Annotated in this window: 26 protein-coding genes; 21 read left to right on the top strand and 5 right to left on the bottom strand. The window is 61.0% G+C overall.

The genetic code is table 11. The features are described from left to right. Nucleotides 1–121 precede the first annotated feature (121 nt). Nucleotides 122–5680: a hypothetical protein gene (locus tag J5J06_20485; GenBank protein MCO6439474.1), complete on the bottom strand. Its 5559-nt coding sequence runs from the start codon at nt 5678–5680 to the stop codon at nt 122–124. Nucleotides 5681–5913: 233 nt separating this feature from the next. Between J5J06_20485 and J5J06_20480 the strand changes: the two genes are divergently transcribed. Further along, complete coding sequence (locus J5J06_20480) at nt 5914–6489, top strand: sigma-70 family RNA polymerase sigma factor (GenBank protein MCO6439473.1); 576 nt, start codon at nt 5914–5916, stop codon at nt 6487–6489. Then, on the top strand, nt 6470–9961 hold the full coding sequence (locus tag J5J06_20475; protein ID MCO6439472.1) for a protein kinase: 3492 nt from the start codon (nt 6470–6472) through the stop codon (nt 9959–9961). Before J5J06_20480 ends, J5J06_20475 begins: the two co-directional genes overlap by 20 nt. 357 nt (nt 9962–10318) lie before the next feature. Here J5J06_20475 and J5J06_20470 read toward each other — a convergent pair whose 3' ends face one another. Further along, nucleotides 10319–10975: a metal-dependent transcriptional regulator gene (locus tag J5J06_20470; protein ID MCO6439471.1), complete on the bottom strand. Its 657-nt coding sequence runs from the start codon at nt 10973–10975 to the stop codon at nt 10319–10321. Nucleotides 10976–11232: 257 nt separating this feature from the next. On the opposite strand from J5J06_20470, the gene J5J06_20465 reads away from it, so the two are divergent. Genes J5J06_20465 through J5J06_20455 form a run of 3 tightly spaced genes read left to right on the top strand, consistent with a single transcriptional unit; the run spans nt 11233 to nt 14550 of the window. Then, nucleotides 11233–12252, top strand: coding sequence for a metal-dependent transcriptional regulator (locus J5J06_20465; protein MCO6439470.1), 1020 nt, complete (start codon nt 11233–11235; stop codon nt 12250–12252). Next, entirely contained in the window at nt 12249–13088 is an 840-nt protein-coding gene (locus J5J06_20460; GenBank protein MCO6439469.1) for a 50S ribosome-binding GTPase, read from the top strand. Before J5J06_20465 ends, J5J06_20460 begins: the two co-directional genes overlap by 4 nt. 19 nt (nt 13089–13107) lie before the next feature. Beyond that, the gene (locus tag J5J06_20455; GenBank protein MCO6439468.1) at nt 13108–14550 is read left to right on the top strand and encodes a ferrous iron transporter B; all 1443 of its coding nucleotides are present in this window, start codon (nt 13108–13110) and stop codon (nt 14548–14550) included. A gap of 55 nt (nt 14551–14605) precedes the next feature. Here J5J06_20455 and J5J06_20450 read toward each other — a convergent pair whose 3' ends face one another. Next, nucleotides 14606–15385, bottom strand: a complete 780-nt coding sequence (locus J5J06_20450; GenBank protein MCO6439467.1) for a hypothetical protein — start codon at nt 15383–15385, stop codon at nt 14606–14608. Nucleotides 15386–15672: 287 nt separating this feature from the next. Here J5J06_20450 and J5J06_20445 point away from each other — a divergent pair, with 287 nt between their 5' ends. The 8 genes from J5J06_20445 to J5J06_20410 all read left to right on the top strand — a co-directional run bounded on the left by J5J06_20445 (nt 15673) and on the right by J5J06_20410 (nt 37680). Next, nucleotides 15673–16368, top strand: a complete 696-nt coding sequence (locus tag J5J06_20445; GenBank protein MCO6439466.1) for a response regulator transcription factor — start codon at nt 15673–15675, stop codon at nt 16366–16368. Then, nucleotides 16365–17744, top strand: coding sequence for a HAMP domain-containing protein (locus J5J06_20440; GenBank protein ID MCO6439465.1), 1380 nt, complete (start codon nt 16365–16367; stop codon nt 17742–17744). The genes J5J06_20445 and J5J06_20440 overlap by 4 nt, the downstream gene beginning before the upstream one ends. After that, a complete protein-coding gene (locus J5J06_20435) occupies nt 17741–18559 on the top strand; it encodes a hypothetical protein (protein MCO6439464.1) in 819 nt (272 codons plus the stop codon). Before J5J06_20440 ends, J5J06_20435 begins: the two co-directional genes overlap by 4 nt. A 36-nt stretch (nt 18560–18595) precedes the next feature. After that, complete coding sequence (locus J5J06_20430; protein MCO6439463.1) at nt 18596–20119, top strand: TolC family protein; 1524 nt, start codon at nt 18596–18598, stop codon at nt 20117–20119. Nucleotides 20120–20530: 411 nt separating this feature from the next. Beyond that, entirely contained in the window at nt 20531–21619 is a 1089-nt protein-coding gene (locus J5J06_20425; GenBank protein MCO6439462.1) for a hypothetical protein, read from the top strand. 33 nt (nt 21620–21652) lie between these two features. After that, the gene (locus tag J5J06_20420) at nt 21653–24775 is read left to right on the top strand and encodes an efflux RND transporter permease subunit (GenBank protein ID MCO6439461.1); all 3123 of its coding nucleotides are present in this window, start codon (nt 21653–21655) and stop codon (nt 24773–24775) included. 1109 nt (nt 24776–25884) lie between these two features. Beyond that, complete coding sequence (locus J5J06_20415; protein MCO6439460.1) at nt 25885–36966, top strand: tandem-95 repeat protein; 11082 nt, start codon at nt 25885–25887, stop codon at nt 36964–36966. A gap of 159 nt (nt 36967–37125) precedes the next feature. Continuing rightward, the gene (locus J5J06_20410; protein ID MCO6439459.1) at nt 37126–37680 is read left to right on the top strand and encodes a transposase; all 555 of its coding nucleotides are present in this window, start codon (nt 37126–37128) and stop codon (nt 37678–37680) included. Here J5J06_20410 and J5J06_20405 read toward each other — a convergent pair. Next, nucleotides 37583–38584, bottom strand: a complete 1002-nt coding sequence (locus tag J5J06_20405; protein MCO6439458.1) for a transcriptional regulator — start codon at nt 38582–38584, stop codon at nt 37583–37585. The two genes, J5J06_20410 and J5J06_20405, sit on opposite strands and share 98 nt — an antisense overlap. A gap of 166 nt (nt 38585–38750) precedes the next feature. On the opposite strand from J5J06_20405, the gene J5J06_20400 reads away from it, so the two are divergent. The 3 genes from J5J06_20400 to J5J06_20390 all read left to right on the top strand — a co-directional run bounded on the left by J5J06_20400 (nt 38751) and on the right by J5J06_20390 (nt 42758). Then, the gene (locus J5J06_20400) at nt 38751–38912 is read left to right on the top strand and encodes a hypothetical protein (protein MCO6439457.1); all 162 of its coding nucleotides are present in this window, start codon (nt 38751–38753) and stop codon (nt 38910–38912) included. A gap of 296 nt (nt 38913–39208) precedes the next feature. Next, nucleotides 39209–40921: a TldD/PmbA family protein gene (locus tag J5J06_20395; GenBank protein ID MCO6439456.1), complete on the top strand. Its 1713-nt coding sequence runs from the start codon at nt 39209–39211 to the stop codon at nt 40919–40921. Nucleotides 40922–40982: 61 nt separating this feature from the next. Continuing rightward, nucleotides 40983–42758 carry a hypothetical protein gene (locus J5J06_20390; GenBank protein MCO6439455.1) on the top strand — a complete coding sequence of 592 codons (1776 nt, stop codon included), beginning with the start codon at nt 40983–40985 and terminating at the stop codon, nt 42756–42758. Nucleotides 42759–43836: 1078 nt separating this feature from the next. On the opposite strand, the gene J5J06_20385 is transcribed toward J5J06_20390, so the two are convergent. Then, nucleotides 43837–44457, bottom strand: a complete 621-nt coding sequence (locus tag J5J06_20385) for a DUF4143 domain-containing protein (protein ID MCO6439454.1) — start codon at nt 44455–44457, stop codon at nt 43837–43839. Between the two features lie 333 nt (nt 44458–44790). On the opposite strand from J5J06_20385, the gene J5J06_20380 reads away from it, so the two are divergent. The 5 genes from J5J06_20380 to J5J06_20360 all read left to right on the top strand — a co-directional run. Next, nucleotides 44791–45411, top strand: a complete 621-nt coding sequence (locus tag J5J06_20380; GenBank protein ID MCO6439453.1) for a sigma-70 family RNA polymerase sigma factor — start codon at nt 44791–44793, stop codon at nt 45409–45411. Further along, entirely contained in the window at nt 45377–47563 is a 2187-nt protein-coding gene (locus J5J06_20375; GenBank protein MCO6439452.1) for a serine/threonine protein kinase, read from the top strand. The genes J5J06_20380 and J5J06_20375 overlap by 35 nt, the downstream gene beginning before the upstream one ends. Nucleotides 47564–47740: 177 nt before the next feature. Further along, on the top strand, nt 47741–49633 hold the full coding sequence (locus tag J5J06_20370) for a tail fiber domain-containing protein (GenBank protein MCO6439451.1): 1893 nt from the start codon (nt 47741–47743) through the stop codon (nt 49631–49633). Further along, nucleotides 49633–49884 carry a hypothetical protein gene (locus J5J06_20365; protein MCO6439450.1) on the top strand — a complete coding sequence of 84 codons (252 nt, stop codon included), beginning with the start codon at nt 49633–49635 and terminating at the stop codon, nt 49882–49884. Before J5J06_20370 ends, J5J06_20365 begins: the two co-directional genes overlap by 1 nt. A 171-nt stretch (nt 49885–50055) precedes the next feature. Next, nucleotides 50056–51166: hypothetical protein (locus J5J06_20360; GenBank protein MCO6439449.1), on the top strand; the 1111-nt coding region annotated here is incomplete at its 3' end.

Genomic DNA, 51166 nt, shown 5'->3' with positions numbered 1-51166 from the left:
TTACACTCTGTCACGAACGGCCTCCGTGCCTCGGCATGATTGCGTTGGAGCAAACCCTATCATACCAGGTTCGAAGGCCTTCCTTATGCGCGAATCAACGTCAACTCATGAAATATCCGGGCTAGGGGCAATTTTCCGGCGCCGCAAACGGATACGGTTTCAGGCTGAAGGCATTCACGACCTGGAGAATATCCAGCCCGTTAGCAACTTCATCGGGCACCTGCGGATTCACATCCACCCAGGAAATGTGCGGCGCATTGGGATCTTGCGCGAATTTCTTCAACACCGCAGTGATATCAAAACCGTTTACCGTGCCATTCGGCGGCGTCCATGCGCCGGCACCCGAATCGAAGGTTCCCACGACGTCTCCCCAGAATCGACCACCACTGGGTTGTGGAACCGTACGCAGGTAGAGGGCGTCCGAGAAGATCTGCCCATCGGCCGAAGTGCTGATCTCATATCCGTGATCCGTGGCAATTTCGCAATCTGCGACGAAAACGATCGGCTCGTCCCAGATGCGCACCACGGCAGCATCGGACACTCTCGCGATGCCGTCCGCATCGGGCGTATCAATCCAGCCCAAGGCACCCCCGTTCGGTCCAGACAACACTAGGCGGAAGGCGACCTCACTCGCCCCATTGTTCGGCACGAAGGCAAGGTAGCGATTCTTCGGTGCGTCGTGGGGCGATGGTCCGTCCAAAGGCGGGTTGATTGGCAGCGTGCCCTCAATCTGCCGAATGCCGACGGACTCCACGACCTCAGGAACACCTCCGGCACGCCGGGCACCGGCCGAATCCACGAAGGCAAGCTGCGCGTCGTAAAGCGTTCGGCCGACGTTGCCGAGGATGTTGGCGCTTACCGAGACCGGCGTCGACTGCCCGACGGCAAGCGACAGCGTTCCAATCACGGGTTCCCCTGGAGGCAGTCCATTGAGGCTAACCGGGGCCGGGGCGGGATGGTCCGTCGAGTCTTCCGCAACTTCGACCACGCGAATCGCATAGTCGAGTTGGCCGTCCCCATCCGATTCGTTTGTCAATGAGAACGCCAATTCAAACGGCTGCGCCGCCCGGGCGGTGATGATATCCGGAAGATCGTTACGCTTGATCCCGCACCAGAGGTTGGCGCGATACAGCTTGCCTGCACACTGGAACGAATGTCCCGTATCAATATTCGTGGAATTCAAGGCGTAACAGGCCGTTTGCCCCGGAGTGAGCCCCGGCGGCGCCGTGATTGTTACGGAGAAGGTCGTACACTGCCCCGCGGCAAGGCTCACGCTTCCCGATGAAGGGCTGAAGACCGTCGGGCCGGCAATCGTGCAGTCCGGAGGACTGGCCGGTAGTCCAGCCAAGGACCAGTTGTAACTGTGCGTGGACGTCGAATCATTGCACAAGGTGAGGTAAGCGACCTTGGTCGATTGGTTGACACAGTACGAGACGCCGTTGGGGTTGTGGCATTTATCCTTGCACTTGCCAGCATTCCAGGCACGATAGATGTTGAAGACTTCCGCTCCGGTGATTGCCCGCCGGAAGATTTGCACCTCGTCAATATCGCCGTCGAACAGCGCGGGGGAGGGTAACGTACGGTCGCCAATTCGCAGCGACGAGCCGTTTGCCAAGCCCAGGTAGCGCGGCGTGGGATTGAACGTCGAGACGGCCGTGCCGTCAATGTAAAGCGTTCCGCCATTGGGCTGGTCGCGGTCCACTGTCACGGCGACGTGGTGCCACTGGCCGTCCGCCACATTGGTCGCCGACGAATCCAAGAACGACGTAACGCCTCCACCGAAGAATAGCGCCTGGTCGGCGAGAGTCAGTTGCAGGACGCCGTTATTCAGACTGAAGTCGTAGCCGTTGGCAAATGTCCAGAACCAGAAGCTGCTCACGCCCCATTTGTTGACCATGGGACGAGTTCCGGTCGATTCGCACGTTCGAATCCACGCGTCGATCGAGAGGTCCTGAGGCACGCAATTCTGGAAGAAGAATGCGCAGCTCGTGGTAAAATCCAGAAGGTTGTTGTCTGGCACGAGAACTGTGTCGTTAACGCCATCGAAGCGCAAAGCATTGGCGACACGCCCTGGCAACGGCTGCGGGCCGTTCGTGTGGGTTCCGTCGAGATTATTCGAAACCTCGTTGGCTGTCGGGCCGGTCGTCTCGTCCAGCGGCCACCACGCTGCGAGATTGGTCGGTGGTTTGACGCAGGGCAGGCAGGGAATCTCTACGTCGCCGATCTGCATCTTGTCGGAGGAAAGGTAGTTGCCGTTGAGGTCAATCAGCACACTGTTAAACGCGCCGCCGCCCTGTCCCGGCGTATTCTGGAGCCCGTAAATGTACTGCGGACCATATTGCAGCGCATCGCCCGTGGCCCAAACGGTACCATCCGTCTCGTAGTCCACGCCGCCCGCGGCGTTACTCACGATGCTACCGAAAAGGAACCCAATGTCGAAGGTGTGACCGGAGGGCACCCAGCTCGATCCATTGAATCGGTACTCGAGCACCTCCGAGAGGTGCGCACTCGGCGACGTGTTGTCGTACATCGATCGCTCGCCGATGAGCATGCACCCATCGGTTGAGAACGCCAAGTCGGATGGTGGGTTTGAATAGTCGTACGTCGCAAGATCAGGGATCGTGACCTCAAGCTGCGGCGCGCCGGAGAAGTTCCCGCCCACGAGCGCGACGCTCCAGATCGTGTTGAACGTGGAAGTCGAGTACCGGCCCCAACCGCCGTCTTCCGCCCAGACTCCGTAGTAAACGCGCCCGCCATGCACATCGACGCCCCACAATCGCTCACCCAGGGGCGCGTATCCGGCGGCGCCATTGTCCGCGGTGCCGGGATCAAACGTGGATAGGATGCTCCCAGCCGCATTGAGGCGGTAGATCTTTCCGTCTTCGAAATTCGTCACGAAGAACTGGCGGTTGGCGCAATCGTAGGCGATGTTCCCCAGTCCCGGACCCGTGTTTGGCAGAACCGCGAACGTGCTGATCGCGGCCGTCACCGCGTCAATCTTGTACACCGCTCCGGGACCGCCGGCGCCGAACGTATCGGAATAGTAGGAGGTCGAAGCGGTGACGTAAATATTCCCCTGCCGGTCGAGCGCGACGCCGAAGACGTTGCCAAGATTGGTCGCATTCCAACTTGGATGCGAGTACCGCGCGGCGCCGCTCCAATGTGTATTGAGCGGCGCGCTCGCCTTGTTCTTGACGTCCAGGATCCAGAGCCGTTCCTGCCCGCTCGAGGCAAAATCCGTACCTGTCGCCACGGCGACCGGACCTGTAAACCCGGCGTACAACGGGTCGTTGAATCGCGGCGGACGCTGGCAGCAGTCTGCCGTGCCGCACGAGGGTGCAGGGTCCGTGCAGGGATCGGGATTGCAGACCGAATCGTCTCCACCGTAGTAGCCGAACAATTCATTGCACTGCGTCGCTGTCAGAATCTGGCAACTGCTTCCACCAAATCCGTCCGGCACACAACAAGCCCCAGTGCCTTCCTGACACGGGTCGGGCGTACAGGCAATGTTGTGGCCGATGTAGCTTCCTCCCTGGTTTTCGCATTCGTCCAGGGTAAGAACAACGCAGCTCGGACCATCGCATAAATCGCGCAAACAGCAAGCACCCGTCGGCGGCGGGCACTCTACGTCCTCGCATAGTACGTTGTCGCCCAGATAGAGCCCCGGAATCTGCTCGCACTGCACTTGCGTAAGCTGGACGCAGAACGAATTGCCGCCGGGGCCGTTGGCGATACAGCAGGCGCCGAGTATGTCCGAACCACAAGGCGGACAAGTGTACGTTATGATTCCGGTGGTCGGATCACCGCTCATCTGCGGCTGTGGGCATGGAATTCCCGCCTGGCAGCCTCCCACGCAGGTCACGGCTTGCGTCAGCGGATCAACCACCGGCCGGCACTCCATGTCACCCACTTCGTCGCACAGGCATTCGGCGCTGAGATTGTTGTTCGCATCCTGGAAGATCTTATCAGGAACGCAGGCGTCGTAAGGCGGCGGACAGGGTCCGCTGCAATGCGCCGTGCATGTGCCCGCCAGGCACGGGTTACATTCGGAAATGAATGTGCATTCTGCCGGATCTGAGGCACCCAGACATTCGCACGCATACGTAATCGTGCCATCCAGGTTGCCCTTGCCGACGAGCGTGCATTCCTTGGTCGGGTCGCCGCAGGGCTCGACACATCCGATGGTATTGGTTGCGGGGTTGAACTCTACGTGGCATTCCGGCGTACCGCAGTCGCAGCAGGAGATGGCCACGAAGTTGCCGAATTCATCAGCGACGATCTCTTTCGGGTAGCAGGTGTCTGCGGGATCCTGGCAACCGCCTGTGCACGACTGCCCGGTCGGGTCCGGCTCGCACGCGGCAGGACCGGCATCACACGTGCAGGAGTAGGTCGTTGAGTCATCCGGGTTCGTGACCGTGACTAGCTCGCACGGACCGCTTCCGGCCGGGCAGGTTCCCTGGCATGCGGCGCCATCGGGGCCCATCTCCACGCGGCAGGGGTCGGCTGCCGGCTCAACGCAATCACATATTGCGGTCGTGGTCCCCAATTGCAGCGAGGTCGTCACCGACTGCGGAACGCAGGCGTCCGATTGCGCCGGACAGGGGCCGGTGCAATGCGATGAGCAGGTTCCCGGATTGCACTCCGTGTTGCATTCGTGGATCCAATCGCATGTCCCGGGATTGGCCGGGTCCTGGCAGTCACAAATGTAGCTGATCGTTCCGTCGAGATTGCCGCGCCCGACAAGCGTGCAGCTGCCGGCGGCACCGCAGTCGTTCTCGCAGTAGATCTGGAGCGTGGCCGGCTCGTACGCCACGTGACAACCCGTCGGCGCACATTGGCAGCACGTAATGCCGACGAAATGGCCGTTCGCATCTGCAAGTATTTCTCGCGGCGAACAGAACTGGTCCGGCGTACCGCAGTTTCCCTCACAAAATAACCCATCGGGACTGGGCGCGCACATTGGCGGGTCGACCGCCGACAGGTCCACTTCGTCGACAAAATAGTAACCCCACGAAATGCCGGGCTGGCCGCCGCCTACGTTCTGGGTCGTCGTATTCGAAGCGCCGTTGAAGTTTCCGATGACAAGATGGTCTTCACCTCCGGCCGCCACAAACGTCCCTGAGACCAGTTGCCAGCCGTTCTTGAGCGTGATCGGACCGGAGTTGTTCACAACCTGGGGCGTCACCGCGATGGGTGTCGTGATCGGTTGATAGCCGACGGGCCCCGCCTGCACGTACGCGGCCAGTTCCGCCACGGCGGTGTCGCAGTTGTCACATAGCGATACGTAGAAAGAAATCTGGTACGTTGTCGCGGCTGCGAGAGGTGAGGATAACTGCACCTCAATGTATTCGCGGTAAGTTGGGTCGAAGTTGTCCCAGGCGAAGAAGCCCGCGTACGCCTGCCCGCTGAACGCCGCTTCCGCGCCGAAGTTGTTGGTGGGGACATCGCAGAAATTCGGTGGTCCCTGGCAGGCGTTGAAGTAATCGGACGTGCCGTTGGTCGGCGTTGACCAGTCGTCTACGAACCCGCCTACCTGGCTGCAACTGGTCGGGCAGACGGTGTAGTTTTCGAAGTCGGCGTTCGGTACAAGATTCGGTGCGGCCGAGGCAGCCACCGATAGTATGGCAACGGATGAAATGCAAAACCGAACAACGCCAGGAAAGTCCACATTCCTCGCCATGACTCACTCCCTCATCGATCTGATTGCGTCTGCCGGTCTCGCGGTCCGGTAACGTCGCCTTGTAACCAATTTAATAGAAAGCACTTACGCATGATCCGTGAATCAACGCAGGACCAGACGGATTGCGATATAATGCGCAAGCGGGTGGGGCACGGGCGCTCCTCTCCACAAGACAACGCACCGTTTCAGGGCTCCACGGCTCAATTCTCCCGTCGAGCTCCGGCAGGCCAGGCATGTCGAACGCGATCGTGACGCAGATGCTCGGGAAGCTGTCGGCTGGTGATGCCACCGCCGCGGAGCGGCTCCTGCCCTTGGTGTATGATGAATTGCGCGCCCTTGCGGATCGCTTTCTTCGATCCGAACGGCCGGACCATACGCTGCAGGCGACGGCGCTGGTTCACGAGGCCTTTTTGCGCCTGGTCGATCAGCACGAAGCAAGGGTCTCGGATCGCGCCCATTTCTATCGCATCGCCGCCCTGGCCATGCGTCGCATTCTCGTGAACCATGCCAGAGACCGAGGACGCATCAAACGGGGAGCGGGGGCACACAAACTGCCGCTCGATCATTTTGAGCCGTCGGTAGAAATGCCGGACGTCGATTTCGAGGCCCTTGACCGCGCGCTCGACAAGCTGGCTGCGATTGACGATCGCAAGGTCCAGGTCGTCCAACTGCGTTATTTTGGTGGTCTGTCGGTGGAAGAAACGGCCGAGGCCCTCGGGCTTTCCGTTGCGCAAATCAAAAGAGACTGGGCACTTTCGCGTGCCTGGTTGCTCAGCGAGCTTCAACGTAATGACGCCCAGTGCCTCTGATCGGTGGCGACGTCTGGAGGAGCTCTTCAGCGAAGCGCACGCGGCGTCGGAAGCCCGGCGCCAGGAACTGCTTTCTCTGATTGAAGCGGAGGACCCGGCGTTGCGGCTCGAACTCCTGTCGCTTCTCGATGCCGCTGCAACGACAGATTGTTTTCTCGACCACCCCCCGATCGGACCTGTTCTGGCCACCGTCGAGGGCCGGAAGATGTCGCGCCTCGATGCCGACCTCGCCGGCGTTCAGTTGGGGCCCTATGCCCTTACACGCATTATCGCGACGGGCGGCATGGGCACCGTCTATCTGGGCGAGCGCTCCGACTCCCAATTCGCACAGCGCGTGGCCATCAAGATCATGCAAACGCCGGGCGGCCCCTCGAGAAAAGCCGAAGTCCTCCAGAGGTTTCAACGGGAGAGGGAGACACTCGCTCGTCTAAGCCACCCCAACATAGCCGGCCTTATCGATGGAGGCACCACGCCGGACGGCAACCTGTACTTTGTGATGGAGTACGTGGACGGGCGACCTATCGACGAATACTGCGATGCGCTCATCGTATCGACCTTTCATCAGGGTTCCGCCCGCCTGCAGAACCGCCCAAAGCTCGAGCTGTTCCTGGCCGTCTGCTCGGCCGTGGCCCACGCTCATCGTCATCTCGTCATTCATCGAGACCTCAAGCCCGGAAACATCCTCGTGACGTCGGAAGGCACACCGAAGCTGCTCGACTTTGGCGTCGCCAAGCTGATCGGAGATGAATCGGGGGAACGAAGCCGGCTGGTCACCGCCGGTGGAGAGTTCCTCGGAACAGTCGCCTACGCAGCTCCCGAGCAGGTGGCTGGTGACAATGAGACAATCGACACTCGGGCCGATGTCTATGCACTCGGGTTGATACTTTACAGGTTGATCATTGGCGAACACGCTTACGAGCTGCATGAGAATCTCGAACGTCTCGTTCATCGCATCGTGAATGAAGAGTTGAGAATTCCGAAGAAACCGGCACATCCGCTCGACGACGAACTCGAAGCAGTAATCCTCCAGGCGACTGCCAGGGATCGACATCGACGCTATGCCTCCGTAGACGCGCTCCAACGTGACATACGACGCTACCTCGACAATGAGCCCGTTGAAGCACGAGGCGACAGCGGCTGGTACCTGCTGCGAAAGACAGCGCGCCGCTACCGCACTGCCATCGCTTCCAGCATCGTGATCGTCGTTCTGGCCTGTCTGCTCTCGATAACGATGACCGTCCAGGCTCACCGAATCGCCCATGAACGCGATCGGGCGAAAGTCGCGGAGCAAAACGCGGTGGAATCATCCGGGCAGCTGGCCCGCTCTCTCGTGCTTAGCGACATCGAACGCGGCAGGCTCATGGGCGTGACCGGAAACACCGTCCTCGCCGAGCAGCTTCTCTGGCGTGCCTACTTTCGGTCACTGGATTTTCCCAACGCGAGAAACGGCCCGTCGAATGCGATGCTGCCGGCGAGCGCACCGTTGTCGGGCTTTGACCCCCAAGATGCCCTTGCCCGCCGGGCGTACTGGGCACTGTGGGAGCTTTACGCTCGTCAGCCTTGTCGAGCGACATTCACCCTGCCTCACGGCCGGGCTTTGTCCCTGGCGATGAGCCCCGACGGCCAGCGCTTTGCAATCGGGGACGAGCGCGGATGGGTATCACTCTGGACAGAGTCTGGCGATTCCCCGCTTTGGGCAGTCCGCGCTCATGATTCCGCGACCGCAGTCTGCTTTAGCGCCGACGGACAAATAGTCGCCTCTGGAGGTGAGGACGGCCGTGTTGCTGCGTTGGATGCCGACTCCGGTGCCGAACTTGTATCACTTGACTCATACCCGTCCGCTGTGTTGGCCGTTGCATTTCGCATGGATGGTTCTGGTCTCTTTTCTATTGCACGCGATGGCACTTTACGAGAGAGCGATCTGCAGCGGATTGGCGAAATGCGCGAGGTTAAGCTGATAGCGGCACTCCCTGCCATTTCACCCGACGGTGAGCCAGTTGCCGAGAGCCGACCTGAATCTCCGGCGAAACTGCCGACACTCTATTCCGCGGCCTTTTCGCCGGACAGGACACGGATTGCCACCTCCCACACAGATGGAAGTCTTCGGCTTTGGGATCTTGAAACAGGTCAATTGCTGAGAGAGCTCTCGGGGTACGTGCGGGGCATCACCGCATCCGCGTTCTCAAACGACGGCCGCTGGCTCGTCGGCGGCGGGCGCGATCACGTGTTGCGCCTTTGGGATATGGAATCTTCAGCCCCGCTTGATGCAATTCACGGGCACACGGGAATTGTCGTATCTTCCGCCTTCTCGCCGGACAATCGTGTCCTTGCCACTGGCGGTGATGACAAGACAATCCTGCTTTGGTCGATGCCAAACCTTCAGCGCCTCGCGTCGTTCACCGGACATACGGCCGCCATTTCCAGACTGGCGTTTCTTGAATACGGCGGGCGACTCGTGAGTGTGTCGTACGACCAGTCTGCCAAGATATGGGACACGGCTCCCTATCGCTGCTACCATCCCCTTGCAGGTCATACCACAACGGTGATGACGGCGAGCGTCAGTCCGGACGGTACGCTGATCGCCACCGGTGCTGCGGCCAAGGATGCCAGGGTTGGAATCTGGGACGTCCAAACAGGAATGCCCCGGCATTTCTACACTGGACACAGCAACGCCATCTCCGGTGTAGCATTCAGTCCGGACGGAAAGATAATAGGTTCAGCAGGCTATGACGGGATCGTGCAGTTGTGCGACCTCCAATCCGGGCAATGTCGGCAGATAACCGATGACGCACCTTATGCCCTGTGCGCAATTGACTGGCACCCGGATGGCCATGCATTCTTCACGAGCGGGAACGATGGGAGGCTTATCCAGTGGGATCCGTACTCCGGCTTGACCGTTGCCGTTCGCTCGCACCCGAATGAGCGGGCTCCCGCCGTTGCTTGCAGTCCCGACGGCAAATGGGTCGCCGTCGCGCTCTGCTACGGGCGTGAAGTGATTCTTTACGACGCCGACACGCTCACAGTCCGTGGGAAAGCCACGGCGGATGACATTGCCCTTCGCTACATCAGATTCTCGCCCGACGGGACGTTGCTAGCGACCGGCGGCGATGACCGTACCATTCGGCTCTGGTCGGTTGGCACACAAGGGCTGAGCGGTCCGGTAGCCAAGTTTGAAGGGCATCGCCAGGACATATTCGCTATGGACTTCTCTCCAGACGGACAATGGCTCGTCTCGGGAAGCAGGAATGGAGAAATCAAGATCTGGAACCTTCAGGATCGCGCGTGTCTGGCCACATTGGATGGTCAGACCGAGATGATCTTCACCATCGCTTTCCTGCCGGACTCCCGGCACATTGTTTCGGCAGGTACGGGCGGCGCCCTGGGCATTTGGTCGCTGGATTACTATGGCGATCACATCGTTGCCAACCGCCGATATTGGAAGTCCCGGCTCGCTGAGCAGAACCAGCCGTAAAGCTCATCCTTCACCTGGAAATCCGGTGGGGATCGGTCACGGGTCCTTGGGGAAAGACGCCTCAAGATCACGTGTCCCAAGTCGACATCGCTGCCCTGGGGGCGGATTCGGCTTACCGCCGCTGAAGTGCCAAGGTTCTGCCACAGGGTCTCTGTGCGCGCCGTATTATACGAGAGGGCCGTGGCAATGAGATAGGATTCGATTCGTACCGTTTCATTATTCGTATGCAGCATTCCGGAGCGCTTGCCGGACTCTTGAATTCCCGGCCTTCTCTCGAGCGTATTGCAGCAATTGACTGCGTATCTCTTAATGTGCAGGTGATGAATCTATCTTATTCTGACGTCGTTCTTCGACTTTTCATTTCTCGGTGAGGATCTTGCGGGCTGCGGCAAGTGCAAGCGTTACAGGCGTGTCGTTTGCGCTTACGGTGATCGACTGGGCGGCGGCGTCCACAGCAAGCACGGTTACGCGGGCGCCTGGCTTGAGGCCGTGCTCGGCCGCAAACAGTAGAAACGGCTCCTCCTGGTCGGCGATTCGCGCTATGGAAACCCTGGCACCGGCGGTACAGTTGGAAAGCGGTTCCGCACGAGTATTGCGGAGTTGGCCATTGCAATCCGGAATGGGGTCGCCATGTGGGTCCGCGTCGGGTCGGCCCAGAAAGTCATCCAGAGCCTCCAGTACCCGGGGAGATATGGCGTGTTCAAGTCGGTCGGCTTCGGCGTGAACGACCGACCAGTCAAGTTTCAGCGTCTCGACGAGAAACGTCTCAATCAATCGATGGCGCCGGATAATGTCCACCGCCGCTCTTGTTCCCTTGGCAGTGAGAGACACCCCGCCAAACCGCTGGTACCTGGCCAGCTTGGCTGATGCGAGCTTCTTGGCCATCGCGGTGGCCGTGCCCGTCGTCACCCCGACGATGGCCGCCACACTGGTCATGCCAGCTTCGCCCGTTGGGGACTCCCGACTAAGCGTGTAGATCGCTTTCAGGTAGTTCTCCACCGTCTCGCTGACCACGATGTCCTCCCAATTGCGGGCGTCCGAACGTGGGGCACCTGGAGTCGCGCCACGCGGCTTGACTTCGTCTAATCAAAGATTATACTTCGATTAGTCGAACTTGCAAGGTGGTGTGCTTTATTAGCACGACCAGCGAGGCCCCCGCATGCTTTTTCGGACGTGATGCTTGCGGAACGCGCTGGTGCGTATGCCGCGCCATGGCATACGACCCTTGCGGTGGCGGGACCGCGAAGTGTGATCAGGGGCAATCCTTACAAATGAGCGCTACCTCCCTCGTCCCGGTTGTCCTGGGGTTGGCGGTTGTCTTCTGGCCGCGCCTCGGGCTGCTCGCGCGATGGCGCAAGGCGCAGGAACTGGCCCGGCGTATCCGGCAGGAGGATGCGCTCAAGCACATACTCAAGAGCGAAGCCAACGGGCGCGTGGCGACCCTTGAAAGCATCGCCGGGTCACTGCAAATCACCACCAACTGCGCCGCACGCCTGCTGGAGGAGTTGGCCGCGCACGATCTGGTGACGTTCGAGAGCGGTCGTCTGCGTCTCCGGCCAACAGGGCGGGAGATGGGTCTCCACGTCATTCGCGCACATCGACTATGGGAAAGCTATCTTGCGGACCACACGGGTGTCGCTGAGGAAGAATGGCATGACCGGGCAGAGAGAAAGGAACATCTGTTATCCCGGGAGCAGGCAGACGCGTTGGCGGCCAGACTGGGTTTTCCCATGCAGGACCCGCACGGAGACGTTATTCCCGACTCGGTGAGCGAGCTCGAAAAGGTGCCGGGTCGGTCGCTCAACGGCGTGTCCCCTGAAACGCCCGTGCTTATCACACATCTTGAGGACGAGCCAGTCACCATCTATCGCCAGCTTGTAGCTCTCGGGCTGCGTCCAGGAATGCGAGCATTCGTCATTGAGCGATCTCCAATGCGCATTCGTTTCTGGGCGGACGGCAACGAACACGTCCTTGCGCCGGTGTTCGCCGAGAATGTCTCAGTACAGCCACTGCCGGAGTCGCGCGCGGCGGATCTTGTAGAAGAAAAGTTCCTTTCCGGCCTGAAACCCGGCGGGCGCACACGCGTAACAGGTCTTTCTTCCGCATGCCGCGGTCCGGAGCGCCGCCGGCTGCTCGACTTGGGATTCGTTCCGGGTACATGGGTTGAGGTGGACATGGTCAGTCCCGCCGGTGATCCGACCGCGTATCGTGTGCGTGGGTCGGTGGTGGCTTTGCGACGCGAGCAAGCCAATCTGATTCGAGTCGATTCTGAGGAGACCGAGATCCAATGAATCCCTCCAATGACGTTTCCTCGGTTGCCCTGCCCGGCACGGCGGCTACGGCAAGTGCCGCATGCGCGTCGTGCAGTGCTTATCGCGCGGCCAATCTCAAGAAGCTCGGGGTGGCGATGGGCAACTGGGACTATGTCGTGGCCCTCGCGGGCAATCCTAACACAGGCAAGAGCACGGTTTTCAATGCCCTTACCGGCTTGCGCCAGCACACCGGCAACTGGCCGGGAAAGACCGTGTCGCGCGCCGAAGGCGGCTACGCCTACGATGGGAGCCGGTTCAAGTTGGTGGATCTCCCGGGCACGTACTCGCTCCTATCGACCAGCCTCGACGAGCAGATTGCCCGCGATTTCGTCCTGTTCGGCCAGCCGGACGTAACGGTCATCGTGGCTGACGCCACGCGCCTGGAACGAAATCTCAACCTCGTGCTTCAGATTCTGGAAATCACGGAGCGCGCCGTCGTGTGCCTGAATCTGATGGATGAAGCCAAGCGCCACGGCTTCACCGTGGACGAGCGACAGCTTGCGCGGGACCTCGGCGTGCCGGTCGTACCCACCACGGCCCGCTTCGGTCAGGGAATGTCCGAGCTTCTGCGCGCCATCAAAGACGTCGCTGCTGGCGAGTTTGTCTGCCGGGCACAGCGGCTCGAAGGTGAGCCCTCTGCCATCAGACCGGCGCTGGTCGACCTGATGGCCCAGCTCAAAGCGGCTTTCCCTGAGCTGCCCAACCCGCGTTGGGTCGCGTTGCGTCTGCTCGGCGGCGACGATTCCATTGTAGAATCGCTGCGCAGTGGGCAGCTGGGAAGGCTAAAGACGGTTGCGAAATTGGAGCCGGCCTAGACGGCCTCTCGAGCTGCGCATGGAAACACTGAATACCACTTCCGAAAGCCCGCAGGCTACTGCGATCCTCGCTGCGACACAGCGATGGCGTTCGCAGATACCGGGCGATGTGCACGAGCACATCGTCGAAGCCCTGTACGATCAGGCTGCGCGAATCGCTGATCGGGCGATTTCGCGCCCTGGTCGAGCGGCACGGCCCACTTTCGACCGCACTCTGGACCGCATTCTGACCAGCAAATTGTGGGGCTTTCCCATCATGATTCTACTGTTCGCGGCCATGTTCTGGATAACCATCATGGCGGCGAATGTGCCTTCGAGCTGGATTGCGTGGATCTTGATGGATCAGGGACATCCGTGGCTCCGAGACCTGTTCGTTGGCGCAGGTTCACCGTGGTGGTTGACTGGTCTGATTGTGGACGGCATGTACCTGGGCACGGCGTGGGTCGTGAGCGTCATGCTGCCCCCGATGGCAATATTCTTTCCAATGTTCACACTACTGGAGGACTTTGGCTACCTGCCTCGCGTGGCGTTTAATCTCGACCGGCTTTTCAAGGCTTCCGGAGCTCATGGCAAGCAGGCCATGACCACGATGATGGGCTTCGGCTGTAACGCCGCTGGCGTCATCGCGACGCGAATCATAGACAGCCCGCGCGAACGGTTGCTGGCGGTTATTACCAACAATTTCGCTCTTTGTAACGGGCGCTGGCCGACGCAGATTCTGATCGCCACGGTGTTTCTCGGCGCGCTCGTTCCTGCGTCGCTGGCCGGTCTCGTGTCCGCCACGGCCGTGACCGGTGTCGCGCTGCTCGGCGTTCTGCTGACACTCCTTGTGGGCTGGGCGCTGTCGCGCACCGTACTCAAGGGGGAGGTCAGCACCTTCAGCCTCGAATTGCCTCCCTATCGGCCCCCACGATTTTGGCAGACACTCTACACATCACTGATCGACCGAACTTTGTTCGTTTTGTGGCGCGCGGTGGTCTTTGCGCTGCCGGCCGGCGCCGTCATTTGGCTGGTCGCCAACGTCCATGCCGGCGGCGAAAGCTTGGCCGAACACTTCATTCGTTTCGCAAATCCGATCGGCCTGGCTCTCGGCCTGAACGGCGTGATCCTGCTCGCCTACATCATCGCCATCCCCGCCAATGAGATCGTTATTCCCACGGTGCTTATGTTGACGGTGATGGTCACCGGCGCTCACGGTATCGGCAGTGGGGCGGGGGTGATGTTCGAACTGGACTCGAACGACGCGGTCCGCCAGCTCCTAACGGCCGGCGGCTGGACAACGCTCACTGCTGTAAACCTAATGCTCTTCAGCTTGTTGCACAACCCGTGCAGCACGACGCTCTATACCATCTACAAGGAGACTGGTAGCGCCAAATGGACCATTGTCTCCGCTCTCCTCCCTCTGACGATGGGCTTCGCGGTGTGCGGCTTGGTGGCGTTCGTCTGGCGGATGGTATCGTGACGGGAGTTCTTCGGCAGGCCACGTAACGAAGCGCCCGGTTGATATGGACGACCTCTCATTTGAGCCGTTCCGCTTTCGTACCGCCATCGAACCAAACTTGTGTTTCGGGATTGGTGTTCCGGACCATCAGGAGAATTGGACGCCGGCGCCGGACCGGTTGGAGGTAGCCCAGTCGATACACTTGGAAGTGGCGACCGGCTGCATTCAAGAATGCTTCCTGGGAATAGTTGTGGGAGCGGCCGTTAGCGCACTCACGGATATATTCCGGCGCTTCGTTGACACACAAGGGGCTTGCAAGAAGCACCGCGCCGCGGCACAGCCGTGCGAGGTGGGCCATGATCGGCTCATGGGCCATGGTCCTTGCATCGCACAATCTGCTTCCCCAGTAAATATAGTGATAGGTACTGATCATTTGGACAAAGTCGAAGGGGCCGCCAATGACTTCGACGGCCCCGGCGGCTTCGTCGAGCGTCATCCGCTTGAACTGCGCCTTTGACTCCAGTCCTACGCGTCGAGCGACGTCATTTGCCACATCGACAAAAGCAGCAACCGCGTCAATGCCGAAGGCGCGTTGGCATACCGGCTGCATGGCTTGGCGCAGCACGAAATAACCCTTGCACGACCCCACGTCCAGGAACGTGTGTGCACGCGCGGGATAGGCGCGGCTGAGCCGTCGCCAACGAGAACGAAGCTTCCAGCATGCATGGAGCTTTCCGGCAAGGACTCTATATGTATGGTTTTCGGGATACGTGTCCAAGCGCTTATTCAACGCCGCGAGATCATCGTTCACTTTGCCATGGATGCCGAAACGTATGCGAAGAGCCTTCCATGCCATGTCTCGCAATCGAAATTGCGCGCTACGATTTGTTCCCGTCACAGCGACACTCCGGATCTGCCTTCGACTTCGCTTGGCGGCGCGAGCCAACGCCGTGCTCCAGGCGAGAAGCCAAAGTTGATGACCACCGGGCCCGTGCCGTCCCGAGAACCTTCGTGGCACTGACCGCGGCCGAGCGGATCATAATGGTCGGAAAGCCGCTTGCATGCGGCGTTTTCCAAATGTCAGAATCTTGTCAGATTGGTGCGATGGATATTCGCGGGGTCCGCGTCATACTCTCGCCTTGTATGGAACGCCGAACACGCATCCTGCTCATCGAGGACGAGCCCAAGGTGGCCGAGGCCGTACGAACCGGTCTGGGGGCGCAGGATTTCGATGTCACGACCGCTGTAACGGGTGAGGAGGGTCTCGTGCGGCTGACCGCCGAGCCCTTTGAACTGCTCGTGTTGGATGTCATGCTGCCGGGGCAGGATGGGATCGAGGTGCTGCGTGGGCTGCGGCAGAAGGGGGACAAGCTCCCGGTGTTGATTCTCACGGCGCGCGACGCACTCGAGGATCGTGTACTCGGTCTGGATTCCGGGGCCGACGACTATCTCGTGAAGCCTTTCGCCATCCCTGAGCTCGCGGCACGCGTCCGGGCGCTTCTTCGCAGAGGAAGCATGGAGAGCCCGCCTCATCTTGCCTGTGGGGATCTGCACGTTGACGTCCCCGCGCGACGTGCGAGGCGCGGCGACTGCGAGCTTTCGCTCACGGTGCGCGAATTCGAGCTCTTGGTCTACCTGCTGCGACACCAGGGGACGGTTGTCACCCGGGGAATGTTGGCGCGCGACGTCTGGCAGCAGACGCGACGTGCGACCCCATTGGACAATGTAATCGACGTGCAGGTCGCCCGGCTCCGACGGAAAGTCGACGACCCTTTTGCGACGCAACTCATTCATACGGTACGCGGGATGGGCTTCGTTTTGCGGGAGGGGGAAGCATGACGGCTTTCCGCAGTATCCGCGTCCGCCTCACGCTCTGGTACACCCTGGCGCTGGTTACGCTGCTCACATTGTTCGCGGTGGGCGTCTACGGAGTCGTGCGGATTCGGTTGTCGGAGCAACTTGGCGAGCGACTGAATACCCAGTACGCCGCCCTCGAGCAGAGTCTTCGCGAAGAGCCGGACCCCGAGGAGCGTGAAACCGAAGAGCTCGAAGAGCTCGAACGCATCGGACTGACAGAAGCGTTCGTCATCTACCAGGATGACGAGATGTTCTATCGTAGCCGCCTGTGGCCTGCGCAGCTTGCAGAGGTAGATACCGAGCCTAGTTCGGGCGTTGCACGGCAGTCTGAGACCGCCTTGGACTTCCGCGTGCGCCGTGGACGCCTGGATTGGCATGGACATCGCTACGAGATTGCGGTCGCGGTCAACGACACGGATGTGAAGAAGACGCTGCATAGTCTGGCCATCATCCTTGCGACAGGGTTGCCGATGACGGTGATGCTCGCGGTGGGCGGCGGCTGGTGGCTGGCGTCGCGCGCGATGCGCCCGGTGGCCCACATCGCTGCTCAGGCCCGGCAAATCAACGCTGATCGGCTTTCGGAGCGCCTTCCCGTCGACAACCCGCACGATGAAATCGGGGAGTTGGCGACAGTGTTCAACGAGATGCTGGAGCGTCTCCAGGATGCATTCGCACGCGTGAGGTCGTTTGCGGCGGATGCGTCTCACGAGTTACGTACGCCGTTGACCGCGCTGCGCAGCGTTGGCGAAGCGGCCATGCAGCATCGCGACAACGCCAGCTCATACCGTGAGGCCGTGGGCAGCATGCTCGAGGAGGCGACTCGCCTCGTCAGCCTTCTGGACAACCTGTTGGTACTGACGCGCGCTGAAGCGGATCGCGCCCTCGTACGCCCTGAGAAGTGTGATCTTGGCCTGCTCGTTCACGAGGTTGTTGAGTGCATCGGCGTGCTCGCGGAGGAAAAAGGCCAGGAATTGTCTGTGGAGGAAGCGGTTGGTGTCACGGTTTGGGCCGATGCCACGCTCGTGCGACAGTCTGTTTTGAATGTGCTCGACAACGCGATCAAGTTCACGCCGGTTGGTGGTCGCATCGAAGTTCGCGTCGGCTCTACGCCGATGGCGGGCGCGGTGGAAATTCGCGACAGCGGACCGGGCATCGCCGAGGAACATCGCGAGCGGATTTTCGAACGCTTCTACCGCGTGGACAGTGCCCGCGCATCGGAACGAGGATCCGGGTTGGGATTGCCAATCGCCCGATGGGCGGTCGGCGCCAATCGCGGGCGAATCGAATTGGAAACCGAGGTTGGCGCGGGAAGTACGTTTCGACTGTTTTTCCCCATACGTGATGGAGGGCAGCCATGAATGCACCACGACGAAAACGATGGGTGATTATTGGAATGCTGGTGTGCGAAGTCGTGCTCGCCCTGCCTGCCCTGGCCCAGGACCGGAAACAGCTCCTGCGCGACAGCAAAGTTGACTTGGTGCAGGCGGTTGAGGCCGCCGAGCGCGACGAAGATGAGGAGAACCAGGAGCTCCATTTGGACCGCGACCATACGCGCGACTACACTGAGTCTTTTCACGTTGAGTCGCGAGAGTTTGTTTCAACCGGCCGCAATCCATTCTTTGTTCTGGAATCCGGCTACCAGTTGGTGTTCAATGGACAGGAAGGGCGTCACACGGTTGTACTGACCATTACCGTGCTCGACGAGACGCACAAGATCGGTGACGTCGAAACGCGCGTCGTCGAGGAGCGCGAGATCAAGGATGGTGTGCTTGCTGAGATCTCGCGGAACTACTTCGCGATCTGCAAACGCTCCAATGACGTGTTCTACTTCGGCGAGACAACCGACGAGTATCGCGATGGCAAGGTCGTCGGGCACGAGGGCGCCTGGGAGGCCGGCAGGAACAACGCGCGGCCTGGTCTGATGATGCCGGGCACGCCCTTGATCGGGTCACGATTCTATCAGGAAATCGCGCCAGATGTGGCCATGGATCGGGCGGAGATCATCAGCCTGTCAGCAACATTGAAGACACCCGCTGGAGACTATGTCGGCTGTCAGAAGGTCGAGGAATCCACGCCCCTCGAGCCAGGCGTGCGAGAGTTCAAGCTCTACGCGCCCGGAATCGGGTTAGTCAGTGATGGAAACCTGTTACTCACGGCCATCAAGCGGCCGTAAGAAGTTTTCCGGGACGCTTGCGCCGGGAGCGAAGACTTGGGCGATGGAAAAATACTCGGGATGGAGACGATCACCGCGGCGGCTCTCCTGGTGACCGGCTGCGCATATGTCGACCCACGTCCGGATTACGCCCGCGCCGGCCGGTTGATCGAAGAACGAACGGCCGCCGAGGTCGTCTACGATCCTGCCAAAGACGAAGCAGCGGCCGCCTGTGTTGGTGAACGCCTCGTGGACGGGTTGACGGTTGATGAAGCAGTGGATGTTGCCTTGCTCAACAATCCATCACTACGGGCGTCATTTGCCGCACTGGCTGCATCGCGCGCCGATATCGTTCAGGCGGGTATGCTTACAAACCCGTCATTCTCGCTCGGATTGCAATTCCCCGAGGGCGGGGGCCGATCGAAGATCAATCTGGGGTTCGCCCAGCAAGTAGCCGACCTATGGCAGATTCCGGTGCGGAAAAAGATTGCGGAAGCGGACCTCGAGCAGGCGATCTGTGACGTGGCCGCCAAGGGGCTGGCAACTGCCGCCGAGGCACGCAAAGGCTGCTTTCGTCTGTTGGCGGCGGAGCAGGTGCTCGCAACGTTGCAAGAGGGACAGGATCTTGCCGAGCGCGTGCGATCATTAGCCGATGCGCAGTTCAAAGCCGGTGAAGTAAACCGGCTCGACCTCAGCCTGGCGCAGGTTGCGGCACTCAATATCGATCTCGAACTGCTCTCCATCGAACGACAGCGTACCGCCGCCCGACTTGACTTGGCGCGCACGCTCGGGTTGTGCCGGGATGAAGGCGCGTGGGTTTTGGTCGGAGGTTTGCCTTGTCCGACGATGCCGATTCCCGATGACGGTGCTCTCGTCACTACGGCCCTCCTCCAGCGTCTTGACGTTCGATCCTCTTTAGCAAACGTCGCCCGGGCCGAAACACAAGTCGCCCTCGAACACCGCAAGGTGTTCTCCGATGTTGGTGTCGGCGTGGATTTCGAGCGACCGGACCAGCGTTCGCTTCCCGGCCGGAAGGTTTTCGCCGATACCGTGCGTTCTTCGATTGCTGCGGGCCAATTGACGGCCCCGTCGATTCAATCGCGCGGCGAACGTCGGATCGAGAAGGCACAGATCATCGACTCACTGCTCGGACCGTCGCTGACGATAACCGTGCCTCTGTGGGATCAGAACCAGGCCCAGATCGCCAAGGCCCGCGCTCTCGCGCTGCAGCAGCGACACAATCTGGAAGCCTTGCTGGACACCGTTGTGACCGAGGTGCGCCAGGCGGCTGAAACTGCCAGAACCGCGCAGGCGCAGGTCGAGCTCTACGAGGATCAGGTGCTTCCTGAAGCGGACCGCAACGCCGCGCTGGCGCTCGATCTTTACCAGGCAGGCGAAGAGAGCATTCTCGCCGTCCTGGACGCACAGAAATCGCGTCTGCGGCTTCGGCAGAGCTACGTGGAATCGCGGCGGGATTGTGCGACAGCGTTCGCCGACCTTGAGCTGGCCTTGGGTGGCCGTCTTGACGCGATTGGCGTCGCCACGAACAACGACACCGGCGCTACGGATGAGGAGAACTGAGGGATGGTATTACGACGCTCGTGGCGCAGGACTGCAGGTCTTGCCGCTCTTGCAATGTTGACGGTCGTCCTGATGGGCTGTCTGCCATCTGATGGCACAGGGGCAACGGATTCTCAGGCTACTGTAGAGGGGTTACGAACGTTTGTAGGGGATTTCGTACGAGAGGTGCTGCAGGCGACACTGTTATAATCGATGCCTGAAATATGACAGGAAGACGCTACAATGCGTGGAATTTCGTTGGCAGTTTTCATGCTTCTCACAGGAATGGCCGCCGGTGCCGGGATCGTCTGGTTTGGTATTGGCACCTTGAGTCCTTCGAGCAGTTCAGCGCCTGGCGACAAGGCAACAGCGAGTGACGTTGCGCCGAATGCCGCTCAAGCGTCAAGTCTCGATGCGGCGGGTGAGGTCGTGGTGAGCCTTGACGTCGAGACGCAAAAGCGGATCGGCCTGTCGACCACGGTCCTTGAGGGAGCGACACATCGACCGTACGTACTTGCGTACGGCGTGCTCCAGGAGGACCCTAGCCAGAGTTTTTCGCTTCACGCGCCTGCCGCCGGTACGGTTCGCGCGGCTGATTCAGGCAAGTGGCCTGACATTCACGCTGCGGTAGAGAAAGGAACTCTCGTTGGCGTCGTTGAGCCGCGACTGACACTGACCGAGCAAATCGACCTCAGCGCACGCCTGACGCAGGCCCGTGCCGATGCTTCAGAGGCGGAAGCCGCCCTCGCATCAGCCCAATCGTCGTATGAGCACAAAAAGGCCCTGAACATCCAGAATAAAGCCGTCTCGGATCGGGCGGTCGAAGAGGCACGAGCTGCGGTACAGTCACAAGAGGCCCATTTGGAGGCCGCAAGGCGCATCGTCGCGCTTATGGAAGCGGCGCAAAACCCGTCCGACAGAGCCGACCAGGCATTTGAGCTCAGAATTCCGCTCGCAGGCGAAGTTGTGGACATCCCGATGCGCCCGGGCGAATCCGTCGAACCCGGTCAGTTGCTATTGCGCGTAGCCTCGTTTGACCCACTGATCGCACGGGTCGAGCTCCCGGTTGGTGTGGTATTCGATCCGTCGGCAACGAGTGCCATCGTCGAATTGATCGGCACGGAGAAAAAGGTGCCGGGTCGGCGGGTCGGTCTGGGAGCATCACTCGATCTTGCTGCGCACGGCACGGCGCTGTTGTATCGCATCTCGAACGCCGAAGGTGCGTTTCGCCCCGGAGCGCCCGTTGTCGCTCGAGTCCCGGCGCCCGGGCACGAACAGGAAGGAGTACTGATCCCCCGCGCGGCCGTCGTCCGTCTCTTCGGACGCATGTGGGTTTACGTTGCAGACGCTGACGGCACGTTCATCCGCCGGCTGCTAAATGATGGTGAGTGGCTTGATGACTCGTGCTTCATCAAGGAGGGCTTCTCGCCGGGTGAACGCGTTGTCACGGCAGGCGCGCAGGTATTGCTCTCCCGGGAATTGAAGACCCAGATCGAGCGCGAGGAGGCGGCGTCCGAGTAAGGCAATCTTCCGTGCAGAGGATCCCGGTCCGTTATGCTCCAGACCATCGTCTCAACGTCCGTGCGCCATCGCGGTGTACTCATGGTCTTGGCCGTTCTGCTGCTCGGCTATGGCCTCTATGTCGCCGGGCACGCCAAGCTCGATGTCTTTCCCGAATTCGTTCCGCCGCAGGTAGTGATCCAATGCGAGGCGCCCGGTCTGGCGCCGGAGCAGGTTGAGACGCTTGTCACTCGGCCGATCGAGACAGTAGTCGGCGGAATCAGTGCACTGGAATCGACTAGATCCCAGTCCGTCCAGGGACTCGCAATCGTCACCGCGACCTTCCGGGAGGGTACGAATATCCTGACCGCGCGGCAGATGCTTGGTGAGCGTCTGGCCGAAATCGCGAGCGAACTACCCCAGGGCGTGCAGGCGCCGAAGATGGAGCCGCTCACGTCGGCGACGATGGATTTGCTCAAAATCGGCTTAACCGCTGCTGGAAATAACGATGCGGGTGTCCTTCCTCCTACGCCGATGGAGCTGCGTACGTTCGCCGATTGGGTCGTCCGGCCGCGACTCCTCTCTGTACCGGGTGTGGCAAGTGTAAATGTGTACGGCGGCGATGTGCGACAGCTACAAATCGAGGTTCTTCCCGACCGTCTTACAGCACTGGGAGTAACGCTCGACGATGTGCTCGCGGCCTCCCGTGCGGCCACTGGCGTTCGTGGCGCTGGATTTGTTGAGACTCCCGCCCAGCGCATCGTGCTGCAGAGCGAAGGTCAGGCCGTTACGCCGGACAAAATCGGTGAAACCGTCATTATGCAGCGAGGCTTGCAGATCATTCGGCTGCGTGATGTGGCCCGCGTTCGCAATGGAGCCCAGCCAAAGGTCGGAGACGCACTGTTCCAGGGCAGTCCCGCCATACTTATTGCGCTGCTCAGCCAATATGGGGCCAATACGCTGGAAGCGACGCAGGCGGTCGAGGCGGCACTAGACGAGCTCGAACCAGGCCTGCGTACAAAAGGAATCGCCCTGCACCGGGGATTATTTCGCCCGGCCAGCTTCATCGAATCGGCCATTCATAACATCAATCATTCGCTACTCATCGGTAGCATTTTTGTGGCGATCGTGCTGTTTCTTTTTCTCTGGGACCTGCGTACCGCCTTCATTTGTCTGACCGTGCTGCCACTGTCTCTACTGGCCGCAATCGTGCTGCTCGTTCATTTCGGTGCAACGCTTAACACAATCACACTAGGTGGATTGGTCATTGCGATCGGCGTCGTCGTTGATGACGCCATCATTGACGTTGAAAACATCTATCGCCGGCTGCGCGAGAATGCCGAGTCCGGGACACCACGCTCCGCTTTCCACGTTGTGTGCGATGCCTCGATGGAAGTGCGCGGCCCGGTCGTTTATGCGACGTTCCTGGTGGTTCTCGTATTCGTCCCCGTGCTGACGATGTCCGGGTTGCAGGGAAAGCTGTTCGCGCCGCTGGCGTGGGCCTACATTCTTGCAGTGCTAGCTTCACTGGGCGTGGCGCTGACCGTCACACCGGCGATGGCAATGCTGATGCTGCCACAGCGAACCAAGAACACGCGCGAGCCGCTGTTCATCAAGGGGTTCAAGGCCGGCTATTGCGGGCTGCTGCAAGGCGTCATTGGGCACCCCCTGGCCGCGATCGTCCCGGTAGTGCTGCTCTGTGGCATGGCCTTCTGGCTTGCCCGGGGGTTGGGCGGCGAGTTCCTTCCCGAGTTCCGTGAAGGTCACTTTGTTACGCATATGAACGCCATTCCCGGGACATCGCTTGCTGAATCGCGGCGCCTCGGCAAGCAGGTCGCCGATGCGCTCTTGAAGATCGATCATGTCCTGACCGTGCCCCAGCAAATCGGCCGCGCCGAACTCGGTGAGGACCCTTGGGGTCCGAACCGTAGCGAATTCCACATTAACGTCACGCCCAATCTCGGCAGCGGTGAGGACGACGTGCGGGAAGCAATCCGCGGCGTTTTCGAGCAGATCCCCGGGACCACGAGCGATATCACGACATTCCTTGGCGACCGAATCGGTGAAACGATCTCCGGCGAGACGGCCGCCGTCGTCGTAAGCGTTTTCGGCGACGACCTCGATGTGCTCGATCAGAAAGCCGACGCCGTCCGTGGGGTTCTCGCACGGATACCCGGCGCTGTTGGCGTGCAGATCGCAGCCCCGCCCGGCACGCCACAAATGCGAATTCAACTCCGAAACGACCGACTGATGCAGTTGGGCTTCCGTCCCACGGAGGTCCTTGACGCTGTTGAGACCGCTTTCCAGGGAACGACCGTTGGTCAGACTTTCGTCAATGGACGCGTCTTCGACGTGGTCGTAATACTGGATGAGTCTCAACGGAAGGAGCCGGAGGCCATTGGCGACTTATTGCTGGCGAGTGCTACCGGGACGCGCGTCCCGCTTTCCGAACTGGCGGACATCTTTGGCACGCAGGGACGGGCCATGCTCCTGCACGACGGCGCGCGGCGAAGACAGGTGATTACCTGCAACGTCGTGGGACGCGATGTGGCCTCCTTTGTGGCCGATGCCCAGGCGGCCGTTGCGCGGCAGGTTACCTTTCCTGCGGGAACCTACTCGGTATTCAGTGGCGAGGCTGAAGCCCGCGCCAAGGCGCAGCAGGAGTTGCTACTGCACAGCGGGCTGGCTGGCATCGGCATTATCCTGCTGCTCTTGATCGTGATGCACAACCTCCCGAACCTCTTGCTTGTGCTTGTCAATCTGCCATTTGCACTCGTTGGCGGTATCGCGGCGGTCTACATCACAGGCGGGTCGATTTCGATCGGCGGCCTGGTGGGCTTTGTGACCCTCTTCGGCATAACGACACGAAACTCGATCATGCTGATGTCCCACTATGAGCACCTCGTCACGAGCGAGGGACAATCCTGGGGGCGCGCGACCGCCATTCGAGGTGCTGCGGAGCGCCTCGTGCCGATACTGATGACAGCCCTTGTCACCGGACTTGGGCTTCTGCCGATCGCCGTCGGTGCCGACGCCGCCGGCCGCGAGATCGAGGGCCCAATGGCGATCGTCATTCTTGGCGGGCTCACGACCTCGACCCTGCTCAACCTGCTCGTCCTGCCAATCCTCGCGCTGCGTTGGGGCCGGTTTGCAGCCGCGCATGGGGATGTCTCCTAGCGAGGGCTGCGGCATCCGAGCCGGGCTACTTGCGCAAACGGCAATCTGACGACACCGGGAACGGTCAGCGCTATCCGCAAACGCCGACAACGATTCACGCGCCGACGCCTCCGTCACCATCGTTGTGTCCAACGCCGCCGCTTCAGGCAGCCTTGCTGCCGTAAGAAGTTGAATCGTGGGTGCCAGAGAGGCGACTTCGAGGCTCAGGTGACGCACCTCTGGCACCCGATTTCCGACTCATGTGGGGCCTCATTCCCTTGCCAGGAGCCCCAAAGAACAAACGATCGACTGTGACGGGTGGCGTATGGTTCAATGGGTGAAGAGCGGCTGGCTGCAGGTAAATGAACGCCGCACGGAAGAAGTCGCACATCGTATTCCTCGATACAATGAGCTTTCTCGATTTACCCAGATTCCGCCGCAACTGCTCCGCCTACCACGCCGGCGCCTCGCGTCTCGGCGTCGGTCGCCCAGCGGATGGACCCGTCGGGCCGGCCCCGTCACCCATTCCAGCCACTCTTCCAGCGTCTGGCCGTCTCGGAGTTGGTCGCTTGGCGCCCAGCCGGAGCGACGCACCTCCTCGATGTAGTCCTTCGACAGGCGGTACTGATGAAACGCATCGGCCGCCATGTGCATGACCTCCACCCTGCGCCTCTCCTCCGCATATGCCTCCGCCAGCCCGTCACGCATGCAAACGCGAAGCGTGCGTGAACCGATCCATCAACCCTTGGTTACCCTTCCAAACGAGACGGCTGGATGGATTCTTCGGGATGCACAGCCCAGGCTGGGCCGTCCGAGTAACAGCGACGGATCGTTCGTCGACGTTCTCGGTTGTTTCCAGATCGTACACTTCGTATGACGCCGCAGTGTAATCCTGGACGCATCTCGGTCGTCGTGCGGTGGATTATCGGAAGCTCCGCGTCGAAGGCGTATCGGCCAGCGCCAAAGCGGGGACGCAACGGTCGCGCCGGCATGCAGATTGCGCCCATCGTAATCGCGGCATCGGGTATGGGACGAATGAATGTACCTGCCCCGGGGCTTCCGGGCGCGCATTTCGTTGTCCATCAGTCCGGTAGGGAGGTTATCGCTGTCTAGACCGTCGGGAATACAAGATGAGTAGGCGAAAAATCCAACGCGATTCTGATCGGACGAAGAAGAATTTTTGGCCCGAGGATTTCGAGGTCTCCGAAGGCGAATCTGCGGCGCCTCCGAAGAAGCAACCTCCCAAGCCGTCGTTTCGCCCGGAGCTTCTTGAACCCCGCATCTTCTTGTCAGCCACGTGGGTCGACACCGACTCCGGCGACCCACTGGAAGGAGCAACCGAGGGCAACGACACCTATACGGGAACGACCGGCGACGACATCGCGGACGCGCTCGGCGGCAACGACACCATGGATGGGGATGACGGGGCCGACAGCCTGTTCGGCGGCGCCGGCAACGATACGCTCAGCGGCGGCGATGGCGCGGACATCCTTGACGGCGGCGCGGGTGACGATCAGCTCCTCGGGGGGAAAGACAACGATGTCCTTATCAGCGGCGGGGGCTCAGATACCCTGCACGGCGATCAAGGTGACGATACATTCCGCTTCACCGGAGCCCAGGACGGCGATGTCATTACGGTGGTCGGCGGCGCCAACTCGGACACCATCGATCTGTCCGCGTACACAAACGACAAGGTGACCGACGATCGGTCGACCATCACCGTCGATCTCGGTAGTGGTCAGGCGTTTACCATCAACTACAGCCAGATCGAGACCATCGTCACGTCGGAAGGTACATACGCGCCGGGGGACTTGGGTGTGAATACGGCTCCCACCGCGATCGATGACACGGTGTCGACGACAGAGAACACGGCGGTGACGACTGGAAACGTCCTGGCCAACGACACGGACCCGGACAGTGACGCCCTGAGCATCACCGGATTCACGCAAGGATTGAGTGGTTCGGTGGTGAACAACGGCGATGGCACGTTCACCTACACGCCCGATGCCGACTTTACGGGAACCGATACGTTTACCTACACGATCCATGACGGCCACGGCGGCACTGACACCGCAACGGTTAGCGTAACGGTTGATCCGGTCAACAATGCTCCCACCGCCTCGGCCGGAAACGCCACGACTGACGAGGACATTGCGGCCACGATCACGCTGTCCGGTGCGGACATCGACACCGGCGACGAAGTTGAAAGCTATCGCGTCGACACGCTCCCCACCAACGGCACGCTGGCGCTTGACGGTGTGGCGATCAGCGCGGGCGACGTCGTTACCCAGGCGCAAATCGACAGCGGCCTGCTGACGTTCGAGCCCGACGCCAACTGGAACGGCTCGACCAGTATCACGTTCAGCGCCAACGATGGCGATGTGTGGTCGGACAGCCCGGCCACGTTTGGCATCACCGTGAACGCCGTCAACGATGCTCCTACGGCATCGGCCGGAAACGCCACGACCAACGAAGACACCGCGGCCACGATCACGCTGACGGGGGCAGACATCGACGCCGGCGACGCCGTGGAGCAGTATCGCATCGACACACTCCCCACCAACGGTACGCTGTCGCTTGACGGTGTAGCGATTAGCGCGGGCGACGTCGTCACCCAGGCTCAGATCGAAAGCGGCCTGCTGACGTTCGAGCCCGACGGCAACTGGAACGGCTCGACGAGTTTCACGTTCAGCGCCAACGACGGCGACGCCTGGTCGGACAGCCCGGCCACGTTCGGCATCACCGTGAACCCCATCAACGATGCACCGGCGGCGACTGCTGGAAGCCTGACCTGTAGCGAGGATGCTCCGGCGACGGCTGTGACCCTGGGCGGTACTGATCTCGACGCCGGCGACGAAGTTGAAAGCTACCGCATCGACGCACTGCCGGCCGGCGGCACGCTGGCGATTGACGGTGTAGCAATCAGCGCGGGCGACGTCGTCACCCGGGCGCAGATCGACAGCGGCCTGCTGACGTTTGAGCCCGACGCCAACTGGAACGGCTCGACGAGCTTCACATTCAGTGCCAACGATGGCGACGCCTGGTCGGCTGGTCCGGCCACGTTCGGCATCACCGTGAACGCCGTCAACGATGCTCCGACGGCATCGGCCGGTAGCACCACGATCAACGAAGACACCACGGCCACGATCACGCTGACCGGTACGGACATCGACGCCGGCGACGCGGTGGAGCAGTATCGCATCGAGACGCTCGCGGCGAACGGGACACTCAGGCTTGACGGTGTAGCGATCAGCGCGGGCGATGTCGTCACCCAGGCTCAGATCGACAGCGGCCTGCTGACGTTTGAGCCCGACGCCAACTGGAACGGCTCGACCAGCTTCACGTTCAGCGCCAACGACGGCGATGCGTGGTCGGCTGGTCCGACCACGTTCAACATCACCGTGAATCCTGTCAACGATGCGCCGACAGCCACGCCAGGTAGCATCGCGATCAACGAAGACACCGCGGCCACGATTACGCTGACGGGGGCCGACATCGACGCCGGCGATGCCGTGGAGCAGTACCGCATCGAGACGCTTGCGGCGAACGGCACACTCAGGCTCGACGATACGGCGCTAAGCGCCGGAGACATCGTCACCCAGGCGCAGATCGACAGCGGCCTGCTGACGTTCGAGCCCGACGCCAACTGGAACGGCTCGACCAGCTTCACGTTCAGCTCCCACGATGGCGACGCCTGGTCGGCGAGCGCGGCGACCTGGGACATTTCCGTGGCTCCGGTGGCCGACGCGCCCGATCCCGGCGCCGACACGGTTGTCACTGACGAGGATACGCCGATTACGACCGACAACCTGCTCGCGAACGACAATGAGTACGACGGCGATACCATCGCGGTCTACAGCTTCACACAGCCGAGCAACGGTACTGTGTCATACAATGGCGACGGCACGTTCACCTATACGCCCAGCGCCAACTTCCACGGGCCGGATTCGTTCACCTACACGATCGGTGACGGACGAGGCCTGACAGGTACGGCTACGGTCAACATCACCGTCAATTCGGTCAACGACACACCCGAGGCCGAGAGGGATCAAGCGTACGTCGACGAGGATGGCTCGGTGACGACGGGTAACGTGCTTGCCAACGACACGGACATCGATGGTGACGCATTGGTCGTCGATAGCTTCACGCAGCCGGACAGCGGCACGGTAGTCTACAATGGTGACGGGACGTTCTCCTACACGCCGAGCGCCAACTTCAACGGAGAGGACGATTTCGCGGACCATTTCACGTACACGGTGTCCGATGGAAATGGCGGCACGAGTACGGCCAACGTCAATATCCGCGTGGACTCGGTGAATGATGCGCCAGTGGCCCAGGACGATACGTTCACTCCGAATGAAGACACCCTGGTAACAGTCGACGAGATACTTAGCAACGATGTCGATGTGGACGGCGATACGTTGTCGCTGTTCGACTTCACGCAGCCGTCTCATGGCGTCCTGATTTATAACGGCGACGGGACGTTTGCCTACACCCCCGACGCCGACTATACGGGCCCGGACAGTTTCACGTACACCGTCGTCGACGGCAATGGCGGGACGGACACCGGCACTGTCAACCTCAATGTCAACCCGATCAACGACGACCCGTCAGCCACGGCGGATTCAGTGAGCACCACCGAGGACACCTCCGTGGTCATCAGCGGAGTGCTTAACAACGACACCGACGTCGACGGCGACTCGGTCAGCCTGTCCGGCTTCGGTCAGCCCAGCCACGGCGTTGTCGTGGACAACGGTGACGGTACGTTTACTTACACGCCGAATGCCGACTTCAACGGCTCCGACAGTTTTGCCTACACGATCAGTGATGGAAACGGCGGAACCGCCACGGGTACGGTGAACGTCAATGTGATCTCCGTGAACGACGCCGCGAGCCCGGTCGATGACGCGTATGTCACCGATGAAGATACCGCTGTGACCACGGGCAACGTCCTTCTAAACGACACGGACGTCGAAGGCGACGCGATCCAGATCCACAGCTTCTCGCAACCGTCGAACGGCACGGTTCAGTATAATGGCGACGGTACCTTCACATATACGCCCGGCGTGGGTTTCAGCGGGGAAGACTCCTTCACCTATACGGTAACGGATGGCCACGGCACGACCGCGGACGCCACTGTCACGGTGACGGTAAACTCGGTCAACGATGCGCCCCATGCCACGAACGAAGCCTACACCACCGACGAGGATACCGCTGTCACCACGGAGAACGTGCTCGCGAACGATACGGACGCGGACGGCGACCCACTGACCATCACTGGGTTTACCCAGGGCTCCAATGGTGCTGTGGTCGACAATGGCGACGGGACCTTCACGTATACTCCGAACGCCGGTTTCAACGGAACCGATACCTTCACCTACACAGTTGATGACGGCAACGGCGGAACCGACACGGCGACGGTTTCCGTCACCGTCGGAAATCTCCAACCCGACGCCGCTAACGATTCCATCAGCACCACGGAGGACACGGCTGTTACCACTGGAAATGTTCTGGCGAACGACACGGACGGGGATGGCGATCCATTGACCATCACCGGGTTTACGCAGGGCTCCAATGGTGCTGTGGTCGACAACGGAGACGGGACCTTCACGTATACTCCGAACGCCAGTTTCAGCGGTACCGACACGTTCACTTACACCGTTGATGACGGCAACGGCGGTACCGACACGGCGACTGTTACCGTCACGGTCAATCCGGCGGCGCCGGGCAACACGGCCCCCAACGCGGTCGCGGAAGCAGCGACGACGACGGAGGACATTGCCGTCACGACCGTCAACGTCCTGGCGAACGATACGGATGCCGACGGCGATCCACTCAATATCACCGGCTTCACCCAGGCCTCCAACGGGACGGTGGTCGATAACGGCGATGGGACCTTTACGTACACGCCGAACGCGAACTTCGCCGGAGTCGACTCCTTCACCTATACGATTGAGGACGGCAACGGCGGCACCGATACGGCGACGGTCAGCATTACCGTGAACCCGGTGAACGACGCTCCGGTTGTCACGAACGACAGTTTCACCACAAGCGAAGACACTGCGATCACCACCGGGAACGTGTTGGCCAACGACTCGGATCCCGAAGGCGATTCGCTGATTCTGTTCGATTACACACAAGCCTCGAACGGGTCTGTCGTCTACAATCAGGATAGCACGTTCACCTACACGCCCGCCGCCAACTACAACGGAACGGATAGCTTCACCTACACGCTCAGTGACGGACACGGGCATACGAGTTCGGCGACCGTTACCATCAACGTGACCTCGGTGAATGACGCTCCGGATGCCCGAAGCGGCTCTTTGACCACGAACGAGGACACTCAAGTCACCACAGGTGACTTGATCGGGGCGAGTTCCGACGTCGACAATGATACCCTGACGCTCGATAGCTTCACGCAGCCAGCCAATGGCTCGGTTGTCGCCAACGGCGACGGCACCTTCGGCTATACGCCCGATGCGGACTTCAATGGAACCGACTCCTTCACCTACACGATCACCGACGGGAACGGCGGGACCGATACCGCGACCGTGAGCATCAAGGTCAACAAGGTCAACGATGCACCGGCCGCGGTCGACGATTCCGGCGTTGCGAACGAGGATACCGTGCTGACGACCGGCAACGTCCTGGCGAACGACTCCGATGTGGAGGGCGACACGCTGGCGGTCCTGGACTTCACGGATCCGTCACACGGATCCCTGGAGTACAACGGTGACGGGACTTTCACCTACTATCCGAACCGTGACTACTACGGCAGCGACTCCTTCACGTACACGATCGGCGACGGGCAGGGCACGTCGACGACGGCCACGTACAACCTGACAGTCAACCCGGTCAACGACGCGCCCGAGGCCGAAGCCGAGAGCCTGGTGACTGCCGAGGATACGGACGGCACGACGGTCGACGTCCTCGCCAACGACACGGACGTTGACCCCGACACGCTCTCGGTGGGCTCCTTTACGCAGGCCACGCACGGCACGGTGGCATACAATGAAGACGGGACGTTTACGTACACGCCGGACGCCAATTTCCACGGAACCGACAGTTTCACCTACACGGTTGACGATGGTGCCGGCGGTACCGATACGATGACCGTTAGCGTCGCCGTCACTTCGGTCAACGACCTGCCGGTGGCCGTGGCCGACAGCATCACGCTCGATGAGGATACGCAAGTCACGACCGGAAACGTGCTGCTGAACGATACGGATCTCGACAGCGATACCCTGGCACTCACCGGATTCACGCAGCCCCAGCACGGCACGGTGGTGTACAACTACGACGGTACATTCACTTACACACCCGCCGCCAACTACAACGGGACGGACAGCTTCACGTATGACATTATTGACGGGAATGGCGGGACGGCGACCGGCGTTGTCCAATTGAGCATCGCTCCCGTCAATGACGCCCCCACGGCGATCGGAGGCAACTCGATCCTCGACGAGGATACCTCGGCCGTCATCGTCCTCTCCGGGGGAGACATCGACGCCGGAGACGCCATCGAGCAGTATCGCATCGATACGCTCCCGGCCAACGGAACGCTCATGCTGAATGGAGACCCGGTCAGCGCAGGCGACATCATCACCCAGGCCCAGATCGACAACAGCGAGCTGACTTTCGCTCCGGATGCCGACTGGAACGGGTCGACTAGCTTTGTCTTCAGCGCTTATGACGGGGAGCTCTGGTCGGCGGGAGGGACCACCGTCAACATCGTTGCTGCGGTCAGCGATGCTCCGACGGCCGCGGACGAGGTTGTGACGACCCCGGAGGACACGACGTATACCTTCAGTGTCGGCGACTTCAACTTCGCCGACGCAGACGCCGGCGACACGCTGCAGCAGATCCAGATCACGTCGCTGAACAGTGTCGGCTCATTGAGGCTCGACGGGGTGGACGTGACCTTGAATCAGGTGATCTCCGCCACCGATATCAACGCGGGACGGCTTACTTTCGTGCCGGGCGCGGATGCCAACGGTGCGGCATACGATAGCTTCAAGTTCAAGGTGCATGATGGCGAGTCCTACAGCGAGTCGGCCTACACGATAACCGTGGACGTCACCGCGGTGAACGATTCGCCGACGGCGACGGCGGGCAGCGCGAACCTCGATGAGGACACTTCGGCCGTGATTGTCCTAACCGGTGCCGATATCGACGCCGGGGACGCGGTGGAGCTGTATCGCATCGACACGCTCGCCGCCAACGGCACGCTCATGCTGGGCGGAGTTCCGGTCAGCGCAGGCGACATCGTCACCCAGGCTCAGATCGACAACAATGAGCTGACGTTTGTTCCGGATGCCAACTGGAACGGATCGACGAGCTTCACTTTCAGTTCGTATGATGGTGAACTCTGGTCAGCCGGAACAGCCGGTGTCGGCATCACGGTCGACCCGGTCCAGGACGCCCCGATCGCCACCGACAGCAGCGTTGCCGTGCCGGAAGACACGATGTATGCGTTCAGCGCCGCGGACTTCAACTTCGCCGACGTGGACGCCGGCGAAACGATGCAGGAGGTGCAGATCACCTCATTGACGAGCGTGGCGTCGTTGAAGCTCGACGGCGTGGCCGTGACGCTCAACCAGGCGGTTACAATCGATGACATCAACGCCGGACGGTTGACCTTCGAGACCGCATCGACCAACGACAACGGCGCCTCCTACGACAGCTTCGGATTCAGGGTGCATGATGGGTTGGAGTACAGCGCCAGCAATTACACCATGACGGTGCACGTTACCCCGGTCAACGATGCCCCCACGGCCACGGCGGGAAGCGCGACCCTGGGCGAGGACACCAGCGCCACGATCACGCTGAGCGGCGCGGATCTCGATGCCGGCGATGCGGTCGAGCGTTATCGTCTCGATACACTGCCGGCCGGTGGCACGCTGAGGCTGAATGGCAATCCGCTCAGTGCGGGCGATGTGATCACCCAGGCCGAGATCGACAACAGTGAACTGACCTTTGTTCCGAACAACAACTGGAATGGGTCGACGAGCTTCACCTTCAGTACCAACGACGGAGAAGCCTGGTCGGCCGGCGCTGCGACGTTCGACATCAACGTGAATCCCGTGAACGACGCTCCGACGTCCACTGCGGGGAGCATGATTGTTAGTGAAGACGGATCGGCGGTCGTAACCCTCTTCGGTAGCGACATCGATGCGGGGGACGAGGTGGAGAGCTACCGCATCGACACCCTGCCGGTCGGCGGCAGGCTGGCCCTCAACGGCGCGGCGATCAGTGCCGGAGATATCGTCACCCGCGTGCAGATCGACAACGGCGAGCTGACGTTCGAGCCGGACGCTAATTGGAACGGTTCTACGAGCTTCACTTTCAGCGCTTATGATGGCGAAGCATGGGCGGCGAGCCCGGCCGCATTTGCCATCACGGTTACGCCGGTCAACGACGCGCCGACGGCCGAAGCGGGTAGCGTGACCGTCGACGAGGACGTGACCGCAACGATCACGCTGAGCAGCGTGGATATCGATGCGGGGGACGGGGTGGATCTCTATCGGATCGATACGCTGCCGGCAGGCGGAAGGCTGGAACTCGAAGGTGCCGCGGTCAATGCCGGTGACACGGTGACCCAAGCCCAGATCGACAACGGCAGGCTCACGTTCGTGCCGAACGCCGACTGGAACGGCTCGACCGAGTTCACGTTCAGCACCAACGATGGAGAGGCGTGGTCGGCGAGTCCAGCAACGTTCAGCATCTCCGTGAATGCCGTCGCCGACGCGCCCACGGCGACCGCGGGGAGCCTGACTGTCGCGGAGGATGCCGCACCCACGGCCGTGCCCCTGAGCGGGAGTGACCCGGACATCGGCGACAGCGTAGAGAGCTACCGTATTGACACGCTGCCGGCCAATGGCACACTCAGACTCAACGGTATCGCGTTGGAGGCGGGGGACAGCGTTACTCAGGCCCAGATTGACGGTGATTTGCTGACTTTCGAGCCGGATGCCAATTGGAATGGCTCGACAAGCTTTACCTTCAGCACCCACGACGGTGACACCTGGTCCGCAAGCTCCGCCATGTTCGACATCACCGTTAGCGCGGTCAACGACGCGCCGACGGCAACTGCGGATAACGACTCGACGGACGAGGATACTCCAGCGATTATCACGTTAAGCGGCTCGGATCCGGACGTCGGCGACGGCGTCGATCGGTATCGCATCGACACGCTGCCGGCGGGCGGAACGCTGAAACTCGGCGGGGTCTCCCTGAACGCCGGCGACATCGTTACGCAAGCCCAGATCGACAACGAAGCGTTGACGTTCGTGCCGGATGCCAATTGGAACGGTTCGACGAGCTTGACGTTCAGCACCAATGACGGTGAGGCTTGGTCCGCAAGCTCAGCCACGTTCGACATTACCGTGGACGAGGTCAACGACGCTCCGACTGCCGTCGATGAGACCATCACGGTGCCGCAGCATACGCCTTACACGTTCCGAGTCGCGGACTTCGGCTTTGCGGACGTGGATGGTGGGGACGCGCTGCAGCAAATCCAGGTCACGTCGCCTGGTTCGGCTGGGGCACTGAGGCTGAACGGGGTAGAGGTGACGGAGAATCAAATTATCACCGTTACCGACATCAACGCCGGGCGACTGACGTTCGTTCCCGACGCCGATGCCGCCGGTACCGCTTATGACAGCTTCGAGTACAAGGTGCAGGACGGGGAGGCCTACAGCGAATCGGCCTACACGATCACGGTGGACATCAGCGCAAGCGGCTCCGCTTCGCGCACGGTTGCGGAGCTTCCGACAGCAAGAGGTGGCGCGGACCAAACGGTGAGCGAAGGCGATTTCGTCACCCTGGACGCATCGGGGAGCAGCGATCCCGCGGGCAGTGGGCTGACCTACGCATGGATACAGACTGGCGGCCCGGCCGTCACGCTTAGTGATGCGAACGCCGCACAGGTATCGTTTACCGCTCCGGAGAGCCTGAGCAACAGCGAGCTGACATTTCAGCTTCAAGTAAGTGACGGAACGAACACGAGCTCGGACACGGTGACAGTGACGGTTAACGCCGACAATGACGCCCCGACGGCGGTCGCCGGTCCGGACCGGACGGTCGACGATGGTGCGCTCGTCACCCTGGACGCGTCACGCAGCAGCGATCCGGAAAACCAGGGGTTGTCCTACAGATGGACACAAACGGGTGGAGCGGAGGTCACGCTGAGTGATCCCACCGTCTCGATGCCGACATTCAGCGTGCCGGAAGGCTTCGGCGGAGAAACTTTGACCTTCCAGGTTCAGGTCAATGACGGTACCAATATTAGCACGGATTCAGTGAGCATCACGGTGAACCCCAAAATCCGGTCGATCCCGTCGCCGACGGATCCTGCGCCCGCACCCGATTCCGGTAACGGCGCTACTGCCGATCCGGCGGACGCGGAACCAGATCTCCCTGGCCCCGTGCCGGAAATGGGACCGACTCCCGAGCCGACTCAAGATCCGATGGCGCCACCGGTGTCTCCGGTGCTAGGCGGCACGGACCCCGGCGTCACAACCGAAGCACTGCCGGACCCCATGGAGCGCAAGCCGGACCATCTGATGAGCGATGGGTCGGATATGATTGCTCCGGTGGAGTCGACGGAACCAGCCGGCGCCAACACCGGCGAGGCGACCGAGGAGGACGCCACGGAGACGGCGACTACAGGGGGCAATCGCGTACCCTCCGAAGTGGATTACTTTGCGGCGATTGCCGGGCGTGATTACGTGCTCATCCCGCCGCCAGAGTCCGCTGGTGAGGGGCTCGCGGACCGCAGTGATGAATATACCGGCAGCGAGATCAACGTGGTCGGCGGCGGGTTGCCCGACCTACCTCCGGAAGTCATGGCGCAGGGGTTCGACAAGGTGTTCCAGGAAGTGCCTCCGGTATCGGACGCGGATGGTGACTCCGCGACCGTGGGCGGCGATCTGCTGCAGGATGCGGTACCGCACTCCCATGCACGGGGGACGCGGGAGACAGAGAATTCTCTCGTCGTGGATCCGAAAACCACCGATGCCGACCCAGAAGACGGGGCAAGTTCTGAGGCTGTTGCCGAACCGAGCCGACGTGCGGGGTGGTTTGCCCTGTTGTGGAGCCTCGTTCGCGGTACCGGGTGTCCAACCCGAAACGTCGATCCCGTCCCCCAAAAAGGTGCGGGCGACGGAAGATCAATGGATCGGACGGCCAAGGAGTTGGGTTTGGATGACTGACGGAAGAGCGGATTCGCCGATTCTTGGCTGAGTGCGCAGTGCGTTCCTGCCGAAATCAGGAGTGAATTGATGACAAGCCAGGGCCTCAGGCGGCTCGGCGATGCCGATAAAGCTTGAGGAGGCGGCGACAGCATCGGCTGCACGAAGGCCGGAAAAGGCGTGAAAATCATGGTTTTGGTGGACGCACGCGGATTGCCGGTGTCGATCGACACGGTGTCGGCCCAGCGACACGAGAGCCGATTGATACAGCGTCTGCTCGACCTCACGATCACCGAGGAATCGCCGCGGCGCGTAGTCGGCAACAATGCGTACGACAGCGATCAGCTGGACGAGGAGCTGGCCGAGCAGGGCATCGAGATGATTGCCCCGTACCGTTCGAGCCGCAAGATCGAGAACTACACGCAGGACGGCCGCTGCGCAGCCACGACCGGCGCTGGAACGTTGAGCGGGCCATTTCCTGGCTGCAGAACCTCCGCCGGCTGTGCATTCGCTGAGAGAAGTCGACGAACCTGTTCAGTGGCTTTCTTCACCTGGGCTGCACCATGCTGCTGCTCAGGGAGGTTTGGGGGCAGGATCGAGATCCTTGTTTGTTCGGGGTCGCGGCGTCTTGTCGCGATCAGTCGTAACGCTTCCACGCTTGATGTAGCTCGTCGCGAAGACGCTCTCGGAGCCATTGGGGCCTCACGACTTCGGCGTCGCTGCCGAAACCCTTGATCCAGCGAAGGAATTCGACCACGTCGGCTAGGCGAAACGTGGCCAGCAGGTCACCCTTGTTGCCGGTCGTCCGCTCGAACAGCGTTGACTCGGCGTCAGCTCTGGCCAACTGTTGGCTCTCGTGCCAGACGCGTTCCTCGACCAGTGCGGCCGAGGGTCCGCTGAAGCGAACTACAATTTCAATCGGATCACCATCGGCATGGATAATCCCGAAGCTGGCGCGGAAATGCTCCTCGACACTGAACCCGGTCGGGCGGGTGAACCGAGACTCGCTCATGCGGGCGTCGGGGATCCGCGTTACCTTGAGGACGCGTATCCCGCGAGCCCGATGTGATCGCCCCATGACGAAGACATCGCCATCGTAGAGCACCAGGGCGTACGGATCGAACCGCATGGTGTACTCGTCGTCGCGCCACACGGCCCGGTAATCCAGATCAACAGAGCGCTGCTCCCGGATCGCATCGATGAGCGAGCGAATCACCCCGGCGTACGGGGCATAATCCGTGTAGCCGCGGCGCCGGACCGCGACGATACGATCGAGGTCGGCGAAGTGTCCCAGGGCGGGTGCCGGAAGGAGGCTCCGGATTTTCTGGAGGGCTGAAGTGATGCCGTCGGCCAGGTACGTTCCCGCGACCGTCGAGAACATCCTTTCGGACAGATGCAGCGAGACCGCCTCAGTCAGTGACAGAACGAGCGTTCCCGAGCGGAAGAAATCGTGCGGCATCCGCCAGAAGCGCTTCCCGTGCCCGTCCTCCTCGTGCTTGAGGGGGAAGCCGAGTTCCCGAAGGAGTTCCAGGTCGCGCTGAATGGTGCGCTCGCTCACTTCCGCTTCCGCGACCAGCTCGCGTAGGGCCACCCCCTGGCCGCGCGTCTGGAGCATCCGCAGGAGTTTCCACTGCCGCATGACCTGATCTCCACGAGGCATCCGAAATCACACTCCATCTGTGCCGGTTCAGATTCTCGAACGACGCTTGCCATCATAATCGGTCAATTCGAATGACGACACGGCAGATAATCTGACCCAAGGCTGATCGGTCGGGCAACCCTACGCTACCACGCTTCCCGAAGCAGTGTTCGACAGGCAGATCGAGCTGCTCGCCGAGATGATGGAGGCCCAGGCCCCCAATCAGATCGTACCGCTCGAGCGGATGGTTGATCAGGAATTCGCGCCGAGGGCAAGTCCAGCCGTCCAGCCCGAGCTGATGCGCGAGACAGGCGTACTTGGATTCTGAACTTCCCTACGCGGGCTCGCCGATCGCCGCCCGTTGACGCGACAAATGCTACCGCAACCATCGGGGACAATCTCGGATGGTAAGGGTCGGCCTAACTGCGAATAGAACGATTCTCCGAAAGGCGTTTGTGGCCTGAAAGCGTCCTGGTGCTCTTTCCACTCGTCTTGGGTGGGGCCGGGTTCGCCGAACACGGTATATTCTTGTGCTCAGTTGACCAAATGACCCCTTTCTGCGATGAAAAAGCGTCCATTGTCGTTGATGCTTGAACCACGCCCTCTTGTGACAAGGAGTTTCTCATGGATCCTCGCGTGAACGGCCGCTGGGTGTGCTCCGCGGCACTGATCACCGTCTTGGTATTGGGAGGTGCGTCGCAGGCAGCGCCCGGTGCGCTACTGAAGACGTTGGAGGAAGAGCTGACGTATGCCATGGAGCATCTCAAGACACCGGACGGCACGAGGCCTTACTTCCTGGCGTACACCGTTACGGACAGTCAGCGGATGTCGATCAGCGCCGAACTGGGGGCCCTGACCGATGAGACCGAGAGCCACGGCCGCTTGCTTGATGTCGACGTGCGCGTCGGGGACCACAAGGTCGACAATACGCACAAGATCCGGGGTGGTATGATGGGGTTCGATCCGTCAGACTTCATGGGGCGCGAGCCAACACCGCTGAGTCTGTCGGGCGATCCGGTTGCCATCAAACAGGCCCTCTGGCTGGCAACTGACCGCGGCTTCAAGTCGGCGGTCAAGAAGTACCAGCGAGTTCTCACCAATCTCAAGACAAAAGTCGAGGAAGAGGACCAGGCGGACGACTTCTCCAAGGAGGAGCCACAAGTGTACAGCGAGCCGGAAGCCTCACTCGCCGTTGACAAGTCGGCGTGGACGGATCGGTTGCGCCGAGTCTCGGAGATCGCCAAGAGGTATCCGCTCATCTACGACTCCCAGGTATCCCTGACCGCGGGCGCAGAAAACCACTTCCTGGTCAATAGTGAAGGCACGCGCATCCAACACGGCCTGAAGTATCTGCGTGTTCTCGTACAGGCCGGCACGAAGGCTGAGGACGGTATGGAACTCTCGCAGAGTCACATCTTCTCCGCGGCGAGCATCAAAGGATTGCCCACCGAAGAAGCTCTTGCTGAGGCGTTCCAGGGCGTCATCGACCAAGTCCTCGCCTTGAGGGAGGCGCCGCTGGTGGAGCCGTATACCGGGCCGGCGATTCTTATGAATCGCGCCAGCGCGGTGTTCTTCCATGAGATCTTCGGCCATCGGATCGAGGGGCACAGGCAGAAGGACGTCGAGGAGGGGCAGACGTTCACGAAGAAAATCGGCGAGGAGGTCCTGCCGGAGTTTCTCAGTGTCCACGATGATCCCACGAAGGCAAAGTGGGGCGAGACGGACCTGCGCGGTTACTACAAGTATGACGACGAGGGTGTCCCGGCGCAGGACACGGTGCTGGTCAAGGACGGCGTCCTGAAGACTTTCCTGATGTCGCGTTCACCCGTACAGGATTTTCCTCGATCAAACGGGCACGGCCGGCGGTCTCCCGGTAGCGATGTCGTGGCCCGGATGGCCAACACGATTGTCTACTCCTCCAAGACCGCGCCCTTCGCGGAACTGCGGAAGATGCTCATCGAGGAGTGCAAGCGGCAGGGCAAGCCGTTCGGCCTGTTGTTTGACGACATCACCGGGGGCTTCACAGGAACGCAGCGTTTCGGAGCACAGTCTTTCAAGGTGCTTCCCGTGGTCGTGTACAAGGTGTACGCGGACGGACGGGATGACGAACTCGTTCGCGGCGTGGACATCGTGGGCACGCCGCTTTCGTCGTTCAACAAGATCATCATGACTGGCGACGACCCGGACGTCTTCAACGGAACCTGCGGGGCCGAGTCCGGATGGGTGCCGGTTTCCGGCGTGTCGCCGAGCATCCTGGTTTCCGAGATCGAGATTGAAAAGCGTCAGCGCGAGCAGGACAAGCCGCCGATCCTCTTGCCGCCCATTGCTTCCCGGTAGTTAAGCGGTTCAAACAGGGTCACTCGGAATTCAACTTTCGTAGGAACGGAAGGAATAGGACATGAAATCACACCACAAAGGTACGGCCATTTTGGTCGCCGCCCTGCTGAGTTGTTTCTGCTGGACGCAGGCCGGCCGGGCAGAGTCAATTCCGGCAAGCAAGAACCTCATGCGCGCATTGAGCGACGAGCTGCAGCGTTCCATGACGCTACAGATGGAGGACCTCGAAAAGCCTTATTTCATTCAGTACACGGTTGACGACTCGGTGAATTTTCAGATACAGGCCAAGTACGGTGACATCACCTCGTCGGAGCATGACCGCTCGCGTACTCTGTACAGCTCCATTCGTGTCGGCTCGTACGATCTGGACAATACCAACTACGCGGACGACTCGGGGGGCTTCTTTGCTCTATTCCGCGGCGGCGGGGGCGTCGGGCGAGCCGCGCTGCCGCTGGACGACGATTACCTCGCCATGCGCCAGGCGATATGGCGGGCAAGCGACGCGCAGTACAAGGACGCCGTTGAAACACTGACCAAGAAACGGGCGTACATGAAGGACAAGAAGTTTGACGATCGCCCTGCGGACTTCGCCAAGGCGTCCGTTGTGGAACACGAGGAGCCCGTGGCGTCGCTGGCGTTTGATCGCGATGAGTGGGAGAAGCGCCTGTCCGGACTTTCCATGCGCTTTCGCAACCATCCGCGGATCCAGGATTCGAGCGTCCAGCTCTTCGCGGCGATCGGGAATACGTACATCGTCAACTCCGAGGGAACGCGGTTGCGATTCCCCGAGCAAGGCCTGTTGGTGTTCATCACGGCTGAAATGCAGGCCGGCGACGGAATGACCATCAGTGACGGCGAGAGCTATTTCGTCCGCGACCCAGGTGATTTCCCCCCGTCGGAGGAAGTCGAGAAGGACATCGACGCATTGGCCGAGCGGATCCAGGCGTTGGCCCAAGCCCCGGTTCTGGAGCGCTATATGGGTCCGATCCTGTTCGATGGCTTGGCTGCGGCGCAGATGCTCCGCACGATTCTGGCGGAGGGTGTTGCCGGGCAGGTCGATCCGGTCGGAACCCAGCGGCGCGGCCTGACAGGCGCCGGCAGCCTGGAGAAGAACCTCGACACGCGGATATTCCCAACGACGTTCCGGATGTACGACAATCCGACCGTCGAGAAAGTGGGTGACCAGGCGCTCTTGGGCCATTACCTGTTCGACGACGAAGGGACACGGGCCGAACGCGTGGATCTGGTCAGTGAGGGCAAGCTGGTGGATATGGTCCGCTCGCGCGTTCCGACAAGGAAGCTCTCCGGCAGTAACGGTCACGGGCGGCGCTCCTCCGGCGGCGGGGCGATCTCCTCGGCGATCGCGTGCCTGTTCGTGGAAGACGAGGAGGGCATGCCGGAGGATAACCTGAAGGCCGCGTTGCTTGAGGCCGTCGAAAACGAGGGGCTGGAATACGGCCTGCGGATCAAGTCTCTGAAGACCACGAGCATCGGATCCAATCGGGCCGACATATTCGCCATGTTCATGCGTATGCAGCAACGCGGCGGAAGGAGCAACATAGGTGATCCGGTCTCGTTCTATAAGGTGTTTCCCGATGGACATGAGGAAATGGTCCGCGGCTGTGAATTCGGACAGGTCAAGGTTCGCGATTTGAAGCGGATCGCTGCTGCGGGGCAGAAGCCGGCGGTCTATAACTACATCGGGCTGGGATTCGGCGGGACCACGCCGGCTACGTCGATCATCAGTCCGTCGCTGTTATTCGAGGAACTGGAGTTGTTCAAGATCGAGCAGGAAGAAGACACGCTCCCGATTCTGTCCTCGCCGCTGAAGCGGTGACCGCCAGGTCGGGTTCGGCTGGTAGTATGTGTTTGAGGCGCCAGGACAATCGCGGAAGGCCCTCGCGCGGGCGGAGGCGATAGGGCAACTGCCGCTTCAGCGCAGCCAATCGCGAGAATCCATCTGCTTCTCCAGATTGCAGCAGGGCTGGCCATGATCGCAGGAGGCCGCGTGCACGTGATTCGCGCCTCTTTAATTCCGTCCGAGGAGCGGCGTCTCCCAACGCCCAGCCAGCTTCGCTCGCTCGATCCTCACGCGACACTTGGCGAGAGCTCACGCACAAGAGTGCGAAATTCCCTGACGGGTAGCAGGGCGGCCAATCACGGCGTCGACACTGCGCGGCTGGTACCAAATATAGGCCTGAGTTTCTCATCGTTTCCCTGCGCGTGGATTATTTCAACGCGTGTGAGGCTGTGGCGCGGCCCGTGTCGACCTCGCTTCTGGACATCCGCTTCAGCAACCAAATACAATTGGTCCGATCATCTGCATCCGCGAGATCATTCTGCGATGGTCTTCAGCAGCCTGTGGTCAGGCGGGGTACGAATCCGCCCGCTCTCGGAACGTAAGTGCTTTCATTTCACGAGGCTATGGCTTCAAGAAAAGCGAGTACACGATGAAATCGCACCGATACCCGAATCGCGACTTTATGCAAGTAAACGGTTTACACTGGAGGCGGGGGGAATCGATTAAGCGGGCAACCCTCTCCAATCGGTCAAAACACCACAACTCGTATGCGTCGCCGCTCGACGCTTGACATACCGTGACACCCAGTTACACCGGTGGACACAGGTGGACAAGGAATTCGGGCGGACTACACGTATTTCTCAACAACCGTTCGTTTCGGGGACCATCCGAGAATCGCGCGATCACCAACGCCGTGTGTCGAGAGAATCCCAGGACAGAACTTCAACATCATTGCGTTCCTGGTTGCTTCCGCCGCCGAATACGACACAGCGTCTTACGCGACAGGCGCTGGCCAGGACATCGGCAACCTGCCGACCAGCGCTCACAACCTCCGCGGTGGCGGTCTGTCTGGATTCCGACTCCATGGCAGTCAGTCTCCGCCCTTCGTCTATGATCAGGTCCACCTCCGACCCATGTCGGTCACGATAGAAGAACAGCCCCCATGCTCCCCACGGTTAAGTCTATGTTTAGGTACTTCCGAAACCACCCAGGTTTCGAAGATGGGGCCGCGCAAGGGGTGCAGTCGAAGTTGCGAGGGCTCTCGAATTCCCAGCAGCCAACACACAAGACCCGTATCATAAGAATGCCGCTTGGGAGTTTTGACCAGACGCTTGCCGATGTCCCCGAAATACGGCGGCAGTCGAAACGCTATGAACGTCGCCTCAAGAATCGATAGCCAAGCCTTCGCAGTGGGTTGCGTGATTCCCGAATCAACAGCCAATGATGACGGGTTTATCAGTTGCGCGGTCCGGCCCGCGCACAACTGCACGAATCGCTGGAAGGTGGCCAAGTCGACCGTATTGGAAACCAGACGAAAGTAGGTCCGAACATGCGAGCCCAGCCACTCGCTCGGCTGAAGTCGTTGGTCGAGGATACGTGGGTAGCCGCCAGTGAACAAGACCTCCTTTAATGACGCGGAATGGCGAATAAAGCGCTGCGTTTCGTTGCGTGCGAGTGGCAGCAGGTTGTGCACGGCCGTACGGCCTGCGAGCGGCTGACTGACCGCCTGCATCATGGACAGGCTTTGTGAGCCTGTCCCTCACCCAAATGTGTACTGTTGCTGCCGCAGGGACTTACGCTTGGACACGCCCAACCGCTCGGATACGCCCGTTTCGCCCTGTTCGTCGGTGTTCGGAGTGATATGAGCGGGATGCGATGGGCGGTTACTTGGAAAAGCAGCCCGGCTTGAGACTGTTTATGGGTCCAACCAGGATGGCCTCGCGCCAATAGTGCCTTCGCTGATGTCCAAGCAGGGCGGTCTCGTCGGGCTGCTTGGCCACGCATGTTGATGGTGGTATTCTGGGAGGACTGGGCTAGTTCAAATCTACGCTGTAACGGGCCGGGAAACATGCCTTTCGAGTCGACTAAACCTTCATTGCTGGTTCGTGTACGCGATCCAAGCGACCTGAATGCCTGGCGTGAATTCGAGGCCCGGTATCGCGAGCTCATTGTGCGCTATTGCCTTCGCAGGGGTCTGCAGATGGCTGACTGTGAGGACGTCCAGCAACTCGTTTGGATCAATCTGTGCAAGGGAATCCGGACGTTCGAATACGATCCCAGGCGAGGGCGATTTCGCGATTATCTTCGTCGTACGGTGCGAAACGCCATCGCCCGCCACTTTGCGCGTCCAAATCAGGCTCCCCGGGCGCTAGACACAGCAGTGCTGGCAGTCTTTCAGGCCGAGGTCGAACAGGACACAGTCTGGGACCAGGAGTGGGTCAATCACCACTACCGGCTCGCAATGCAGACCGTCCGAGCTACCTTCGAGCCGCGGAGCGTCGCCCTGTTTGAGGGATTGCTTGGGGGTCAATCGGCTGCCGAACTCGCGGATTCGTTCGGCGTTTCGGCGCAGTCCGTACACAAGGTCAAGCAGCGAATTCAGAAACGGCTGGGCGAATTGATTGCGGGGCAGATTCAGGAAGAGGACCATACCGATGCCGGGGAATCCCGATCCGAATCGTCAGGCTAGTCCGGAGGAGAGCGCGGCCGACCTTGTTGTGGAAGGCTTTGCCTTCGACAGTGATCAATGGATCGATCAGATCCGTGGAGCCGAATCGCCCGTAACGCTTGGTTCCATCGGTGAATACGAATTGCTGGCGGAAATCGGTCGCGGTGCACAGGGAATCGTCTACAAGGCCATTCAACCGCGAACCAAGCGGCACATCGCTATAAAACGCCTGCTTGGCGGTTCCCTGGCCGGGTTCGAAATGCGGGCCCGCCTGGCGCGGGAAGTTGAGGCGGCCGCAACGTTAAACCACCCATCGATCCTTACAGTTTACGGCATGGAGTTTGTGGATGGACTACCCGTCCTTGCCATGGAGTGGGTCGACGGACAACCAGTTGATGCTTGGTCCGACGAGGTAGGACGGGATCGTCGGGCGCTTCCTCAGCTTCTGGCGATGTTCCGAGCCATCTGCGCCGGCGTGGAACATGCCCACGAGCGTGGCGTAATCCACCGTGATCTCAAGCCCACGAATATCATCGTCGGCACAGACAATGTGCCGCGCATCCTGGATTTCGGGCTGGCGAAATTCGCTGAGGCGGACGGCCTGTCGACGTTGACCGCGACCGAGGGATTCGTCGGCACGCCGGCATATGCGGCACCGGAGAAGCTTGCCGGGCAACGCGGATTCAGCGAGACGCGCAGCGACGTGTACTCGCTGGGGGCCGTGCTGTATCGGATGCTGACAGGGCGGTTGCCACGGGAAACGGAGATGCCCCTGGCGGAATTCCTCGAAAAGCGCTGGCAGGATCCCCCGCGTCCCGGCTCCATGAATCCCGAACTCGACACCGAATTGGATGCCATCCTGATGACGGCCTTGGCGACTGAACCTGCGCGACGATACCCGTCTGTGGAAGCCATGTCGGAGGATATTCGTCGCTACTTGAAGGGGCTGCCCATAGCGGCAGCGTCAAACACGCTTGCCTACCGTCTGGCCAAAACCGTACGGCGACATAGGACTGCAGTCGCAGTATCCATAATGATCTCGTCCGTGCTTATCGCCGCAACTGCCGTATCGACGACACTGGCCGTTCAGGCTTCCCGGGCCCGGGAAAGAGCCCGCGATCGTACACGAGTGGCAGAGAGCATCAACAGTTTCCTCACGGATGACCTGCTTGCAGCCATCGATCCTGCGAATACGGACAATCCCGATCTTACGATGCGCGAAGTGCTCGACCGCGCGGCCGCAAGTGTCGAAGGCCGTTTCGCAGGGGAACCGCTTGTTGAATCTTCCATCCGTCGCGCCATAGGTCGATCCTATCTTTCCCTAGGACTCCCGGCCGAGAGCATTCCCCACTTTCAGCGCGCCTTGGGGCTTCGGGTTGAGCATTTTGGGCCAACGCGAGATGAAACGCGCGAAGCGATGCGTGAGCTGGCCGAAGCCCTGTATTGGAATGATGAGGGTGAGGAATCGTTGCTCATTGCCCGCGATCTGCTCGAACTGGAAACTGCGTCCGCGGGCGCCGGCAGTTCACAGGCGATGAAGGCCCGTTTCATGGTCGTCCGATCCGATTCCGAAATCGATTTCGGTGAGAAGTGCGCCGCGCTAAGTGAAATCCTCGAATGGAGCGTGGAACATCTCGGGCCGGCTGACCCCATGACCCTGGATGTCTCGCACATCCTCGCGAATGACTACCTATACAACGGCTTCGCTGAGGAGGCGGAGCCGATTGTCATGCGCATGTACGAGGCCGTTCGCGCCAGGTATGGTGAAGCACACCCGCAAACACTCGATGCCATGCTGGGACTTGCCATTCTCTATGGTCGGACCGACCGCGTCGAGGAAGCCGTTGAGATCCTGCAAGATATCGTTCGCATTTACCGCGAGACCCGGCCTTCACCCTTCTCCTCGATGGGTATCGCGCTGGGACACCTCGGTGCGCACCTGCGCGCGCTCGAGCGATACGAGGAGGCAGAGAGTGCCTTCCTGGAAGGATACGAGATCTTGGCGACGTCGCGCGGAGCGGAAGTCGGCTGGACCCAGGGCATCGTCCGCATGCTCGCAGGCATGTATGAGGACATGGGCGAATCCGAAAAGGCGCTTGCCTGGCGAGAGAAGCTCCTTCCCCAGTTTGAAAAGCCGATTCCGCGGGTTCCACGCTCCGGCGAGAGTGAATAAGTTGCGATAATCCCTCCGGGCTTCCCTCTTCATCACGACCGCTCCCAGCCCTCCTAGGCCGGCCGATCGTCGATTCTTCCAAGAAAAATTTGTCCCTTGCCGTCCAAGTCGATCGTGGGTCGCGCTAGTTTCGGTATCGGGACCGGATTTCGCAAACCTGGAAGGATGGGAGGAATCATGAGGTGCGATAAAAGCGTATTGCTCGGGATTGCCACAGGTACGGTCGCTCTGCTTGGCTTGAGCGTACCCGGTCTGGCCGTGGAGCTCGGAACGACGTTCACCTATCAGGGAGTGCTCGTTGACGATGGCGTCGCGGTAACAGACACCTGCGACTTCGAATTCACGCTTTGGGATGAGGCAGCCGCGGGGAATCAAGTGGGAAGCACGATCGCCCAGACCATTGACGTGGAGGACGGCCTCTTCACAACACCACTCGACTTCGCTGTGGTGGCGTTCACAGGGGAAGCCCGCTGGTTGGAGATCAGCGTCTGCTGCCCGTCACCATGCAGTCCAGCGCTGACGTTGCTGGATCCGCGGCAGGAGCTGACCCCGGCACCGCACGCACTGGCACTGCCGGGGCTGTATACGATCGATGACGTGGAGAGCCCTAATATCCTCGGCGGCTCACGAGCCAACGTTATCGGCAGTGGAGTGGTCGGTGCGACCATTGGCGGTGGTGGTTCCCCAGGAGACTTCGTCGGGCCGATCGAGATTCACGATGACTATTGCACGGTGGGAGGCGGTCGGCACATTAGTGCCGGCACCGACGACGGCGATCCCTCCAACGCCCCATACGCAACAGTCGGCGGTGGCTTTTCGAACTACTCCGGCGCCAGTTACGCGACGGTGGCCGGCGGCAGCAACAATGCCGCCTTCGCTCGCGCAGCCACCAGCGGCGGCGGATACAACTGTGACGCAATCGGAGAATACGCCACGACTCCTGGAGGTGAGAACAACCGCGCCGGCGGCGATCACAGCTTTGCCGCCGGCCGGTACGCCGAAGTCCGTGACGCGGCTACCGTGGGTGACGCCGACGGCGACGAAGGTACCTTCGTTTGGGCCGACAGCACGCACGGATCAGGAAACAAGTTCGTCTCCACCGGCCCCAATCAGTTCCTGATCAGCGCGGCCGGGGGCGTGGGCATCGGCACCAACGCGCCGGATTCAGCGCTCCACGTGGTGGAATCGACCGCGGGCGGAAACGGGATCCGAATTGAGGGGACGGTCGATGACGCCAATCCCAACATCGTCCTCAGAGAGGATGGCGGGGCCTCGGTGAATTTCCGCATCAACGAAGCGAGTGGCGACAGACTCGAAGTGCAGATGAATTCGACCAACAGGATGGTGCTCACGCAGACTGGAAACGTCGGAATTGGCACCAATTCGCCGGACACAGGGTTCACGCTTGACGTGATTGGGCCGTCCTCGGCCGTCCGTGGGTTTGGCAACGGCGCGGGCAGTTGGGGGGTCTATGGATTGAATGCCAATCCGAGCGGTACCGGTGTGATCGGCGTTGCGCTGCAGTCCAGCGGAACCAGTTACGGTGTTCGGGGTGTGAGCAACAGCTCGAGCGGATTCGACTTTTACGCTTCCGGCGCGGGCACGGATTACGGCTCCTCGTCCTCCATCCGCTGGAAACACAACATCAAGCTGATCGAGAATCCTCTGGAGAAGGTCGACCAAATGCGGGGGGTCTATTTCGACTGGGACGCCGCGCATGGCGCAGAGCACGACGTAGGCATGATCGCCGAAGAAGTCGGCAAGATCCTGCCGGAGATTGTTGCCTACGAAGAAAACGGCACCGATGCCATCGGTATGGACTATGCCCGGATGACCCCGCTGCTGGTCGAAGCAGTCAAGGCCCTTCATGCGAAGGTGCAGCGACTCGAAGCGGAGAAGGGCGGCGTTACCACCACCGCAAGCACAACGGTTGGCGCGCGGGCGGCTGAGCGACTCGTCGAACAACAGCAGCTTATCGCCACCCAGCAGGAACAGATTGAAACGCTCCAGGGCCGAATCGAGCGGCTCGAGCGCAGCATGGTCGCCTTCCGTGGGAAGGAGGCGAAGTAATGCGGCGAATAGAACTGTTGATCGGGACCATGATGGGCATCGCGATCGGGCTTGGTCCGGTCCCGGCCGAGGCACAAACCGGCGCCTGCTGCAATTCCGGCGGTTCATGCACGATGACCGACGAGGCGGGTTGCTCGACGTCTGGGACGTTTCTTGGGGCAGGTACGGACTGTTCGGGCGTTGACTGCTCGGGTGTACTCGGCGCGTGCTGCGTCGGAACGGGCTGCATACCGGACCTGTCGCCGTCGTAGTGCAGCCAGGCCGGCGGCGCCTTTCTCGGCTACGGAACGACCTGCACACTTGGGGCAACGTGCTCTCTGGGCGCCGGTGCATGCTGCTTTGGAGGAACGTGTGCCGACTTCCCGCTGCCACTCTGTGATAGTTTCGCCGGCGACTACGCGGGCAACGGCACGTTCTGCGCAATGATGCCCGATCCCTGCAACCCACCACTTCGCGGTGCCTGCTGTTTCCCGGACGCGTGCATCAGCGGTACAACTGCTGCCGGCTGCGCCGATGCCTCGGGCAGCTATCAAGGCGACGGAAGTAACTGTGGCGGCGTTACTTGCGGCGAATGCGGCGACAACGTTGTGCAATCGGTTCTCGGAGAGGAGTGCGACGGAATTGACAACTCCGCATGCGCCTGCTCGTCCTGCTACCCGCCCGGACATTCTAATGAATGTACTTGTGCGCCTCCGCCGGTTTGCGGCAACAACATCGTGGAAGAATGCGAGCAATGCGACGGTACCGATGACAGCGCCTGCCCGGGTGAATGCGACGCGATGACGTGTACTTGTCCACTGCCGGTGTTCGCAATCAAATGGCACTCGGTTCACGGAGGCGGTGTCGTCAGCGTCGGTGCGACAATGAAGTTGCTCGGTGCGATTGGTCAAGCCGACGCCGGTGTCGCAACCGGCGGGACGTACGAGCTGTCCGGCGGATTCCTCGGCGGCGCTTTATCGGCGCCCCTGCCAGCGACACCCACCGCTGTCCCGACCTATCCGCACGGTGCGGTGAAGCAGCGTTACGTCAGCTTCGCCCCGGATGCCGGTCATACGAACGTGGGCTACCGCGTGAAGGACGTGGGTTCGGGTTCCCAGTACTACATCAGCACGCCGCGTACGACGCCGGCGTCGGTGGTGGGACAGGGCCTGACCTTCGTGGTGTCCGATGCGTCCCCGATCCTCAACGACTGGACCTCGCTGACGCGGATCCATGTCGGTGGCTGCATGATCGCCCCGGGCGACAATGCCGCTTCGAGCACGGGTCGTGCGTATGAGGTCACCGCGACGAACGACGGTGCCAGCTTCTCGCCGCCGTTGACGGTCTTCACCGCGGCTCGTCCGACGGCTGCGAACGCCCGCTTCTGGGCGGACGTGGTGGGTCTGTTCTCGGCCGGTGGCGATGGTTCGACCACGCCGCCCACGCCGGCGAACTCGTGGACCCCGCCGAACCGGAACGTGAGCGGTTTCGACATCTCGGCCACGCTGCAGGCGGTATCCGCGGCACCGACCGCGCCGCACTTCACGTGGGTGG

The organism is Phycisphaerae bacterium (assembly GCA_024102815.1).
Classification (GTDB): domain Bacteria; phylum Planctomycetota; class Phycisphaerae; order UBA1845; family UBA1845; genus JAGFJJ01.
The sequence above is the reverse complement of the archived record's forward strand: the minus strand, read 5'-3'. Positions and strand labels throughout refer to the sequence as shown.

Excerpts from the sequence above, each read along its gene's own strand:
- J5J06_20485 (MCO6439474.1), bottom strand. The coding sequence starts at position 5,680 with ATGGCGAGGAATGTGGACTTTCCTGGCGTTGTTCGGTTTTGCATTTCA.
- J5J06_20480 (MCO6439473.1), top strand. The coding sequence starts at position 5,914 with ATGTCGAACGCGATCGTGACGCAGATGCTCGGGAAGCTGTCGGCTGGT.
- J5J06_20475 (MCO6439472.1), top strand. The coding sequence starts at position 6,470 with ATGACGCCCAGTGCCTCTGATCGGTGGCGACGTCTGGAGGAGCTCTTC.
- J5J06_20465 (MCO6439470.1), top strand. The coding sequence starts at position 11,233 with ATGAGCGCTACCTCCCTCGTCCCGGTTGTCCTGGGGTTGGCGGTTGTC.
- J5J06_20460 (MCO6439469.1), top strand. The coding sequence starts at position 12,249 with ATGAATCCCTCCAATGACGTTTCCTCGGTTGCCCTGCCCGGCACGGCG.
- J5J06_20455 (MCO6439468.1), top strand. The coding sequence starts at position 13,108 with ATGGAAACACTGAATACCACTTCCGAAAGCCCGCAGGCTACTGCGATC.
- J5J06_20450 (MCO6439467.1), bottom strand. The coding sequence starts at position 15,385 with ATGGCATGGAAGGCTCTTCGCATACGTTTCGGCATCCATGGCAAAGTG.
- J5J06_20445 (MCO6439466.1), top strand. The coding sequence starts at position 15,673 with ATGGAACGCCGAACACGCATCCTGCTCATCGAGGACGAGCCCAAGGTG.
- J5J06_20440 (MCO6439465.1), top strand. The coding sequence starts at position 16,365 with ATGACGGCTTTCCGCAGTATCCGCGTCCGCCTCACGCTCTGGTACACC.
- J5J06_20435 (MCO6439464.1), top strand. The coding sequence starts at position 17,741 with ATGAATGCACCACGACGAAAACGATGGGTGATTATTGGAATGCTGGTG.
- J5J06_20420 (MCO6439461.1), top strand. The coding sequence starts at position 21,653 with ATGCTCCAGACCATCGTCTCAACGTCCGTGCGCCATCGCGGTGTACTC.
- J5J06_20415 (MCO6439460.1), top strand. The coding sequence starts at position 25,885 with ATGAGTAGGCGAAAAATCCAACGCGATTCTGATCGGACGAAGAAGAAT.
- J5J06_20405 (MCO6439458.1), bottom strand. The coding sequence starts at position 38,584 with ATGCGGCAGTGGAAACTCCTGCGGATGCTCCAGACGCGCGGCCAGGGG.
- J5J06_20395 (MCO6439456.1), top strand. The coding sequence starts at position 39,209 with ATGGATCCTCGCGTGAACGGCCGCTGGGTGTGCTCCGCGGCACTGATC.
- J5J06_20390 (MCO6439455.1), top strand. The coding sequence starts at position 40,983 with ATGAAATCACACCACAAAGGTACGGCCATTTTGGTCGCCGCCCTGCTG.
- J5J06_20385 (MCO6439454.1), bottom strand. The coding sequence starts at position 44,457 with ATGATGCAGGCGGTCAGTCAGCCGCTCGCAGGCCGTACGGCCGTGCAC.
- J5J06_20380 (MCO6439453.1), top strand. The coding sequence starts at position 44,791 with ATGCCTTTCGAGTCGACTAAACCTTCATTGCTGGTTCGTGTACGCGAT.
- J5J06_20375 (MCO6439452.1), top strand. The coding sequence starts at position 45,377 with ATGCCGGGGAATCCCGATCCGAATCGTCAGGCTAGTCCGGAGGAGAGC.
- J5J06_20370 (MCO6439451.1), top strand. The coding sequence starts at position 47,741 with ATGAGGTGCGATAAAAGCGTATTGCTCGGGATTGCCACAGGTACGGTC.
- J5J06_20365 (MCO6439450.1), top strand. The coding sequence starts at position 49,633 with ATGCGGCGAATAGAACTGTTGATCGGGACCATGATGGGCATCGCGATC.